The 57,671-nt window shown below is 39.3% G+C and carries 48 protein-coding genes (2 of these 48 cut by a window edge); 17 read left to right on the forward strand and 31 right to left on the reverse strand.

Going from position 1 to position 57,671, the window contains the following annotated elements; translation table 11 throughout:
- From porW to uvrC, 3 genes are all read left to right on the forward strand, one after another.
- Positions 1–1,651, forward strand: the 3' portion of a protein-coding gene (gene porW / locus QWY93_RS04460) for a type IX secretion system periplasmic lipoprotein PorW/SprE (RefSeq protein ID WP_290246973.1). It extends 995 nt beyond the left edge of the window; only the last 1,651 of its 2,646 coding nucleotides appear in the window; the start codon falls outside the window, past its left edge; its stop codon occupies positions 1,649–1,651.
- Between the two features lies 1 nt (position 1,652).
- Positions 1,653–3,965: a penicillin-binding protein 1A gene (locus tag QWY93_RS04465; protein WP_290246974.1), complete on the forward strand. Its 2,313-nt coding sequence runs from the start codon at positions 1,653–1,655 to the stop codon at positions 3,963–3,965.
- A 65-nt stretch (positions 3,966–4,030) separates the two neighbouring features.
- Complete coding sequence (uvrC, locus tag QWY93_RS04470) at positions 4,031–5,833, forward strand: excinuclease ABC subunit UvrC (RefSeq protein ID WP_290246975.1); 1,803 nt, start codon at positions 4,031–4,033, stop codon at positions 5,831–5,833.
- A gap of 36 nt (positions 5,834–5,869) precedes the next feature.
- Here uvrC and porN read toward each other — a convergent pair whose 3' ends face one another.
- The 9 genes from porN to QWY93_RS04515 form a co-directional block, all read right to left on the reverse strand.
- Positions 5,870–6,655, reverse strand: a complete 786-nt coding sequence (gene porN, locus QWY93_RS04475) for a type IX secretion system ring subunit PorN/GldN (protein ID WP_290248824.1) — start codon at positions 6,653–6,655, stop codon at positions 5,870–5,872.
- A gap of 85 nt (positions 6,656–6,740) precedes the next feature.
- Entirely contained in the window at positions 6,741–8,342 is a 1,602-nt protein-coding gene (gene porM, locus QWY93_RS04480) for a type IX secretion system motor protein PorM/GldM (protein WP_290246976.1), read from the reverse strand.
- A gap of 48 nt (positions 8,343–8,390) precedes the next feature.
- A complete protein-coding gene (gene porL / locus QWY93_RS04485; RefSeq protein WP_290246977.1) occupies positions 8,391–9,194 on the reverse strand; it encodes a type IX secretion system motor protein PorL/GldL in 804 nt (267 codons plus the stop codon).
- Positions 9,195–9,241: 47 nt separating this feature from the next.
- Positions 9,242–10,336, reverse strand: a complete 1,095-nt coding sequence (gene porK / locus QWY93_RS04490) for a T9SS ring complex lipoprotein PorK/GldK (protein ID WP_290246978.1) — start codon at positions 10,334–10,336, stop codon at positions 9,242–9,244.
- A gap of 114 nt (positions 10,337–10,450) precedes the next feature.
- Entirely contained in the window at positions 10,451–11,428 is a 978-nt protein-coding gene (locus tag QWY93_RS04495) for a PorP/SprF family type IX secretion system membrane protein (protein WP_290246979.1), read from the reverse strand.
- A gap of 78 nt (positions 11,429–11,506) precedes the next feature.
- On the reverse strand, positions 11,507–12,280 hold the full coding sequence (locus tag QWY93_RS04500) for a uroporphyrinogen-III synthase (protein ID WP_290246980.1): 774 nt from the start codon (positions 12,278–12,280) through the stop codon (positions 11,507–11,509).
- Between the two features lie 41 nt (positions 12,281–12,321).
- Positions 12,322–13,416 carry a DUF4271 domain-containing protein gene (locus QWY93_RS04505; RefSeq protein ID WP_290246981.1) on the reverse strand — a complete coding sequence of 365 codons (1,095 nt, stop codon included), beginning with the start codon at positions 13,414–13,416 and terminating at the stop codon, positions 12,322–12,324.
- A 25-nt stretch (positions 13,417–13,441) separates the two neighbouring features.
- Positions 13,442–14,845: a BamA/TamA family outer membrane protein gene (locus QWY93_RS04510; protein ID WP_290246982.1), complete on the reverse strand. Its 1,404-nt coding sequence runs from the start codon at positions 14,843–14,845 to the stop codon at positions 13,442–13,444.
- Positions 14,836–15,120, reverse strand: coding sequence for a hypothetical protein (locus QWY93_RS04515; protein WP_290246983.1), 285 nt, complete (start codon positions 15,118–15,120; stop codon positions 14,836–14,838). The genes QWY93_RS04510 and QWY93_RS04515 overlap by 10 nt, the downstream gene beginning before the upstream one ends.
- A gap of 107 nt (positions 15,121–15,227) precedes the next feature.
- Between QWY93_RS04515 and hemW the strand changes: the two genes are divergently transcribed.
- Both hemW and QWY93_RS04525 read left to right on the forward strand, forming a co-directional pair.
- A complete protein-coding gene (hemW, locus tag QWY93_RS04520; protein WP_290246984.1) occupies positions 15,228–16,352 on the forward strand; it encodes a radical SAM family heme chaperone HemW in 1,125 nt (374 codons plus the stop codon).
- A gap of 25 nt (positions 16,353–16,377) precedes the next feature.
- Positions 16,378–16,692, forward strand: coding sequence for a DciA family protein (locus QWY93_RS04525; RefSeq protein ID WP_290246985.1), 315 nt, complete (start codon positions 16,378–16,380; stop codon positions 16,690–16,692).
- Positions 16,693–16,716: 24 nt separating this feature from the next.
- Here the strand turns inward: QWY93_RS04525 and QWY93_RS04530 are convergent, their stop codons facing one another.
- Positions 16,717–17,436, reverse strand: a complete 720-nt coding sequence (locus QWY93_RS04530) for a DUF4197 domain-containing protein (RefSeq protein ID WP_290246986.1) — start codon at positions 17,434–17,436, stop codon at positions 16,717–16,719.
- Between the two features lie 94 nt (positions 17,437–17,530).
- Here QWY93_RS04530 and QWY93_RS04535 point away from each other — a divergent pair, with 94 nt between their 5' ends.
- The 6 genes from QWY93_RS04535 to QWY93_RS04560 all read left to right on the forward strand — a co-directional run bounded on the left by QWY93_RS04535 (position 17,531) and on the right by QWY93_RS04560 (position 24,722).
- Entirely contained in the window at positions 17,531–19,600 is a 2,070-nt protein-coding gene (locus QWY93_RS04535; RefSeq protein ID WP_290246987.1) for a GAF domain-containing SpoIIE family protein phosphatase, read from the forward strand.
- 24 nt (positions 19,601–19,624) lie between these two features.
- Positions 19,625–19,969, forward strand: coding sequence for an STAS domain-containing protein (locus QWY93_RS04540; protein WP_290246988.1), 345 nt, complete (start codon positions 19,625–19,627; stop codon positions 19,967–19,969).
- Positions 19,959–20,375: an ATP-binding protein gene (locus tag QWY93_RS04545; protein WP_290246989.1), complete on the forward strand. Its 417-nt coding sequence runs from the start codon at positions 19,959–19,961 to the stop codon at positions 20,373–20,375. Before QWY93_RS04540 ends, QWY93_RS04545 begins: the two co-directional genes overlap by 11 nt.
- A gap of 91 nt (positions 20,376–20,466) precedes the next feature.
- Positions 20,467–22,479, forward strand: a complete 2,013-nt coding sequence (locus tag QWY93_RS04550; RefSeq protein WP_290246990.1) for a peptidylprolyl isomerase — start codon at positions 20,467–20,469, stop codon at positions 22,477–22,479.
- Positions 22,466–23,344 (forward strand): peptidylprolyl isomerase, encoded by an 879-nt coding sequence (locus QWY93_RS04555; RefSeq protein ID WP_290246991.1) that lies wholly within the window; start codon positions 22,466–22,468, stop codon positions 23,342–23,344. The genes QWY93_RS04550 and QWY93_RS04555 overlap by 14 nt, the downstream gene beginning before the upstream one ends.
- Positions 23,331–24,722 carry a peptidylprolyl isomerase gene (locus QWY93_RS04560; protein ID WP_290246992.1) on the forward strand — a complete coding sequence of 464 codons (1,392 nt, stop codon included), beginning with the start codon at positions 23,331–23,333 and terminating at the stop codon, positions 24,720–24,722. The genes QWY93_RS04555 and QWY93_RS04560 overlap by 14 nt, the downstream gene beginning before the upstream one ends.
- A 36-nt stretch (positions 24,723–24,758) precedes the next feature.
- On the opposite strand, the gene pheS is transcribed toward QWY93_RS04560, so the two are convergent.
- From pheS to QWY93_RS04575, 3 genes are all read right to left on the reverse strand, one after another.
- On the reverse strand, positions 24,759–25,787 hold the full coding sequence (gene pheS, locus QWY93_RS04565) for a phenylalanine--tRNA ligase subunit alpha (RefSeq protein ID WP_290246993.1): 1,029 nt from the start codon (positions 25,785–25,787) through the stop codon (positions 24,759–24,761).
- Positions 25,788–25,886: 99 nt separating this feature from the next.
- Entirely contained in the window at positions 25,887–30,173 is a 4,287-nt protein-coding gene (locus QWY93_RS04570) for a hypothetical protein (protein ID WP_290246994.1), read from the reverse strand.
- Between the two features lie 1,914 nt (positions 30,174–32,087).
- Positions 32,088–33,125 (reverse strand): RluA family pseudouridine synthase, encoded by a 1,038-nt coding sequence (locus QWY93_RS04575; protein ID WP_290246995.1) that lies wholly within the window; start codon positions 33,123–33,125, stop codon positions 32,088–32,090.
- 44 nt (positions 33,126–33,169) lie between these two features.
- Here QWY93_RS04575 and QWY93_RS04580 point away from each other — a divergent pair, with 44 nt between their 5' ends.
- Positions 33,170–34,108 carry a 1-aminocyclopropane-1-carboxylate deaminase/D-cysteine desulfhydrase gene (locus QWY93_RS04580; RefSeq protein WP_290246996.1) on the forward strand — a complete coding sequence of 313 codons (939 nt, stop codon included), beginning with the start codon at positions 33,170–33,172 and terminating at the stop codon, positions 34,106–34,108.
- A 16-nt stretch (positions 34,109–34,124) separates the two neighbouring features.
- On the opposite strand, the gene QWY93_RS04585 is transcribed toward QWY93_RS04580, so the two are convergent.
- From QWY93_RS04585 to QWY93_RS04660, 16 genes are all read right to left on the reverse strand, one after another.
- Complete coding sequence (locus tag QWY93_RS04585) at positions 34,125–35,306, reverse strand: CynX/NimT family MFS transporter (RefSeq protein WP_290246997.1); 1,182 nt, start codon at positions 35,304–35,306, stop codon at positions 34,125–34,127.
- A 76-nt stretch (positions 35,307–35,382) separates the two neighbouring features.
- On the reverse strand, positions 35,383–36,417 hold the full coding sequence (gene hemH / locus QWY93_RS04590) for a ferrochelatase (protein ID WP_290246998.1): 1,035 nt from the start codon (positions 36,415–36,417) through the stop codon (positions 35,383–35,385).
- A gap of 153 nt (positions 36,418–36,570) precedes the next feature.
- A complete protein-coding gene (locus tag QWY93_RS04595) occupies positions 36,571–37,062 on the reverse strand; it encodes a DUF4168 domain-containing protein (RefSeq protein ID WP_290246999.1) in 492 nt (163 codons plus the stop codon).
- 200 nt (positions 37,063–37,262) lie between these two features.
- The gene (locus QWY93_RS04600; RefSeq protein WP_290247000.1) at positions 37,263–38,498 is read right to left on the reverse strand and encodes a cation:proton antiporter; all 1,236 of its coding nucleotides are present in this window, start codon (positions 38,496–38,498) and stop codon (positions 37,263–37,265) included.
- A gap of 10 nt (positions 38,499–38,508) precedes the next feature.
- Positions 38,509–39,339, reverse strand: coding sequence for a universal stress protein (locus QWY93_RS04605; protein WP_290247001.1), 831 nt, complete (start codon positions 39,337–39,339; stop codon positions 38,509–38,511).
- 233 nt (positions 39,340–39,572) lie between these two features.
- On the reverse strand, positions 39,573–39,878 hold the full coding sequence (trxA, locus tag QWY93_RS04610; RefSeq protein WP_290247002.1) for a thioredoxin: 306 nt from the start codon (positions 39,876–39,878) through the stop codon (positions 39,573–39,575).
- A 217-nt stretch (positions 39,879–40,095) separates the two neighbouring features.
- Positions 40,096–40,674, reverse strand: a complete 579-nt coding sequence (locus QWY93_RS04615) for an OmpH/Skp family outer membrane protein (protein WP_290247003.1) — start codon at positions 40,672–40,674, stop codon at positions 40,096–40,098.
- 19 nt (positions 40,675–40,693) lie between these two features.
- Complete coding sequence (locus QWY93_RS04620; protein WP_290247004.1) at positions 40,694–41,215, reverse strand: OmpH/Skp family outer membrane protein; 522 nt, start codon at positions 41,213–41,215, stop codon at positions 40,694–40,696.
- Between the two features lie 2 nt (positions 41,216–41,217).
- Positions 41,218–43,914 (reverse strand): BamA/OMP85 family outer membrane protein, encoded by a 2,697-nt coding sequence (locus QWY93_RS04625; RefSeq protein ID WP_290247005.1) that lies wholly within the window; start codon positions 43,912–43,914, stop codon positions 41,218–41,220.
- A 5-nt stretch (positions 43,915–43,919) separates the two neighbouring features.
- Positions 43,920–44,657 carry an undecaprenyl pyrophosphate synthase gene (gene uppS / locus QWY93_RS04630; protein WP_290247006.1) on the reverse strand — a complete coding sequence of 246 codons (738 nt, stop codon included), beginning with the start codon at positions 44,655–44,657 and terminating at the stop codon, positions 43,920–43,922.
- A gap of 83 nt (positions 44,658–44,740) precedes the next feature.
- The gene (porG, locus tag QWY93_RS04635; RefSeq protein WP_290247007.1) at positions 44,741–45,541 is read right to left on the reverse strand and encodes a type IX secretion system protein PorG; all 801 of its coding nucleotides are present in this window, start codon (positions 45,539–45,541) and stop codon (positions 44,741–44,743) included.
- A 74-nt stretch (positions 45,542–45,615) separates the two neighbouring features.
- On the reverse strand, positions 45,616–46,491 hold the full coding sequence (locus tag QWY93_RS04640; protein WP_290247008.1) for an NAD kinase: 876 nt from the start codon (positions 46,489–46,491) through the stop codon (positions 45,616–45,618).
- Positions 46,492–46,505: 14 nt separating this feature from the next.
- Positions 46,506–47,171, reverse strand: coding sequence for a CBS domain-containing protein (locus QWY93_RS04645; RefSeq protein ID WP_290247009.1), 666 nt, complete (start codon positions 47,169–47,171; stop codon positions 46,506–46,508).
- Between the two features lie 312 nt (positions 47,172–47,483).
- Positions 47,484–48,062 (reverse strand): anthranilate synthase component II, encoded by a 579-nt coding sequence (locus QWY93_RS04650; protein ID WP_290247010.1) that lies wholly within the window; start codon positions 48,060–48,062, stop codon positions 47,484–47,486.
- On the reverse strand, positions 48,046–48,597 hold the full coding sequence (locus tag QWY93_RS04655; RefSeq protein WP_290247011.1) for a CvpA family protein: 552 nt from the start codon (positions 48,595–48,597) through the stop codon (positions 48,046–48,048). Before QWY93_RS04655 ends, QWY93_RS04650 begins: the two co-directional genes overlap by 17 nt.
- Before the next feature lie 10 nt (positions 48,598–48,607).
- Positions 48,608–49,054: a GatB/YqeY domain-containing protein gene (locus QWY93_RS04660; RefSeq protein ID WP_290247012.1), complete on the reverse strand. Its 447-nt coding sequence runs from the start codon at positions 49,052–49,054 to the stop codon at positions 48,608–48,610.
- A gap of 61 nt (positions 49,055–49,115) precedes the next feature.
- Between QWY93_RS04660 and QWY93_RS04665 the strand changes: the two genes are divergently transcribed.
- The 4 genes from QWY93_RS04665 to metK all read left to right on the forward strand — a co-directional run bounded on the left by QWY93_RS04665 (position 49,116) and on the right by metK (position 52,816).
- The gene (locus QWY93_RS04665) at positions 49,116–49,835 is read left to right on the forward strand and encodes a pyridoxine 5'-phosphate synthase (RefSeq protein WP_290247013.1); all 720 of its coding nucleotides are present in this window, start codon (positions 49,116–49,118) and stop codon (positions 49,833–49,835) included.
- A gap of 95 nt (positions 49,836–49,930) precedes the next feature.
- On the forward strand, positions 49,931–50,692 hold the full coding sequence (locus QWY93_RS04670; RefSeq protein WP_290247014.1) for an alpha/beta fold hydrolase: 762 nt from the start codon (positions 49,931–49,933) through the stop codon (positions 50,690–50,692).
- Positions 50,693–50,718: 26 nt separating this feature from the next.
- Positions 50,719–51,432 (forward strand): SAM-dependent methyltransferase, encoded by a 714-nt coding sequence (locus QWY93_RS04675; RefSeq protein ID WP_290247015.1) that lies wholly within the window; start codon positions 50,719–50,721, stop codon positions 51,430–51,432.
- 130 nt (positions 51,433–51,562) lie between these two features.
- Entirely contained in the window at positions 51,563–52,816 is a 1,254-nt protein-coding gene (gene metK / locus QWY93_RS04680) for a methionine adenosyltransferase (RefSeq protein ID WP_290247016.1), read from the forward strand.
- Between the two features lie 475 nt (positions 52,817–53,291).
- Here the strand turns inward: metK and QWY93_RS04685 are convergent, their stop codons facing one another.
- Positions 53,292–54,644 (reverse strand): transposase, encoded by a 1,353-nt coding sequence (locus tag QWY93_RS04685; protein ID WP_290246189.1) that lies wholly within the window; start codon positions 54,642–54,644, stop codon positions 53,292–53,294.
- A gap of 144 nt (positions 54,645–54,788) precedes the next feature.
- Entirely contained in the window at positions 54,789–55,775 is a 987-nt protein-coding gene (locus QWY93_RS04690) for a D-alanine--D-alanine ligase (protein ID WP_290247017.1), read from the reverse strand.
- A 245-nt stretch (positions 55,776–56,020) separates the two neighbouring features.
- Here QWY93_RS04690 and QWY93_RS04695 point away from each other — a divergent pair, with 245 nt between their 5' ends.
- Positions 56,021–57,671: the 5' portion of a S9 family peptidase gene (locus tag QWY93_RS04695; RefSeq protein ID WP_290247018.1), read on the forward strand. 527 nt of this gene lie beyond the right edge of the window; 1,651 of the gene's 2,178 nt are visible here — the first part of the coding sequence; the start codon lies at positions 56,021–56,023; its stop codon lies off the right edge, out of view.

Genomic DNA, 57,671 nt, shown 5'->3' on the forward strand with positions numbered 1-57,671 from the left:
AGGGTATATATACAAAAAACTGGCAGATATATATTTTGACCAGGAAAATGATTACAGGGCTTCTAAATATTATTTGGACAGTGCCATCCAATATTTCAAACCAACAGATAAAAACTATAATATTTTATCAGAAAAAAAGGAGACCCTTGATCAATATGTGGAACATTATGAAACTATTCAAAATAATGATTCTCTGTTAAATTTAAGTCAATTAAGCCCGGAAGAGCAGGAAAAGATAGCAGAAGATTACCTATCCAGGGAGGAAGCCCGATTGTTAGAAGAAAAAGAAAAGAAATCAAGAACCAAGTCAGGTAATATTTTTGACAATCTGTTAGCCTTTGGAGACAAGGGAGGCGGCGATTCTTTTTATTTTAATAACCCAACGGCCATTCAACAAGGTGCTGTAGAGTTTACCCAAAATTGGGGAAACAGACGGCTAGAAGATAATTGGAGAAGGGAAGCAAGTAATTTTCCAGGGAGAGGAAGATCCAGTGAAATCAACGATTCATCACCCAGCCCTGGGGAAGAGAGTGAATCTGAACTCACAGCCCCCAGTTTACCTTCCAAAGAGGATTTAATGGCCAACATCCCAAATAGCCCTGAGGCTATCAAAAAATTGAACCAGGAATTGGAAATAGCCTATTTTGAATTGGGGAAATTGTTGTTTTTTGAGCTTAAGAAACCACTCTTGGCCAGGGAGAACCTTCAGCAACTGATCCACCTATATCCAAACACCGAAAGGAAACCTGAAGCCTATTATACTTTGTTTCTAATTAACCAGGAAGTAAATGAAAACCCAAAGAAGTATGTTCGCTTGTTAAACCAGGAATTTCCTGACTCACCCTATACAAATTCAGTCAATAACCCCGAAAAAGAAAGCACAAGTAATGAGGCCAACCTTTTAGCGGCAGGTTTTTACAAAAAAGCCTATCAGAATTACAAGGAAAAGAACTTTGAAAAAGCCAGGGAAATCATACAAAGTACCTTAAAAAAATATCCACTTACTTCTGTTACTGACAAATTATTGCTCCTGGAAGTGATGATTATTGGGAAATTGGACAGTAAAGAAAGGTATCAAAAAAAATTGGAACAATATATTCAGGCCGACCATGCCCCTGAACTCACAAAAATGGCAAGAAATATGCTAGTAGCAATTTCAGGTGAACGGCTACCTAAAGAAAATATTAAGGCGGACAGTTTATTGGTAAAGGATACTGTCCAGTTGGCCCAAAAAAATGAAGAAAATCCAGAGTTGCAAAAGTCGGAAGCGGAAACAGCTCCTTATGAACTAAAAAAAGGTCAAACGCATTTATTTGTATTAGCACTGGAATCTAGGGGGCCTGATATGAAAAAAAACCTAACCGGAGATTTGGAAAGCTTTCATTCTGCCCATTTCTCCAAATCAAGACTTAGAACGGGGAACTTATCCTTTAGCAGGGATTATTCCATTATTATCATAAGCCCATTTCCCAATGCCAATAAAGCCATGGAATACAGGGAAACCTTTATTGAGAAGTTTAAAACCGATGCTTTATCGGAGGAAATAAAAAAGAGTAGTTTTGTGATTTCAATTGAAAATTTCCAACAATTAAATAAAAGAAAAGACATACCTGAATACGATGCTTTCTTCAAAGCATCATATCTAAAATAATATGAGTAATAAAAAAAGTAAGGCAAAAAGCAGTGTACCAGGCAAAATTATTAAATACTTATGGTTTGTATTCTTTGCCGGGCTGATCGGTTTTATCGTCTTTGTTTGGTCGGTAAATGCCAATTTCCTTGGGCTATATGGAGACCTTCCGGATTTCAAAACCCTGGAAAATCCTGAAAGCGAGCTCGCATCGGAATTATATTCCTCTGATGAGGTGTTATTGGGAAAATACTACCGGGAAAACAGGACCCCTGTAAAATACAGTGAACTTTCCCCAAACTTGATCAATGCGCTTATAGCAACGGAGGATATCAGATTTGAGGAACATTCCGGGATTGACCCCAAGGGACTGGCCAGGGTCTTTTTTAAGACCATTTTATTGGGACAAAGTAGTTCGGGAGGAGGAAGTACCTTAAGCCAGCAAACTGCAAAAAACCTCTTTAAAACCAGAGGTCAAGAATCCCAGGGGCCTCTTAGTAGAATCCCTGGTCTTAGGATGCTGATCATTAAAACCAAAGAATGGATCGTAGCTACACAGCTGGAAAAAGCTTATACCAAAAATGAAATTCTCACCATGTATCTGAACACCTCAGAGTTTGGGAGCAATGCTTTTGGGATAAAAACAGCAGCCAAAACATTTTTCAATAAGGATCCTATGGACCTGAACGTCCAGGAATCTGCTACTTTAGTGGGATTATTTAAGGCCCCCACTTATTATAGTCCTGTTTATAACCCGGAAAATTCGCTAGGAAGAAGGAACACAGTGCTTGGCCAGATGAGGAAATATGAATTCATTTCCCCTTCCCAATATGATTCTATTTCGAAATTACCCATTGATTTGGATTATAATGTGGAAAGTCATAACAGAGGCTTGGCCACCTATTTCCGGGAAATTGTTAAAGCAGACTTGCAAAAATGGACAAGGGAAAATATAAAGCCTAATGGGCAACCTTATGACTTATATGGTGATGGCCTAAGGATTTACACCACCATTGACAGCCGTCTACAGAAATATGCTGAAGAAGCTGTAGATGAACATATGCAGGAACTTCAGAAAAAGTTCATGCAAGAACTCGGGGAAAGAGATCCTTGGATTGATAGTGAGGGTAGAGTCATTCCCAATTTTCTGGACAATGCCGTTAAAAGAACCAGGGCCTACCGCATCTATGTAGATAAATATGGAGCTGATTCCGATTCCCTTGAGATCAAGCTCAATGAAAAAAAGAAAATGACGGTTTTCTCCTGGGAAAAGGGAGAAATTGACACCCTGATGAGTACAATGGATTCCCTGGCTTATTATAAAAAATTCCTTCAAACAGGATTTGTCTCCATGGACCCAAAGACTGGACATATAAAAGCCTGGGTGGGCGGATTTAATCATAAGTACTTTAAGTTTGACCACGTAAAAGATGGAAAACGCCAACCTGGATCTACCTTTAAACCATTTGTTTATGCAGCAGCCATAGAAAATGGTTATGGTCCCTGCTACACGGTTGTCGATCAACCTGTGGAAGTAAACATCCCAGGGCAACCTACTTGGAGTCCAAGTAATGCTGATGGGGAATTTACCTATGAAAAAATGACCATAAGACAGGCCATGTCCCAGTCCGTCAATTCCATCACGGCCTATATGATGAAAAAGCTTAGCCCGGAGGTGGTAGTAGAAACTGCCCATAGGCTAGGAGTAAATAGTAAATTGGATCCAGTGCCTGCCTTGGCTTTAGGGACCAGCGATGTATCCATATTGGAAATGGTGGGAGCATTTAGCACATTTGTCAACGAAGGGGAGCATATTACACCATTCTATATTGACAGGATAGAAGATAAAAATGGAAATATTCTTCACCAGTTCCCAACCAGAAAAAAACCTGCAATGACAGAAGAACATGCATACCTTATGTTACATATGTTAATGGGAGGTTTTGAAGAAAGAGGAGGAACTAGTCAAGGCGTGCCCATGCACCTCAGAAATGAGGGGAATGAGCTGGGAGGTAAAACAGGAACCACCCAAAATGCTTCCGATGGTTGGTACATTGGAGTTAGTAAAGACCTGGTAAGTGGCGCTTGGGTTGGTGGAGATGACAGGGCAATTCACTTCAGAAGTTGGATAAATGGCCAAGGAGCAAGAACCGCAAGACCAATTTGGGTAAAATATATGACCAAGGTTTATAATGACCCCAGCTTAGGTATAGAAAAAGGCCCATTCCCCAAACCTGAAAAACCCCTAAGTGTGGAACTCGACTGTAGTGAATATGAGTTAAATACGGATGAGTATTCAGACTTTGATTATGACAGAAGGACAAATGACTTCTAAATAATAAATCCCATTAGAATAAAAACAGCTCTGGAAAAGAGCTGTTTTTTTATCTTTGTTTTATCATGCTAAGTCCATCCTATAGCCCAAAAGAATATAGTTTACTCCCAGAATACCCAGGGGTTTATAAGTATTACGATAAAGAAGGAACCCTCATTTATGTTGGGAAAGCAAAAAACCTTAAAAAAAGGGTGTCCAGTTATTTTATTAAAAGTGCTGGGCTTAACCTGAAAACCAGAAGGATGGTCAGGGAAATCAAAAAAATTGAGATCGCTATTGTCAATTCAGAATTTGATGCCCTCTTGCTGGAAAACAACCTGATCAAAAAATCCCAACCCAAATACAACATTCTTCTGAAAGATGATAAAACCTACCCGTATTTACTTCTAACCAAAGAACACTTCCCAAGGATTTATCCTACAAGGAAAGTGATACCTTCAAAGGGAACTTATTTTGGGCCTTTTGCTAGTGTAAAAGCAATGAACAATATCCTAGAACTGATCAGGAGTTTGTTTACAATTAGGACCTGTAAATTGGATTTACATCCCTATAAAATAGCCAGCCAAAAATATAAGGTATGTCTGGAATATCATTTGGGCAATTGCTTAGGGCCTTGTGAGGGTCTGCAAGGAGAGGAAAGCTACCTAAAAGACATTGACCAAGCTAACAACATCTTAAAAGGTAACCTGGGAATAGCCAAGGGATATTTCAAAACAATGATGCAGGAAGCTGCAGAAAATTTAAAATTTGAACTTGCCCAACGTTACAAAGAAAAGTTAGAACTTCTGGAAAAATATCAGGCAAAATCCCTGGTCACTAGCCCCAATATTTCAAGCCTGGATGTTTTCACTGTAGTGACAGATGAAAAATTTGCCTTTGTAAATTATCTACGAATCAAAAACGGGGCAATCATCCTGACCAAAACCGTGGAACTTCGGAAGAAATTGGATGAACCTGAAATTGAATTATTGCTTACAGCCATTGTCCGGCTAAGGGATCAATTTCAAAGTGATGCTGAAGAAATCTTAACCAATATTTCACCAGAAGACCCCATTGAGGGGTTTCAACTTACTGTTCCTAAAATTGGGGATAAAAGAAAACTAGTGGAGCTTTCCCTAAAGAATGCACTGTATTACAAAAAGGAAAAAGCACTGGCAAGTGGAAGGGTGCAAGACAAGAAAAACCGTATTTTACTCCAACTCCAAAAAGACCTCTCCTTAAAGGAAATTCCAGACCATATTGAATGTTTTGACAATTCAAATATTCAGGGAAATTATCCAGTGGCAAGTATGGTTTGTTTTCATCAGGGGAAACCCGCTAAAAAGGAATATCGGCATTTTCATATCAAAACTGTCGAAGGGCCCAATGATTTTGCAAGTATGACCGAGGTAGTAGGAAGAAGGTATAAAAGGTTATTGAGTGAGAATAAACCCTTACCTAAATTAATTGTAATTGATGGTGGAAAAGGCCAATTATCAGCAGCCATGGATGCCTTAAAAGGGCTTGGGATATATGGGCAAGTACCTGTGATTGGAATTGCCAAAAAACTGGAAGAGATATACTTTCCTGAGGATTCCCTACCCCTCCATATTGATAAAAAATCAGAATCATTACGCCTGCTCCAAAGGGTCAGGGATGAGGCCCATCGTTTTGCCATTACTTTTCATAGAGATGTAAGAAGTAAAAATTTCATTCAATCCTCCTTAGAGCAAATTGAAGGCATTGGAGCCTCTACCTCTGAAAAAGTATTAAAACATTTCAAATCATTCAAAAAGCTGAATGAAGCAAAAGAAGAAGAGTTAATTCAACTGATAGGAAAAGATAAAGCTCAAAAGATCCAAAGGTATTTAAATGAAAAAAGCAGGTAAATTTCCCTTACCTGCTTAAGTATTTTTTAAATAAGATTACCACTCCCAGAGACCATTTTCCCATTCCAATAATTCATATTCAAACTCCAAGCCATCCAAAAAGGCTTGCAATTCCGGATTGGGATGATCCAGGTCCACCATATCAGCTATTAAAGCATCATTAGCATTGGAATATTTCCGAACCACTGATTTAAACAGCCTAAGGTCAAATGCTTGGCTATAAGTAAGGTGTTTGGAAGTATTTTTATAATTTAACCATTTTGCCTCAGGGTGATCTTTAAAATACTCATAGAAATCTTTGTATCGGATAAATGCAATGGATTTTTGCCCGGCATTGGAGTTAGTTTCGGAAGGCATTACAAGTTCCAAATACTTAATATCAAACTTCACTTGAGAATGGTGTTTATCAAAGATAAAATCTTCCCTAAAATCAATGTAGTATAAATTCTTTTTAAAGATGCTGTCCCCATTGGCAGCTATCCAAAAATTATTTTGGAAATCAGCAATGGACAAAGGTTCGGTAAACTCCTCATCTGCAAAAACCTCAATGGCATTTTCCTCTACTACTGCTTTATAAATATGATTAACAATGCCGTCTTCTTTTACATCTCCAGATCCGTAAAGGGGATGGTTATATTTTTCCCTAAGGTCAATTCTTCTCCAAACCCCTATTTGATACATCTTATCATCTTCCCGGATAGGGTGGGCAGAAAAAACAGTATCTACTTCAAATTGGCTATCCCCATTACCAGATGGGTTTACACTGGTTGCTCCCCCTTGTGCCAGAACATTTAAGCTTGCCGCCATAATGATGAGCAACATACCTGTTTTTATCAAATTATTATAAAGTCTCATATCCCAATAATTTTAAATCACCCCATTCCAAGAAAGTAATTTCAAAGTCCTATTACTTAATAGGAATCCTTATAATTTCGTTTTGATTACTTCTGATTTTGTTTCCTCTAAAATTAGTCCTGGTTACTTCCGTAACCCTAATTACCAAATCATCTCCACTTCTTGCAGCGGCCAACAGGCTTCTGATAGGTACATTTTCGCCTGTTATATTGACCTTATCCCTGGGAACTTCATTTCTCAGAAGGATCACTTCCCCACCTGTCACCTCAAACCTGGCATCCCTTGGCATTATCCTTCCAAATGTTGGCTCTGGAATTGCCCTTACATACAATTGGGACGGTCCTGGGGAGGGATATGGATTGCTCAAATCAATTTCCCCTCTTCCATCATATGGTCTAATGGTTGGGGCAGGAACAGGTCTGATATCATAAGTTACGGTTCCTATTTTTGCTCCGCCACTGCTTACTCCAATATTAACTTTTCCTGAGCTGTTTGGAATAATCGTAACCTGTCCGGGCTGATTTCCCTTAATAGCCTGACCGTTGGATACGGTAAACTCAGGCGCATAGTTGGTTCCTAATGCAGGAACTTTAATATTTAGTTCGTTGGCACATTCCGCATATAGTTGCTGAACAGCCTCTGCAGTAACTTCAATAGTGGGTTTGGCTACAAAGTAATCATAATCTACGGTCAACAAACTATCCTCTCCTGCTACATTAATCAGGATTTCACCTGTCAAAGTTCTTTTGGCCAAACCTCTGTCATCATAATTAGAAGCAGGTGGAACAGTAAAATTAATTTGTCCAAAACCATCCTCTACAGGAATTTCTTCTCCATTTATACTCATTTTAGGTTTTACCGAAGAAGAGGAAGAAGCAATGAACAGATTTCCTTCAAACTTGGTACCCGCAGCAACTACATTGGAGTTTGCGGAGACACTGGCTTTAAACACATCCGACTTAAAGTAAAACGTACCAATGGAGCTGGTTATTGCCGAAAGTGCCTCACTCTCAATATTCAAAACTTCATTTTCAAATTGACTGATCAAGGCCAATACAGCTCCAACAGGGGATTTCACAAAGTTCAGATTGACAAAATCTTTATAATTAACGTCAGGGTCATCCTTGAACATATCAATATCCTCCGCATCTTTGGCAATCCGCTCAAATTCTCGCTCAACCCCAATAGAAGCTAAAATGCTAGTTATTTCCTGAGGATAAGCATTTAGCTTATCCTGCATTTCATACCCAACCTGGTTATTGTTAAATATATTCCCTGGAATATCTGTATTCTTCAGGGCACTGTTTTTAAACTGGCCTTCCTGATTTATTGCATTGGACTCATTGATGAGCTTTTGCTTTTGATCTTCCAGGTATTCAAAAATTTCAGAGGTTTTTTCCCTGATTTGCCTTGCGGCTTCCACTTTGGGAACATCCCTTTCATTATTTCCCTGTTGTTCAACGGTACTTGCAATGGAACTTACCGTAAATTCATTCTTTTCTATGTAATTTTTCGAAGTCCTTTCCAGCCCATTATTCAGCAAAATAAATTTCTGCAATATCTGGTTACTGACTTGCAACGCCAAAAGTGCGGTAAGAACGAGATACATCATCCCGATCATCCGCTGTCTTGGAGTCTCTTTAACACTGGCCATATTTAATTATTAAAGTATCCAACAAAAATTTTTATTCTGGAATGTCAATTAGCCCTTCATAGCTGTAAGCATTCCCCCATAGACATTGTTAAGGGAACTCACATTCTTATTCAATTTGGCAAGTTCAGTTTTAAATGCCTCGGTTTCCTTGCCTGCCTCATTCAATCCCTCCATCGCAGCGGAAACATTAGAATAGAATTTGTTTAATACCTTAACATGACTATTGGCGTCCTGCAGTTCCATTTCATAAACTGCATTCAATGCGGATAAATTTTTTGTAACAGATACAATTTGATCCCGGTACTCCTTGGCATCCTGAGACGCTGATGACATTTCGGATAAAGCTACAGCTGTTTTGCTGTAAGATTGATTGATGTCTACCAAGGTCTTAGAAGCACTCTTCACATTTTCAGCATATTCATTGGTAGCAATGGCAGCATCAGCCAGGCTCCCCATCTTTTCTGTTGAATTGGCCAGGTTTTGTAAGCCTTTTCCTAAGCTATCAATCAATTCTGGCCCCACTTTTGCACTGCTCAACATATTATCCAGTTTTTGGGATACTTGATCCCCATTGGAAGAAACAGCAGCCTTTCTTTTAGGAGCAGATTCATCTACCAATTCTGGGTAAACCTTACTCCAATCCAATTCTTTGGGTTTGGGTTCAAAAGCAGATAAGAAAAATATTATGGCCTCAGTGGAAAGTCCAACACCAATCATTAAAGATGCACCTGTCCAGTCCAATATTTTAAACATGGCTCCTAAAATTACAACTGAGGCACCGATACCATAAATTTTAGGCATCACATTGCCATAAAATTTATTTTTAAATGAATTACTTTTTTTCGTTGACATAGGTGGTAAAAGTGTTAATTTAAGTTAATATCTTCTTGTTTTTTGTTTTATCTCCTGTTTCTTCGGGAAGCACGCACATCCATAGATCCAGATCGACCAATAAATGTCATTACCGTCCTAAATCCAATATGTGCTGTCTTCACATCTTGATATTCATAAGTCCTGGTACTGGTTTCAAGATAATGGGATATATCTTTCCAGGAACCTCCTCTTACTACTTTTCTGGACTCATTTTCATCCTTATAAACTGGGTCAAGATCCCAGCTCAATGCACTTCCAGCGGGATTATATGCATCCTCTACCCATTCGGAAACATTTCCGGCCATATTGTAGATTCCAAATCCATTAGGGGCATAAACATCCACAGGGGCGGTATAGGCAAATCCATCATCGATATAATTTCCCCTACCTGGTTTGAAGTTAGCCATTAGACATCCTCTTCTATTTTTCAAGTATGGGCCTCCCCAAGGGTATTTGGCAATTTCTTTCCCCCCTTTGGCTGCATATTCCCACTCTGCCTCAGAAGGCAATCTAAACCTAGGCATATCAAATTCCGAATCATCATTGGCATTCAAATGATAGGTTTTCCATTCACAGAACTTCTTAGCTTGCTCCCAGCTAATCCCTACAACAGGGTAATCATCGAAGGCAGGATGGTCAAAATAATACTCCATTAATGGATCCCCATAGTGGTGGGTAAAACTTTGGGACCATACCGTTGTGTCAGGCAAAAGTTCTTCAATATTAAACTCCGGTGGATCTTCCAAGGTGGTAGGAGTGGACAGTGCTAACTCTCCCATCTTAACCGCTTCCAAAAATTGGCGGTACTTATTATTGGACACTTCGTACTTGTCCATATAAAACTCAGAAATGGTTACCTGCTTGTTCATAGAAGACTTACTGATGGCAATGTCCTCATCAGATTGCCCCATCCAAAAAGTCCCGGCCTTTACCGCAACCATTTCATGAGGGAGTACCTGTTGCCATCCTGATCGATTTGGCACACCAGTAACCTCTCCTCTCCTGTTAGCCTTTTCACTAGCAGAACCTTGACTACCGAATAGACCACAGCCTTGAAGTAGTGTCCCTGCAAGAACCATCACGATCCCTGCCAAAAATCGTGAATTCATTTTTTTGTACATATATGACACTTTAATTAACAATTATCAATCCCTCTTTTTATAATCTATTACCAAATCGAAATTTAACAGAAATTCTCAAAAGATTGCAAGCTAATACCCAAATTTAATCCAATTTCAAAACCGAAATCTTGGCGTTCTTTGGATGACTCTTTGGATTTTCCTTGAAATGGTTGGAAGATTATAAGTTAACATAAATTCATGCGAGCTTGGGGCTTTTGCCTCATTGCCACCTATTACCAAGTCAAATGCGTAACCTAACCTGAGTGAGTTGTCCCTTAGGAGGTGATACCCTAACAAAAGGGATACAGACTCTTCTCCACGATAGGCTAGCCCTCCACTTATCTTATTATTGTGTGTCGCTATAACGCTAAAATCATAAGAAAAATTATTTAAAGAAACACTTTTCACCAACAAACTTGGATTAAAAACCAACTGGGCAAAAGTTTTTATCTTATAACCTGCAATTAAATAACTATGATTGTTTAATTGATTATCCACAGAACCATCTCCAAAATCAAAAACAGGTTCATTGAGATGTTTGCTGCTTAGCCCCACATAATATTTTGTATTTTCATACATAATCCCCGCACCAAAATTAATATTCATCCTGCTTTCATTCCCTGTAGTTGGAATTATGGGGTCTGGGTTGACAACATCAATCTCATCAAACTTTATGGTACTGCTAAAAAAACCACCCGAAACCCCAATACTTAAGGTCCCTCTTCCGACCAATCGGTGATAAGCAAAAGAAAGATTGGCTTCTTGATTGGAGCTTGGGCCTATATCATCATTGGCAAAGGTAAGCCCTAAGCCAAAATCCGTCCCAGGAATTCTGCCTGAGGTCGTCAAAACCTGGGTGGTCGGGGCTCCACCTTGGCCAGTGGAGGTGCTATATCCCTGCCACTGACTTCGGTGCAATGCCGTAAATCTATAACCTGACTCTTTCCCTGAAAAAGATGGATTAAAAAACAGACCATTATACATATACTGGGTCAACTGGGCATCCTGCTGAGCAGCTACCTGTTGTTTTCCTGAATAACCAATAATGGTGAAAAAAAGGAAATAAAAATAAAGGTGAACTTTGTTTCTCATGTGTCCTAAAAGTAACTTTACTTTTCTAATCTATTCTACACATTTTTATTGGAATTCACCCTATTTTTAGTCGTTTTTTTAAACGTTATTTACTTTTTTTATGTAAAGTTCTAACGCTCCTGTCATACTGGGAGCATTCGGCATAGGTGCTTCGATATCCAAAATCAAGCCCTCATCCCGGACACTTTTGGAGGTAGTAGGCCCAAATGCCGCTATCCTGGTTTTATTTTGTTTAAAATCAGGAAAATTGTGCTTCAATGATTTGATACCGGATGGGCTATAAAAAGCCAAAATATCATAAGTAATGTCCTTCAAATCCGAAAGGTCAGCAGCCACCGTATGATAAATAACAGCCTCGGTAAAGTCTATATTATTTTCCGCCAAGAAATTAGGAATATCATCCTTCCTAATATCTGAGCATGGGAAAAGATATTTCTCACCCTTATGCTTTTTAAAATAATCAAACATATCCGCTGCGGTCCTCTCCCCAACAAAGAGTTTTCTTTTTCGGATAACAATGTACTTTTGAAGGTAATGTGCCGCTTGTTCTGAAATACAGAAATATTTCATATCAGCCGGCATCTCAATTTTTAGCTCCTGGCAAATTTTAAAAAAGTGGTCAATAGCATTTCTACTGGTAAAAATAACAGCTGTATGCTTTAAAATATCAATTTTTTGCTTTCTAAACTCTTTTATTGAAACAGGCTCCACCTTAATAAATGGCCTAAAATCAATTTTTAAATTGTACTTTTCAGCCAATTGAAAATAGGGAGATTTGTCACTTGATGGTTTAGGTTGAGAAACCAAAATACTCTTTACCGGCCGAAATCTGTCTTTTGTAGATTTAGTCATTTTCTTATTTTCTCCTTTCGTTCTCCACTGAATAAAATGAATCAGCCCATGATCAATTTCACTATCACTAAAAACGGTACCAATTCTGAGCTGCAAATGTAAGAAAATAAATGGTAATTTTTAAAAGACACTTTTCGCTTCATTAGGTTAAAAAGCCTAAAAATCCCCAATAAATATATCACCAAAAATGAAGTAACCATATACTCCACCACTTTCTTCATGTCCAAATAACCCTGCGAGTAGCATACAATCACCAAGAAAAATATCACTAACAACACCAACAGCAATACCCTAAGAAGGAACATAAACTGATGAAAGTCATATTTTTCAAATTGATAAATCCGGGTAAATGCTTTGATCCAAAAAAATTTAAGAAAAGAAAGCACCATAAAAACAGCTGTGCCAGACAACCAAACCAATAGTAGAAAATTCAAATCATCTGCATCTACCATTTCCCAAGCTGGTAATTCCATAAATGAAAAACCTGCCATTAAAAACAACATGACAACCATGCTGAATATTAAAAGGTAAAAGATCACATCTGAAGAAAAAACTTTGCTCACAACCGAGTGATCCGAAAATTCATCTGCTGAAAACACCGCTCCTGGTTTTAAGGAATTTAAAAAAACCAATGGATAAGTTACCCTAAAAAGAGCCATTAAACCCAAAATGATAATAAAGGCAAGATAAATAAAATCCTCCATCGATGATTTTTCCCTTAACTCCCGGAAAGATGGATCTGTACTTACTTCTTCTTCAGCAATTTCTACAAATAGTCCCTTTTTAATGGATATTTCCTCTTTTAATATCCCCTGTTTATGAATTACAATTGGGGTACTAGTTGCATTTTTGGGGACAAATTCTTTTCTCAATTGTGATATGGATATTAAAAAACTGGTATCAGATTGAGCATAAAACCACATTTTCCCATCCAAAAACACTGCCGATGTAGCAGGGAGCTTTATAGCCAGAGAACTTGAAGGAAAGTCAACAAGGTTCACTTCCACCTCAGCTTGAATAGGGGACCTTACAAAGTCATATTTATTTTCAATCCTGATCCCGGGGTTGTAATTTTCAAGGACCTGCCCCAAAGCCTGGGATCCCAAAAAGAATCCCATAATTATAAGGAGCCCCAAAATTTTTCCCTTTAATGACATAAAATTAAAATCTTGCAGTGTACCCAAAATGGACCTTTGAGAAATTTACTCCTAGCTCCTGTTCATTGGATTTTCCTAATGCATAAATAAAATTAAAAACCCCTCCAGAAGCCTCTAGACTAAGCCCTGCACCAAAGGAAAAAACGAAATCTGTTTGTTGGTCTTTTATCATCAATGAATTCTCCAATCTCCCAGCGTCGGCAAATACCAGCCAATAGGACCTTTCTCCAAAATAAAACCTGGGCTCAAAATTAGCATAAAGAAATCTATTTGCGAAAAAGAAATTTTCATTAAAACCTCGAATAGACCGTAGTCCTCCTAATCGGTACAGGTCATTTATCAAAAGGGTTTCATTGTGAATTTCTCCTCCCAGCAATGCCAATTTTGTTCCAAACCTGGAATTGAAATCAAAATATTTTGTCACTCCATAATTAAAATAAAATTGTAGTGTTTTTTTATCCAGAGAGTGATACAAAGAATCCGGTATGGAAGTATTTTGAATAATATTTTTGTTTCCCAGACCTATTTCCACATTCCAACTCCAACCTCTTTTTGGAAAAAATGCATCATCCCAATCCTTAAAATCAAATTTCAGACCATAATTATGGAAACTAAAATCCAAAATATCGGGAAGACCCTCTCCCAAGTTCTCCTGATTTGTGGCCAACCGGTTTCCTGATTGCCATCGGGTAAAAGCCTGAAAATAAGATCTTGGGCTGATTTGATAACCTAAATCTAACCTCAAATCACGGTTAATAAATGTCGTATCCTCCTTCAAAAGGGAAAACCCAGCTTTTAGGTCAATGGTTGAACCCAAAACCATAGGTTCAACCGCCCCAAGACTTAGATTTTGGGTATATTGGCTTAGGCGCTGCCAAGCAAGGCTATAGTTCCTTCCTTTTCCCCCAACATTATATAAGGCCAAATTAAATTGTCCCGTCACCAAAAGCTTATTGCGTTCCACTTCATTGGGCAATATTCCTATAATCCCGTCTAAGGAATTGATTTTTCTGTCCCCTATAGGAAGGTAAAGGGTAGCCTCCTGATTCTGAAAACTCATTTCCAAAGGCCCAGTCATTTTTAAGTAAGGTATATTTTCAATTCTCTGATTGGCCTGGTCGATTTTCTCTTGGGAAAAGGTTTCTCCTGGAAAAATTTTTAATTGCCGTGCCAGAAACAAGGGGTCTGCCTTACTACTGCCAGTTATTTTCAAGGTATCAAAATGAATCAATGGCCCTGCTTGATAATCCAATATTCCTTTGAAAGATTGCCCCACCAAAATAGCACTGTCCAAACGAATGGAGGCAAATGGGTATCCTTGATTTTCCGCATTCTCCAATATTTTGTTGATTTCTTTTTGATATTGGAGATAATCAAAAGGCTTTCCTTCAAATCTCTTTAAATCCACTCCACTCCCAAGCAAAATATCCCCGGGGACATTTCCCTCCTCCAATCCCCCCCAAAAAAAGGCTTTCCAGTTTCCAGAACTACTGTTTTTAGGCTATCCCCTGAGGCATTTTCCCGGGAAATTTGAGCCATTAAAAACCCCTCCTGATTTAATTGGTTTATTAATTCACCTAAAAATTCAGCACCACCAAGAGAATCAGAAAAATGCTCCACCCCAGATCGCTGCACTTCCCCCTGAATCTTATAATTCAGGGTATAAGCATCCTCCTGAGCCATCGAGCCCTTAGCCAGAAGTGAAAATAAAATAAGTAGGGTAAAATGGATCCTTTTCAAGCAGTTGTAATGTTGTTTCTTTACCTTTGTAAAAGTTAAAAGTAATCAATTTGGCAGGAATATACATCCATATCCCATTCTGCAAAAAAGCATGTCACTATTGTGATTTCCATTTCAGCACCAACACCCAATTAAAGGGCAAGATGGTAGATATGATATGCAGGGAACTGGAACTGCAGAAAAATTACCTGGGGAATCAACATTTCATTGACACAGTCTATTTTGGAGGAGGGACTCCATCCCTGTTGAGCCAGGAAGAAATCGGGAAGATTTTAAATACAATCAGCAGGCATTATTCACTTAGCCTAAAGGAGCTTACCATGGAAGCCAACCCCGATGACCTAAGCCCTGCCAAACTCCAAACCCTCAAATGCCTTGGAGTGGACCGCTTGAGCATCGGAATCCAAAGCTTCAATGACCAAGTACTTAAGTTTTATAACCGGTCGCACAATGCTGGCGAGGCTTTCCAGTGTATAGAAAATGCCAGAAAAACAGGATTTGAAAAATTATCAATTGACTTGATGTATGGTTTCCCACAAGCTGACCATCAATTATGGAAAAAAGACCTGGAAGAAGCCCTGAATATTAACCCAGGCCATATAAGTAGTTATTGTCTGACTATAGAACCGAAAACCGTGCTGGGTAGGTGGACGGAAAAAGAAAGGTTCTTGCCTTCTTCGGAAGATTTTAATGCTGAACAATTTGAGATATTGCAGGCAGAAATGGGAAAAGCCGGCTACATCCAGTATGAAATTTCCAACTTTAGCTTACCTGGTGCATTTGCCCTCCACAACAGCAATTATTGGAAAGGGGTCCCCTATTTGGGAGTGGGCCCAAGTGCACATTCTTATAACGGCATCGACCGGCAACATAACCTGGCCAATAATGCCAAGTACCTTCAAAGTCTTGAAAAGGGTATTATACCTTTCGAAAGGGATGAACTCAGTTGGCAAGACAGGTTAAATGAATATTTACTTACTTCTTTGCGAACAATTTGGGGTGCCAGTCTTTATAAAATTTTAAAAGAATTCAGAGTGGATTTGTTGGAGCAAAAACAGGCTCAGTTAGAAAGTTTCCAAAAGGAAAAACTATTGGAAATCCAGGCCAATCAACTAATTCTCACTTCAAAAGGCCGTTTACTAGCAGATCATATTGCGGCCCAGTTATTTGTTTGAACGCAAAATCCCTACCTTTAAAACCATGAGCAGATATAAAGATAAATTTTCAAGAAAAAAGGACATCACCCCTTTAAAAGAAGCTTTTGAGGATTTGCTTCAGGCTTATAAACTCAAAGACCGTTTTAATGAAAGAAAGGTGGTCAGTGCCTGGGGAGAATTGATGGGGAGGTCCATTGCTAACCGAACTTCTCAGTTATTTGTCAGAGAGAAAAAACTCTATGTCAAACTTACATCAGGTCCCATAAAAAAAGAGCTCATGATGAACAAATCAAAAGTCCTCCAAATCATAGAGGACAAATTTGGTAAGGAAACCATCGAGGATATTATTTTCCTGTAAATCCCTTATTGAATGGTTATCAGCCTATTGATCCTGGGCTGCAAAAACTCTCTTCAAAATGGCAGAGGTCCTTTCTGCAGGATTTTCCCGGATAGCTTTTTCTTCCTGAGCAATCAACTTAAAAAGCCCATCAATGGCCCTTTCTGTTACGTATCCCTTTAAATCAGGATTGAGCTTATTGGTAGTAGTAGGAAAAGCATTGTAAGTATTTACTATTTCGCCATAATATCGGGTTGCCCCTACCTTATTTAAAGATTCCTGAATATGGGGTTCAAAAAGTTGCGCCAATTGGCCTGAAGTGGTTTTTCGAAGGTATTGGGTAGCCGCATCATCCTCCCCCCTGAGAATATCCCAGGCATCTTTTAAGGTAAGTTGCTTGATCGCATTAATAAATATAGGCTTGGCTTCCAAAGCGGCATTTTCCGCTCCTCTGTTAATGGTCAAATGGACCTTGTCCAATTCACTTCCAAAGCCAATCCTTCGGATGGTATTTTCCACTTTTTGCACTTCTTCTGGAAGCCCAATTCTGATTAAATCATTTCCATAAAAGCCATTTTCTTTGGAAGCACTTTCAGCACCTTCTGAAATCCCCTTAATCAAAGCTGCTTTCAATCCCTCACTCACATCCTCATCAGTCAAAGTAGCTTCACTAACTCCTTTCATAAACTTGCTGACTTCGGAAGAAGTACAACCAAAAACGCCAAGGATAGTGGCAGACAACAATAAAAAGCAAAGATTTTTCATAGAATTAATATTTAGGTTTTTCACCGATTAAAATGCCCCAATCTTACCAATGGATAATTGGGGGACATTATGTATTATTGTATTGATTTTGTAAATGATTAGATTTCCCAACATAAATATCGGAAAAATTGTCCTTTTAGTGGCCGTTCTAACATGGCTGGCCATGCTTTTTGTGGACTTGCTCCGGCTTTTTGGTTCCATCAATCAGATGAACCAGGGCATTGCCCCGGAAGTTACCTGGACCCTGGAAATCATCTTTTTCTTTTTGGTCTATATCTTTTACAATAACATTATCAACAAAAGCGAAAACAACAATTTTGTTCAATTAATTTGGCGTGCAGCCTCCATTGGTTTGATGGCCACGGGAATTTCTTTGTTGATTCATTTCTTTTATTATCTCTTAGGCAGCAGCAGGCTGTCCACTGACCCCCTGTTGAGAAATTTCTTTTACCATATCAATTTTGGTACCACAAGTATATTTTTGATTTGCGCCACCCTGCTTTGGAAGCATTTGATCCTGTACCAAAAGAACAAAAATGTTGTTCAGCAATGGCAAATATATGAGGTCATGCTATTGGTCAGCATGTTTTTCATCTATTTTAATAAAAACACTTTTGACTTTACCTTTTTATTTGGCCTTTTGTTCCTTTTGATATTCGGCATTATCATTTCCGCCAATCTCAAATGGATTCCCTACCTGACCTTTAAGGACAAATGGAAATCCATTTTATTCCTGGCCATCATATTGATATGTACTTTTTTTCTTTTTATCCAATTACTTTCTTATAGTGAAAGCGGGTTTATTCTGGTCAATTTGATGGACAACCTCTTCCTTTTGGGTTTATTTGGATTTGTATTTATTTATTCTCTATTCAGTTTTTTGGTCACTTTATTTAACCTGCCAACCTCCTCCGTTTTTGAGCAAAAACTTACAGAAGCAATCAATTTCCAGAAACTGAGCCAATCCATACAACCGGGACAAAATGAAAGCCAGGTGCTTGACATCCTTATGGACAGTTGTATGAGTGCTGCTTATGTGGATGCAGCTTGGTTGGAGATTATGGGAGAAGATGGAAATATTGAAATCCAGCACCAAAGATTTATCAGTAACAAGGACAGAAAAGAAACCAAAAAAATTATCCAAAAAACGAAGCTCTTTTCGGAATACCTGAATAATACGGCCCAAAACACCCCTGAATACCTTAGCGGAACCATCTCTCACGATACTTTCAAATCAGCATTGGTTGTACCCATTAGGGTAAATAAAAACCTTTTGGGCAATATTTATTTATTGAAAGAGATTAAAAATGGCTTCAACAAAGAAATGCTGAATATCATCCTGACTTTTGTCGGGCAAGCCAGTATTTCGGTGGAAAATTACCGTTTATTGAATGAGGCTATTCGGAACGAAAGGTACAAAGAAGAGTTGAAAATCGCTCAGAGGGTACAAAGAAGCCTGCTGCCCTCTACCTTGCACCATGACGATAGTTTTGAAATAGTTGGCTTTTCAGAGGCTGCAGATGAAGTAGGCGGGGATTATTATGAAACCTTTCAGTTTAGCGACCACCAGTTTGCCCTGATCATTGGGGATGTTTCCGGGAAGGGCACCTCGGCCGCTTTTAATATGTCCCAAATGAAGGGCATCTTCCATAGCCTCGTGCAAATGGAGTTGAGTCCTGTGGACTTCCTGGACAAGGCCAACTATGCCTTGAGCAGTTGCCTGGCCAAAAACCATTTCATTACCACAACCTATTACATTCTGGATACAAGGAATAAAAAACTAACCTTTAGCCGGGCGGGCCATTGTCCCACGCTTTATTTCAATATCAAAACTCAAGAAGCCAGTTTTCTAAGTGTTGGGGGGCTTGGGCTTGGAATTTTGAGGAATGAAAAATACAGGAATTATTTAGAGGAAAAAACGCTTCCCTATCAGGAAGGAGATATCCTGGTAATGTACACCGATGGAATCATAGAATCAAAAAATGAAAATAAGGAAGAGTTTGGGTATGACAGGTTGAAGGAGATAATAAATCAAAATCATAATTTAAGTGCCCAATTGATCAAGGAAAAAATAATTCAGTCGGTATACGATTTTGTCGGCAAATCTGCCTTGCCCGACGATGATTACTCTCTTCTGGTCCTAAAATTTCAAAATAAACATTAGCTTTTACTAAGCGTATAATTATTTATGTTACAAATCAGTAAGCAAAAACATCCGGACCATGTCACCTTGCTGCTCAAAGGTCAGGTCGATGCCAGCAACTCGATAAAGTTGGATGAAGCCATCCAGGAGGTCATAAATGAAAACAACCAAAACATCCTTATTGATGGGAGTGAGCTGGAATATATTTCATCTGCTGGTTTAGGTGTTTTCATGTCTTACCTGGAAGATTTCCAAGAGCAGAAAATTCAATTTGTCATATTTGGGCTGTCCGAAAAAGTCAATAATGTTTTTCATATCCTCGGCCTCGACCAACTCATTTCGCTAAAAGCAAACAAAGAAGAAGCGCTCCAGATGATATATGAAGCATGAGCTAACATTATATTGTGAAAAGAATAAACTTTCCGAGTTGAGGACCTTCCTTGATCGGGTATTAAATGCCTCCCAACTATCGGATATCAATAAAAACCAATTGATACTGGCAGTGGAGGAGGTATGCGCTAATTTGATCATTCATAGCCATGACTGCAACCCCAGGGATTTTATCAAATTGAAGGTCAATCAATTGGACCAAAGCATCATTTTTGAGATCATGGATTCCGGGGAAGCTTTTAACATGACCGAATATAACGAACCGGACCTCAAAGAAGTCATAAAAAAAAGAAGGAAGGGTGGGCTTGGCATCAAATTGGTCCGAAAAATCATGGACACCATTGAGTTTGAATCCTCAGAAAACCAAAATATTTGCCGGTTGATTAAACAATTGAAATCCAAATAATTGTTAATTAACGGTACATATCCCCTTTGTATTCACCATTTCTACGCTAAAATTTGTAACATTGCACTATTGTTTTGGCATGTTAAAAGTTATGAAAATAAAATATCTGTGTCTTTTGACATTGGGCATCGCTACAGCTTGCTCCCCTGCCTCAAAGGTAATACCAGCGGACTCAGGGCAGGAATATCAGTACCTGATGACCATTGGTAATGAGGATATCCCTGCTGAGGAATTTTTACATGTATTGTCCAAATCCCGTGATTTTGATGATGAATCGCAGAAACTTTCCAATGAAGAATTTGAGGAGAACCTTTCCCTTTTTATCAATTATAAACTAAAGGTAAAAGAAGCTGAAGCATTGGGAATGCATAAAAGTGAAGAGTTCCGCAGGGAGTTCGAAACTTTCAAAGAGGATCTAAAAAAGCCTTATCTACTGGAAAGTTCTTTACGGGAAGGAGAGGTCAGAAAAGCGTACAACCGCTTACAAGAGGTTGTAAATGCCAGTCATATTTTGCTCCGTTTTCCTTCCAATGCAAGCAAGGAAGATTCGATCGCCGTATATAATATGGCCAAAAAACTTCAGAAAAAAATTCAGGATGGAGAAGACATCAACCAACTTGCACTGGAATACTCCCAGGATCCATCTGCCGTAAAGAACAAAGGGGACTTGGGTTATTTCACAGCACTTCAAATGGTTTACCCCTTTGAGGATGCAGTCTATGAGTTGAAACCAGGGGAAGTTTCTAATCCCGTTTTGACCCAATTTGGTTATCATATCATAAAACTTAAGGACCGCAAACCCAATCCTGGCCAGGTCAAAGTTTCCCATATTCTTGTTCGCACCGATCCGGCTGACCCCATTTCAGAAGATCATGCCAAAAGAAAAATAACCGATATTTATACCGAGCTCCAAAAAGAGGAAAGTTCCTGGAAGGAAGTTTGTCAAAACTTCTCTGAAGACCAGGGCACCAAGCAATCCGGTGGAGAATTACCTTGGTTTGGGGTGGGATCTTTTATTCCCGAATTTGAAAATATGGCATTTTCCCTGGAGGAACCTGGGGAAATTTCCGCCCCTATTAAGACCCCATATGGCTATCACATCATCCGTTTGGAAGCTTCCAAACCATTGGGCTCTTTTGATGAGCTGGAAGAAAGCCTCAAGGCCAAAATACTAAGAGACAGCAGGTCTGATCTGATCAAGGAACAGGTCATGGCCATGCAAAAATCAAAATATGATTTCAGGGAAAACTTATCCGTCTCCAATAAGGTAAAAGATATTTTTGACAATTATCTTCCTGGAGACCTAGAAGCTATAAAGAATGAAATCTCCCATCAACAATTATTGGACAGCACCCTGTTCAGCACCCAAAATGGCAAAAAATCCGTAGCTGATTTTATCCAATTTATCAAAGCGGACGAAGTAGTGGTAAAACCAAAAGCAAAACAGTTTTTCAAGCCATGGTATCATAAGTTTGAGGAGGTTTCCCTCAACGAAGCCGAAGAAGCCGACTTGATGAAAAACAATGAATCCTTTCAATTATTGGTCAAGGAGTATAGGGATGGCATTTTGCTATTTAATCTAATGAATGAAAAGGTATGGCAAAAAGCCCTAAATGATACCTCCGGGCAGAAAACTTATTTTCAAGACCATCAAGAGCAATATCAATGGGAAAAAAGAGTAGGAGCTTTAGTTATCAAGGTAAATCAAAAAAATTATAAAGACAGCCTTTATGCTTTTTTAAAAGAAAAGCCTTATTCGGGAGACCTGAAAAAGAAATTGGAGGAAAGATTCCTTAAACAAGAACCTTTGGCTTTTACGATGGAACAAGGCACCTTTGAACTTGAAAATCACCCGGTATTGTCCAAAGTGGATTTGGGCAAAGAACTTCAGGATCTGGATGTGAACAAAAGTCTTTACTTTGTTGCCTTAGGAAACACAATTCCTTCAGGCCCCAAAAAATTTTCTGAAACCCGGGGAAAAGTCATTCAGGATTATCAGGAAAGCCTTGAGGATGATCTGATTAAAACATTAAAAGAACATTATATCATCCAAATCAATCAGGATGAAAAAAACAGGATAGCCAATATTGTTGTCAAAAATTAATTCCATACTGCTCAGCTTTGTATTCCTGCCCATGGTAGGTTGTGACTTCTTTAAGTTTAAAACTGCTGAAGAGGAAAAAAACAACCCCGTGGTGGCTACAGTGGATGGCAATTCTCTGCGGCATGCGGATCTGGATTTTGTCACAAAAGAAACACAAGGGCTGGCTGATAGCACCAATTTGGCCAAAAGGTATGTGCAGTCCTGGATCAAAAAACAATTAATGATCAAAGCGGCAAGCAAAAACATTACTATTAGTCAGGCAGAATTGGACAAAAAGCTGCTTGATTACAAATATGCCCTGATCGTCTATCAATTTGAAAAGGATTATATAGAAGAAAACCTGGACAGGGAAGTCAGCGAGGAAGATATTGCTACCTACTACCAGAAAAATCAGGAAAATTTCACGCTAAAGGAAATTATCGTCAGGTCCAATTTTATCAAAATGGAAAAAACCCTTTCCCAAAACACCCAAGTGGAAAGGATGCTGAAAAGGAACGAAGAAGATGACAGGCATAAATTAAGGGATTTGGCTCTTAAATCAGCCACCAATTATTTTCTGGAAGACTCCACCTGGATAAAATTTGAGGACATCATCATCAATACTCCCCTGACGGAAACCACTAATGTGGTGCAATTATTGCAGCAAAATGATTTTATCAAAGTAGAGGATGACACCTATAATTACTATTTTAAAATTCTTGATTTTAAATTACAGGACCAGGTTCCACCGGTGGAATTTGTAAAAGATGAAATATCGAAAATCATCATCAACAAAAGAAAAGTTAGTTTAGCAGAGGAACTTCAAAATCAAATTTATAATCGCGCACTGGAAAATAATGAGTTTAAAATATATGAACAGCCCTAAGACAGTATTGACCCTATTGAGCTTTTGTCTATTATCCTTTTCCCTATTTGCACAAAGTAAGGAGGATAAGCAAGAAAAACCCGAAGGGCAGGTATTGGACAAGATTATTGCCAAAGTGGATAATTACATTATCCTAGAGTCCGATTTGCAAAAAGCATACGTAGACGCAGTCTCACAATCCCAGGAAGGCTTTGAAGCCCCTAGCCGTTGTGATATTTTTGAATCCCTGTTGATCAATAAACTTTTAGTTGCCAAAGCTGAAATTGATTCGGTCATTGTAACCGATGCAGAGGTAATGCTTGAAGCGGACAGAAGATTTTCCATGATTCTGCAGCAATTTGGGGGAGATGAAGATATGCTGGTTGAAACTTATGGAAAGACAGCAGAACAATTAAAAGCTGAACTTCATGACAAACTCAAAGAACAACAGATCATTTCCAAAATGAGGAAAAACATTACTCAGAATTTGGCGGTATCCCCCGCAGAGGTTCGGGAATTTTACAACCAGATACCTAAGGATTCCCTACCTTTCTTTTCTGCAGAGGTAGCCGTTGGGCAAATTGTAAAAAAACCAGAAGTAAACAGGGAAGAAAAGGACCGAGTGGCGGACAAACTCAGGGAAATCAAACAAAAAATCCTTGACGGTGAAGCTGATTTTGCCAAGATGGCATTGAGGTATTCTGAAGATCCCGGCTCAAAAACCAGAGGAGGGGATCTAGGTTTTTCACAAAAAGGGGCCATGGTGCCTGAATATGAAGCTGCTGCTCTGAAATTAAGGGAAGGAGAAATCAGTGAACCTGTGGAATCTGATTTTGGGTACCACCTAATTCAATTACTGGAAAAAAGATCCGACTCTTACAATTCAAGGCATATTTTGATCAAACCCAAACCCACTAAGGAAGATATTAAAAGAACAGAAAGGGAATTGGACAGTTTAAGGAATTTGATCGCATTGGACAGTATAGAATTTTCCAAGGCCGCCAAAGAGTATTCTGAGGACAGAAACACTTCTGATAACGGCGGTTTCTTTACCGACCCCACAACCGGAGCTAACCGATTAACTTTGAGGACACTGGAAGACCCTATTCTTTATTTCACCTTGGATACCATGAAAGTGGGAACCCTAAGTCATGCCATCAGTTATGAGGAACAAAACCAAAGGACAGGGGAATCAGAACCTGCAGTTCGCCTATTGTATTACAAAAACCGTTTTCCCGCCCACAGAGCCAATTTGAAAGACGATTATGAGAAGTTAAAAGCTGCAGCCAAAAAGAAAAAAGAAAGTGAAATTCTGGATGAATGGTTTAAGCTGGCAAAAGAAGAAGTCTATATAGATATTGATCCTGCTTACGATCGTTGTAATGCATTAGAGGACTAAAAAAAGAGCGAAGTAAAAATTTACTTCGCTCTTTTTTTATAACAATGGTTTAAACTGTTTGAGGAAACGGATATCATTTTCAGTAAACAGTCTTAAATCTTTTATTTGATATTTAAGCATGGCAATTCTTTCAATTCCCATCCCAAAGGCAAAGCCTGTATATTTTTGATTGTCGATACCACAATTTTCCAGGACATTGGGATCCACCATTCCGGCACCGCCAATTTCTACCCAGCCAGTTCCTTTACAAATATTACAGCCTTTTCCCTTACACAGAAGACAGGAAATATCGATTTCCGCACTTGGTTCTGTAAAAGGGAAGTAAGAAGGCCTAAAACGAACTTTGGTTTCTTTTCCAAACATTTCCTTGGCGAAATGATAAAGGGTCTGTTTCAGGTCAGCAAAACCAACATTTTCATCCACATACAGCCCTTCTACCTGATGGAATATACAGTGTGCCCTGGCAGATATGGCTTCATTTCTAAAAACCCGACCTGGGGACAATGTACGGATCGGTGGTTTCTGATTTTCCATCACCCTGACCTGAACTGAAGAGGTATGAGTTCTAAGGGCAATATCCGGATTTTTTTCAATAAAAAAGGTATCCTGCATTTCCCTGGCAGGGTGGTTTTCAGGGAAATTCAGGGCGGTAAAATTATGCCAATCGTCCTCAATTTCCGGTCCCTCAGAAAGGTTGAAGCCAATACGCTCAAAAATCTCAATAATCCGTTGTTTGGTAGCGGTAAGGGGATGAATGCCGCCTACTTCCACATTGGTTGGGGGCAGGGTCAAGTCGATATCTGAAGATTTTGCTTTTTGTGTTTTGGCATTTACCGTCTCAATCAACTCCTTGAATTTTTCCTCGGCCAGTTGTTTGACGCTATTAACCAATTGGCCAAATTCCCTTTTTTGATCATTGGGAATTTCCTTCATGGCAGAGAAAAGATCACCAATTACACTTTTTTTGCTGATAAACCGCATGCGGTAAGCTTCCAGTTCTTCTTTGGTGTTGGCTTCAGCCTTAGAAATCTCAGATTTTAGGGCTTCTACTTTATCTTGATACATACATTCAATTCGGTTTTCGAAATGCAAATCTAAAATATTATCCCTTAAAGGCCACAATTTAGCCCAATTGCTTTTGAGCCTAAATGCAAATCGTCTTGATTATTCCTCTTCTTTTCTTGCGGGACCTGGTTCTCCCAAGCCAAGACTTCCTTTAATACCAGAGAAAGTTGATTTCCACCAGAAGTTAAAAATGAACTTTCTTTTATCCCTTTCGAAATAAATTGGGGAACTTTGGAGCCGATTGAAAAATTGACGGGGATTATTACCACGAACGGCAAAAACATTCATTACAAAATTCAAAATTCCCTTTCTTCCACCTGCTTTTTTCAAAGTCCTCTCATCAAGCAAACTAAGGGCCAACCGGTTATATCTTAAAGTCATATGTCCCTCAGAAAAATCATCATTGGCCCTAAAAGACCAAAAAGAAGGTTTTATGGTTCCCCTTTTCAACCTGGCAAAAGCATTTGTAGCCAATATGGTATTAATTATACTAGCATCAAATTCCCCAATTTCAACATCAACATCCATTGGATAAGGCGCCTCAAATTCCATGTCCACCGATACACCAATCTTCCCTGCCCCATTGATTAAAGCTCCTGCTTCCAAAACACTGGAATCTGGTTGATAATCATTGGCCAAGCTTTTACCTAAATGGAATGGACTGACTCTTGCATTTAGGGAATCAAAAGTAATATGCCCTGGAACCATTCCTTTTTCCGGAAATTCCTCATAAATTACCTGAGCATCATTTAAAAAAAGTGAATCCACTTCCATTTTAATGCCGGACTCCCTCATCAATTGCTGAGGCATGGGTCGGAACAAGTCTTTTTCCAAGGGATACCTTTTGTCCCTAAAAACTTGAACTCTGGGTTTCTGAATATCCATCTTATGGGCCAGAATGTCTTCATTTTGCAGTAATTGAGGGACATCCAAACCTTCAAATTTGACCAATGGTATATGAGCTTGGATAGCATCTGCTTGATGGCCTAACCTTTTCATATATTCATACCTCCCATAGCGGGGTTCAAAGAAAACATCTTTCAGCACCATTTGTCCCTTCGTTAGAACAACCAATCCAACTTTTAAGATGTTAAGGCTATCTGGTAGTTTTAATTCATAATCGGGAAGCTCAAACTGATAGCCCTCATTGAGGAAGATTTTTTCATCAAATGTTGAAGGTTTGGTGAAATCAAACTCTAAATCACTGAGTTCAACATTCAGGTCTTCAAAAGCCTGAACCGCAATTCCGTCACCTTTTTTCCTCAACCTGATTGTCCCACTGTCCAAATGGAATTTATCCACCCTAAGGTTTTGTATAACATTTTGAATTGCTTCCTGTTGATTTTCGTTATTTTGGACTTTGGCTAGCTTTTCCTGATCAAGATAAAGGGTTATTTCAGGATTTTTTAGTTTAAGATCTTGGATGTTAAAATCTTTCGTCTCTTGAAAAGTTGTCAGGGATTGGGTTTTAAGGGTCACGAGCGGAATTCTTGCTTCTATCACCGGGACACCTTTTTTCCCATAATAGTTAACCGGTTGCACATTGAAATTTTCTAGAATAATCTCATCACTTTGAGTATTTAACTCCACTTTGCTAAAATTGATGGTATGAATGCTGTCCTGCAGGGAAAGGGAAAAATCATCAATATCAAGGGCCATGTTTGTAAAGAAACCGACAATATCTCCTTCCTGAAGTTTGGCAGAATCCAAAAACAATCCATAAAAGGATAGGTTTACCCCTGTATTGATCAGTTTCCGCTCTTCGTTATTTTTACTGAACAAAAGATCAAACCGGGCATTGTCAGCTTGAACTGTATCAATCTGGATAACATCAATGGTTTTAGGCAAATTACGGTCCTTTTTCTTTTCATTTTCGGAATCTTCTTCTGCCAATTCCTGATCCCTATTTACATATAAATATACACCAGCATCGGAAAGCCTTACTTTGGAAAGGGAAAGGGTATTATCAAACAAAAAGGCCTCTAAATCCACTCCTTTAAAACTCAACTTTGGAATATCCGCACCAAGGGCCACCTTCATACCAAGGTCCCTCCTTGGTCTAAGCCTAACATTGGAAGTTACCAATTCATCCTGAGAGGAATTGAAACGAACCCTGTCTGCCTGAATTGTATACTTTCCTTCGGCAATGTTAAACACATAATTATTTAAACTGATATCCAGTTCTTCTGCAAACAACAAACCGTTTTCTTCCTGATCAATGCCACCTTCCCCTAAGGCAAAATTTCTTAGGTGGATGGAAACTTCATTCTCAGAAAAAGTTCTTATCCGGTCTCCCACAAAATTGTCATATTCAATGGAACCATCCATCACACTCACCGAATCCACCTGTATCAAAGAAAAATAATTATTTAACAATCGGTAAATATCACTTCTTTCCACTTTTTCCTTTTCCCCTGTTTTTTCTATGTAGCGGCTGATCTTTATTTCTGGGGAGGGGATTTCAATCTGCTTAATCCTTAATTTATTTTTGAAATAGGCAGTTGGAATATCTATACCATGGACATAAAAAGCGGGAATGTGAATATCCAAGGCAGTGGTTTTCTCCAAACGATGTAAATTTTGCTGAAGATTATCAGGCTCCAATGGAACAAAGCGAAAACCATCAATCTGAAGAAAATCAGATTTGGTATCCACAAATATGCGGTCAGCACTAAAAAGGTGTAGGTTGTCGGCCAGTTTTAAAGCATAATCCTCAATTTCCAACTGTAAATCTTCCGCTAAAAATATCCTGTTTGTGGAATCAGGTTCCAACTCCTCATCAAGTGAAAAATTCTCCAAAACAAAACTCACCTTACCAAAAGAAAGGCTATCCTCGCTCATCTGGATCTTGTTACTTAACACCATATCTCCGTTGTTCAGTTCTAAACGATCGATATAAATTGCTCTTAAATAATCCTGGGTAAGTTTCTTGAGGGTACTGTTTACCTTTTGTTCATTGCCTTTTCCGATATTTACCAAAAATACAGATGGGGATGATATCTCCATCTCACTGATGTCCAATACGCTTTCATTATATATTCTTTTCAGATTGGCCTTTTCGAGACTTAAGGAAGGAATCTCCACCTCAAATTGATTGACATCTTCTTCAACCTCTTCATGAGGTGCAAGCCGGATTCCATCAATTTTCACCCTATCCTCTGCAGAAGACAAATAAACCTTTTCACCTGTAACCCAATGAACCCCATCTGCAAGCGCCACTTTTACCTCAGAAAGGTCCAAAACAGCATCCTGAGCATAGAAAAACTGGTTATTTTTCTTTTCTTCATCAGGGCCTAAATAAACCTGATTCATTTCAAATTGAATTCTTGCGGCCTCAATCCTATTCTTATTTGGGTCAGAAAGACTTCTTTGGAGGTACTCTCCATCTTTTATTTCAAGATCTTCAATGCTTATGGAGGCCAGAATATCCTTAATCAAAGGATACAGGTTATAGTTTTCTATTTCCCTATCCATTTGACCTCCCTCAGAATAAAGGGAAAACCTTGGCTTGTTAATTTTTAAACTCCCAATATCAACCTCGGTGGTATAAAAAACTTTGTTTATATCGGCATCTTCCAATTCCAGGTTATCCAAAAGGATTTCATAATAAACCTCAGCAGATTGAGAAAGATCTGGCACCAAATTTATGGAATTTGCCCTGATAAAGTTTTCCAATGAAGAAACCTTGACCTTTGCCGCTTTGATGGTATGGACACTATCGGCCAACAACATTTCAAAATTTTCAATCCCCATTTCGAAACCTTGGGCATTAAAAGGAGCCGGAACCTCTCTGGGCTGGAGGAGCCGCAAATTTTGAATGTGTAAATTCGCATTTTCCGCCTGAATAGACCTCTCGCTCACAAAATTCTCCATTAAAAAATCGGCTTGGTCCACAAACAAATCTTTCAAAAGAATTTCATTGATTTCCAATGCCTGTATTGATTTGCGAACTTCTTCTTCAAACAATTGCAAACTGGTTCGGCCACTGGATTTCAAAATATCCTCTTCATGGCGGGACTGAATCATGGGATTCTGAAACCGCAAAGTCCCAATTTCAATTACTTTGTCCGAAAAATCGTAACGGAGACCTTTTAGGGAAACCTCAGGTACGTTGATTATATAATAAGGCTTTTCCTCTCTTTCAAAAACTGATTCATCATTGGGAGTAAGTGTAAAGGAATCAAAATAGAACCCCAACTCCAAAAGTGAAATATTGAACCGTTCGAAATCTATGGCATATTTACCTCCGGATTTTTCCTCCACTTTTTTTTGCAGATAACTTCTTAACAGCCAGTCAGAACCAAAATAAAGGCTCACCTGTAAAAAAAGTAAAGAAAAAATGGATATGACAAAGACACGGATCAACCTCCGATGGGATTTTTTCACCCCCCTTTTATTTATTTTTCTTTCAGCCATAAATTACCTTAATAAAGCAATTTAAATGCTGAAATTGAATTTTAAAAAGAAAAAATTAGGGGTAACCCCTATCACAAAAAAAAACTTCTATAAAACAGCGACCTAAGTCATTTGAATTATAGAAGTTTTTATCATTTTATTATTTGCTGTAGGAGAAGGATTCGAACCTCCACGGAGAAGTTAGGCGACACAAGAGCTCTATGTGCGCTTTATCCCAGAATCTCCACCCCCGAGACAGGAGGGCTTGTCTGCCAATTTCAACATCCTACAGTATTTCAACCCTTTCGGCCGATTTGATGTTTCAAAGGTAACAAAGGCATTTAAATATTAAAATTAAACTAACAACTCTCTTTAATTTTTTCATATTTTTTAATAATTCCATGTTTATAAAATCATTTCATCAACTGATAGCTTGATTTCACCTAAAAAATTAGCAAATATTCAACGATTAACTACAATTATATTGACCACTCCCACTCAGACAACATTACCCAAAAGATCAAATTAAAAATTCAAAATATTATTTTGAATTCGCTTTAAATCAAGCCTGGAATTAAAACAAAAAAAGCTATGAAAATTTTTCATAGCTTTTAGTCAATTAACAATAAACCCAAAATAACCTGCTGTAGGAGAAGGAATCGAACCTTCAAAAGAAATTTATTTTCCTTTTCCAATTTTGGACTTCCTCCTTATCTGAAACATCCAATTAATAACCCTACAGTTAAAGACCGTTAACCTTTATTTGATATTACAAACATAATACATTGACATTAATTTTCAAATTATTTCAAAATATAAATTGATTATTTGCCGATTATTAATAAATAAACCATTTTTATTAAAAATTAAATAATTTCAAACTTTAATACCTTTAAAGAATTTTATTCTGCATGTTATATTTTTATATTTACTTTATTTTTTATTTGAATAAACTAAAGTAGTAATATAAAATATAATAAAACACCCTTGATTTTAAGGCTCTCAGAAATCTACCATGGAACAATTAATAGCTGAAATAATTTCATGATGGTTTTGCTCTTTCCACCCGAACCTGCAATAAGGGCTGTTATTAAAAAAAATACTCATGAGGAATATTTTAATCTCTTTTTTCATAACAGGATTATTTACAACCTCATTGGAGCTTTGAGTTAATATTAAATATTTAATTTCTGCCTATTTTTTACTTTTGTGGGTCAAGTTTGAATGCTGTGGATTAATTTCCTTTGGTGGTCAAAAAAACATGGAAAGTAAAACTTATACCATCAACTGAAGCAACAATTTATTTTGCTCCGTTTAAAAGAAAACACAAGGAGTTTGTGGTATCCATAATTATTCCACCAAATATCCCGGGCCCCTGAATAAGGATTACTTTTAATAAAAATGCCTTACCCGAACTGGTTTTCTGATTGATTCTTTTTGTTTTCTTTGCCGGCCTTTTTTTATTACTGGAAGATTAAAGTAAAAAATTCTTCAAAAAAAAAGCTATGAAACAGAATCTCATAGCTTTTAGTCAATTAACAATAAACCCAAAATAACCTGCTGTAAGAAAAGGAATCGAACCTTTCTGCTTTACCTGAAAGCTCCATGCCTAAAAAGACACCTTACAGTTTTCAATTTCCGGGATGCTTTCTTTCCCGATCACATTGCAAATATACACCAGGAACGTTAACCCTAAAAATTTTACAAAAAATTTAACATTATTTTACATTTACACCACATAATTCACCCATCTGTTAACATTTATTAAATCAATTAAATATCAATCCTTTTTTCGGAAAGCAAAAATAAATGACTGTTGGTTCAATTTTAACAGAATAAAACTAAATCAATTAATTAATTCTCAATTTTACTAAACGGATACAGCACAGGTAATACCTACATTTATTAACCATCCAAATTCACATAATCCTCCCATTTCTTAAGCACTTCTGCCATATCCTCCGGCAATTTAGCCTCAAAGAAGAGTTTTTCTTTGCTAACGGGATGGACAAAACCAATAGATTTTGCATGCAAGGCCTGCCTGGGCAAAACTTTAAAGCAATTTTGAACGAAAGCTTTATATTTTGAAAATTGGGTACCTTTTCTGATTTTATCTCCACCATACATATGATCATTAAAAAGGGGATGGCCCAAATGTTTCATATGGGAACGGATTTGATGAGTTCGGCCAGTTTCCAATTTACATTGAATCAAAGAAACGTAACGGAGTCTTTTGATGACTTCCCAATGGGTAATAGCATGTTTGCCTTGGTCACCTTCGGGATAGGTATTCATTACTTTTCTGTCCTTTGCACTTCTTCCCACATGGGCATCGATGGTACCTTCATCATCTTTGGGCTCACCCCAGACCAATGCCTCATAGGTCCGTTCGATGGTATGGTCAAAAAATTGTTTGGCCAAACCGTTCATAGCAATTTCTGATTTTGCTATTACCAGCAAACCACTTGTATCTTTATCAATCCTGTGCACCAGTCCTGGTCGCCCGGTATTACCTGGCATTTCAGGTAATTGATTAAAATGATAAACCAAACCATTGACCAGCGTCCCCGTCCAGTTTCCATAGGCAGGGTGAACCACCATTCCTGCCGGCTTATTCACCACCAACAAATGATCATCCTCAAATAAAATATCCAAGGGGATATTTTCGGGGATCACTTCTGTCTCCCTTGGGGGATTCAACAGCATAACGGTAATCACATCCCCCGGCTTGACCTTATAGTTGGACTTACAGGAGGCATTATTTACTTGGACATATCCATTATCTATGGCCTGCTGGACTTTATTACGGGTAGCATTGGCTACTTTTTCTGTTAAAAACTTATCAATCCGCATAGCAGCTTGTCCCGGATCTACTTCCAGTTTGAAATGCTCAAACAAATCTTGACCATTCTCGTTTTCCAATTCTTCCATTTCTTCTGACATATTGCAAAAATACGGGTATGTTCAAAAGAAATTAATAATTTTGGATGAAATCAATTATTTTCTCCTTGATTAAAGCCAATAAGATCCCCATAAGCAAAATCATACTGGATGAGCTGGAACCATTCCAGGTGCAGTTGTTTCTAAAAAGATTGGATCACATTCACCCTGCAGTTAGTGGCAATAAATATTATAAACTGATCTATAACTTAAGAGAGGCCAAAAAATTGGGGTATAAAAAGGTACTTACTTTTGGAGGAGCCTTTTCGAATCATATTTTTGCCACAGCAGCAGCAGCAAAGGATTTTGGACTCCAAAGCATTGGAGTTATCAGGGGGGAGCCCACTTTACCTCTAAACCCCACCTTAACTTTTGCCAGGGAAAAAGGTATGGAGTTAACCTATTTGAATAGAAAACAATATCGCATTAAAGATTCTCCTGAAATACTTAAAAAATTAGAAGACCAGTTCCCCTCCTTTTACCTCATCCCGGAAGGCGGAACAAATGCCCTTGCCATTCAGGGAGCAGGAGAAATTTTATCCCCGAGTGATTTTGAAATGGATGTCATTGCCTTAAGTGTTGGCACTGGAGGAACCATTGCTGGTATTCTTTCCAAAGCAGAGCAAAACCAAAAGGTCCTGGGCTTTCCTGCCTTAAAAGGAAATTTTGTACAAGATGAAGTCAAACACCTATTAACGCAAAACAGTATCCATCCTACATGTGAATGGGAAATCATCGGAGATCATCATTTTGGAGGCTACGGAAAATTCCAGCCAGAATTGATAGATTTTATTAAATATTTCAAAAATAAAACCGGGATTCCCCTGGATCCCATTTATACCGGGAAATTAATGTTTGGAATCCTAGAAGAAATCAAAAAAGGTAGATTCCAAAAAGGCAATAAAATAATGGCCATTCACACAGGCGGATTACAGGGAATAGCAGGTTTTAACCAACGTTTTGGGGAAAATCTTGAATCTCAATAAAGTTTTTTCAAAGCACTCAAACTTTTACATCTCTCCCCACTTTAGTACCCAAATAAATAATCCCAATGGCACAAACTATCAATATAACCACCAAAAGGTTCCATTCTCCAAACAAATCAAAAAGGCCTCCCATCAAAACAGGTCCCAAGGCCGCCAAATAATAACCAGTAGATTGGGCCATCCCTGAAAGGCCTGCGGTATTCTCCCCTTCAGAACGAAGGCTAATCAAGGTATAAACCAAACTAATACTTGCTCCTAAGCAAATCCCCACCAAAACCAACCCAGCATATATCCATTCAGATTGATGAGTAAACAGGGTTGCAAACCCCAATATATACCCAACTCCTAACCCTACTGCGGTTTTAACCTGTTCTTTATACCGGACTGCGATCAAGGGAGATAAAAAAGCCCCCAACAAGCCAATTATTTGCATTAAACTTAAAATCAAGCCTGCTTGAGAAACCGTAAAACCTTTCGAAATTAACAAATCGGGCAACCAAGCTATCAAGGTAAAATAAATCATAGACTGGATCCCCATATATAAACTCACCTGCCAGGCCAATCTTGATTTCCAAACTTTCGATTTCCCTTTTTGGCCCCCTTCTTTGCTTTTAGTCTTTTGTTTTCGCAATTGGGGAATCCAGAATAATATGGTCACTAAGATCAATATTATCCAGCTCAAAAGTGAACCTCTCCATCCCAAACCCAGATCAAGAGCTAAAGGTACACTGACCCCAGAACCAATGGCTGCAAACAGTGACATGCCTGTGGTAAAAAGACTGGTCATCAACCCCAACCTGTTTGGCATCCTTATCTTGATTAAAGGGATCAAAAGCACATTGCAAATAACTATCCCAATCCCCGTAAGGCCAGTCCCAAAATACAATAAAAACACGCCCCCTTGCACCCTAATAAATAGCCCCAGTCCCGTTAATATCAAGCCCCAAAGGACTGCCCGGCTAATGCCTAACCAATCACCAATCGTGGAAGCAAAAAGGGAAAAGGTTGCAAAGGTCAACAAAGGTAAGGTGGTCAAAAATCCAGACCAGGCATTGGACAAATTTAAGTCCTCCCTGATCAATGGAATCAAAGGGCCTACAGAGGTAATGGAAGGCCTTAGGCTAAATGACACAAGCAAAACACCTATTATCAGCAATATGCTGGATTCAGATTTACTTGAACCTTGGGCATCTTCCATAAATTATTACCAGGGATTTGGAAAGGGATTAATCTATCCTCTATATTTATATTGATAAATTATTGAACTGGCTTATTTAGGAGTTTTTTATTACCAGGTCTTTGACACAATCCACCCAAGTGGGATGGGAATTTAAACTTGGCACAAGGTCCCATTGCTTGCCTCCTAACGCTTCAAAATTCTCTTTGTACTCTTCCCCTACCTCAATGGTTGTTTCCAAACAATCCGCAACAAAGGCAGGGGAAAATGCTAATACTTTATTATGCCCTTTTTGTGCCAATTCCTTTACCAAATCTTCGGTATAAGGCTGTACCCATGGGTCTTTACCCAAACGGCTTTGAAATGAAGTATATACTTTGGATGGATCCAGGTCAAGATTTTTGGCTATCAGCCGGGTGGTATGATAACATTGGGCCCGATAGCAAAAACGGTTTTCCTCAGTCAATTTGCCGCAACAAAATTCATTTAGCTTACAAAAACCATCACAAGAGGCTTTGTAAATTTGCCTTTCAGGAAGCCCATGGTAGGAAAACAAATAAGCATCATACCTTTCTTTTTCTAATTTTTCACGCGCGATATTGGACCAAGCTTCAATAAACAGACGATTGTCCATAAATTGAGACACAAAATTCAGGGAAGGCAGGACTTGCCAATCTTTGGCTACCTCGATTACTTTTTGAATTACAGATCCGTTGGTGGCAGAAGCATATTGAGGAAATAAGGGCAGAACAATAATTTTTTCAACCTTGGCAACTTGAAGCTTTTTCAATCCATTTTCAATACTTGGGGATTGATACCGCATGGCAATTTCCACCTGATACCTATTTTGATCAAGCTCTTCTTCCAATTTTTCTTTTAAATCTTTGGTATGAAACAGCAAAGGGGAGCCACGATCCGTCCATAATTTTTCATATTCCTTGGCAGATTTTGGAGCCCGAAAAGGCGCGATGATACAATTCACCAAGAACCAACGGGAAAGAAAAGGGATGTCAATCACCCGGCCATCCATCAAAAATTCTCTAAGATATTTCCTCACATCAGAAACAGAGGTACTGTCCGGGGTTCCTAAGTTGACCAATAAAATTCCAATCCTGGCTGAATTATTTTCCATGGGCATATGGGGCTTTTTTAGAGAAGAACCAAAAATACTATGTAATGTTTCAAAAAACCAATTTATTCCCAGAACTGCTTTTAAGGGGATTTGATGCCAATAAAAAAAGCGGATCTAAGATCCGCTTTCCTTACTTGACATGGAGAAATGTTTTTATTCCTTTTCCATTTCTTTCTTAATTAAATCATCTATTTTTTTTCTTACTTTATCACTTTGATTGTAGGCCAGGGAAATTTCCTGAAATTTCTGTAAAGAAAGCTCATTATTTGTAATTACTTCCTGCACTAGAGTTTGCACTTCTTTTTGCATCTTCATTACACGCTGTCCTGCTTTGTTAAATTTGGCAAGCTCCTCGGCATTGGATGAAGCATCTTTAAGGCCTCCAGTCTGCTGAGCCTGTGCAAGCTCCTGAAAGCGCTTAATATCTAATCCTTCCTCCTGAATTACTTTCATCATCTTTCCTTGAACTTCCTGCTGTACAGGGATGATCTCCGTATTAATCTTAACAAATTTTTGATACTCTTCATCGGTAAAATCCTCATTCACCTCTAGGGATGCTTGCTGGGCCATAACTGGTAATCCAACCATGCAAATCATCAAAACGGAAAATAAACTAATAACTTTCAGTTCTTTCAAATAAGTCATAAACGGTTAATTTTTCATTTAAGTTAACCCTCAAGGTACAAAACATAGCAACCAATGCAATATTTAGAGGTTTTAACCGGAGAATTTAACTCTTTTTAACTTCCCGGGGAATCACACCTAAATTATAATACTTGATTATTTGCTTTACAGAAATTTAGGGCACATCTCCCAAACAAAATAATTCCAAGTATTTTTTTGAGTCATTTAAGTTTATATTTCAAACTCCATTTCATCAAAGGGCCACTACTCATACTGGTCACAATGGCCATAATCACGAGCGCAACAAAAAGCTTTTCGTTAATCAATCCGTTTTCCAAGGCAATCAACCCCAAAATAATCTCCATGGCACCTCTGGCGTTCATACCAAAACCCACCGCCAAGGATTCCCTAAGGTTAAAACCACCTCTTATAGCTCCCACCCCACTTCCAAAAATTTTTCCTGCAAAAGAAATGGCAAGAACAGCAAGGGTTAACCATATTTCAAAATTGGTGAAAAAGTTAATTTTTAAGCCTATTGATACAAAAAACAAGGGAGCAAAGATGTTATTAATAAACTGATGAACTATTTCTTTGGCCCGTTCAGACATATGCTCTGAATCCCCCAAAGCCACCCCCATCAAAAAAGCTCCAAAAATCGCATGGATGCCCAGCCATTCGGTAAATGCCCCCGCCAAAAAACAGGCCACTATAGAAATAGAAAGCACCCCCCCCGGCCAGGCCAATTTTTTATTAATCCAAGGAAGGGCCCTGTTGATAAAAAATTTAACTACAGTAACCATCAACAAGGTAAAAACCAGCGTCACCCCAATAGTTTGGAAAAGAGATAGGTTACTGCCCTTTCCCATAAAAGATAATATCACTGAAAATATTATCCATCCTATAATATCATTGACCATGGAGGCCGCCACGATCAACATTCCCATTTTGGACTTAAAAAGGTCCAGGTCCATTAGAATCCTAACCACTACAGGAAGAGCTGTTATGGACATTGCAGTACCCATAAAAAGGGAAAAAAGGAGTTTATCCCCTTCTGCCAGGCCAAAAAAACCAGAAAAATAATAGGGAAAGACAAATCCCAAACCAAAAGGTATGATCAGGCCCAAAATGCTAATGTTCAAAGCTGACTTTCCCTGGGACCAAACCAAATGGAGCTCTACTTCTAAGCCCGCAATAAAAAGCAATAAAATCACGGCTATGTGAATGATCCCGTCCAATGCTACATTGGCTCCTTGATGCATGACAAACAATTGACCAAAAAGGTCGGGAAAAACCATTCCCAAGACAGTAGGTCCTAAAACTATCCCTGCCAAAAGCTCTCCAACTACCCCGGGCTGGTTGACCTTTCTGGCTCCCTCAGCAAATGCACGGGCAAAAACCAACATCACAGCAAGCTGCAGCAGCAAGTTGATAACTTCACTGTGGGTCAATTTGTCCATAAAAAATAATTTACTTTTTAATGATCAATAGGTTACAGGGCAAATTGCTAAGTATATCTTCAAGGTCATGGGGGAATAACCGGTCAAAAAAGGTTAAGTTTTTCTCTCCCCCAACAATCAATAAATCTGCATGAATTTTTTCTGAAAATTTGGCCAATTCCACAGCCCACCTGCCACCAGTCACTTTAATATGTACCTTCAAATTCCCCTTATCAATATTAGCCAAAATATTTTCAACATAGTCCACCTCATTTTGGATCAAATGTTTTCTCAACCTAGAAACATCCTCTTCACAGTCTTCCCCCGCAGTAGCCATTTGCATCCCGTACATTTTGATCTCATTCAAAATAAAAACCTGGTCAGCCTTTTCTATTTTGCACCATTCCAGGCCCTGTCGAATCACAAATGGGGTTTGCTTTTGCTCGGTACCATTGATGACTACTTTTTCAAAATGCCCCGTCTGAATGCTGGGTTCAATCAACATCAATACAGAACATTTGGCTTTACGGATTATTTTTCTGGCAACCGATCCAATATAATAGGTCAATAAATTCTCCTTCTTCAATGCCCCGGCAATCAAAAGGTCCACCTCCTCCCGATTACATACCTGGATGATGGTTTTAGCTGGCTTTCCTTCTTCCCAAAAAACCTCCGTTTTAGCTGGATTTATTTGATACTTATCCAAGAGGCTCAGTAGCCTTCCTTTTTTCTCAGGGGTTTCCTTTCCCACATGAATGAGGATCAAAGTGGAATCTAAAAGGTCCCGGCACCTTTTGGCTTCACAAATCATGGCATCAATCCGAGGGGAGAAGGCTACCGCTAGGGCTACTTTTGAATACATATGTGAATGGAACTAAGGTCTTTTGTACTTAAATTATAAAAAAATCTCATATCATTTATAAAAATCTGAAAAGTATTATTAATCCTGCCTATTCCCTCCTGATTTTAGATGTCACTGTTCATGGGGGCCAATCAATGATGTCAATAAGGTCAAAAAAACGGGGAAATTAGATAGAAGCAGGTTCTAAAAATTAATTTGGAACCCAAAAGCAAAAAATATTAAAAAATCTTTTTCTAAACACAACCTTTTAGTTTCTGAAGCAAATCCCTTTTTGTCATCACCCCACCCTTTCTCCAAAGGATTTTTCCTTTTTTAAAAAGGATAAAATGAGGCACCGACCGGACAGCAAAACTTAATGCAGCTTGCTGGTTTTTGTCAATATTTACCTTTAGGATTTTTACCTTTCCGGAGAACTCTTCGGCCACTTCTTCTAAAACAGGATTCATAGTTTGGCATGGCCCACACCAATCCGCATAAAAATCAACTAAAATGGCTTCTTCTGAGTGCCTGATGATATCTTTAAATTTCTTCTTGGCCATATTTTCTAAAGGGTTAAAGTTGAAAATAAAATAAATATTAAGCCCTTATTTAAGTTGGAAATGGGAATTTCTAAATCCTGATTGATAGTGTCAGTGAACTTTTTGACCTTTACTTAGGGATCTACCGCTTTTAAATAATGGTTTACAATGTGATTTAAGATAAGGGCACAAAAAAACCCGGACAAGGCCCGGGTTTTACTAAAGATTTCTTTGTTTTTTAGTTATTTCCTGGAGCTCTTGTTGGCAATTCAGGATTTTCAGGCATAGATTCTGGAAGATCAATTCCCAATTCTTCAGCTACCAATTCAGTAAATTTATCTGCTTCCTTGGTATATAGGAGCACTGGAGCTTGTCCAGCAGTTTCAGAGAAGATATGGGAATAATTGTGTTCAGCAGCTACAGAATTGATTGCATTGAACACTTTGTTTTGTACAGGTTCCAGCAATTCACTCAATTTTCTTTGGTAAGAAGTCTGGGCATCTTGCTCATATTTCTGAACTTCCTGTTGCAATTGTTGGAGTTCTTTTTCCTTGGCTGCTCTAGCATCTTCTGTCATGGTTTGGGCAGCTTGTTGGTAAGATTGCACCTCTCTTTGGAAGTTCTGAGTCTTGGTTTGGATATTGGTTTGCAACTGCATACCATAATCTTTGATATCAGCATCAATTTGCTCCATTTCTGGCATCAGGCTCATCAAAGCTTCAACATTGGTATATCCAATTTTAATATTATCCTGGGCTTGGGCTACAAGACCGAAGCCAAACAAAGCAATCGCTGAAAGGATGATTCTTAATTTCATAATTTTTGTTTAATTAAATTTATTTATTTTCTTCTAATCCTAATTCTTCCAAGACAAAGTCTGAGTAATCATGGACCGGGTCGGTATAAATCATAGATAAATCTGCCGCCTTGTCAAACATAATTGCTATTCCCTGTCTTTTTGCCACCTTGTCGATAGCATCAAATATTTCAGATTGAAGGGGCTGCAACAATTCGGCCTGTTTTTGATAATATTGGCCTTTTATGCCAAAAACCCGGGTGTTAAAGGCCGTTGCTTCCTTTTCCTTTTCTTTAATGGCCTCCAATCTTTCATTGTACATTTCCTCTGTCAACAAAACTTCTTCTGCTTTTAGGGAATTGTACATTTCTTTTATCTCCTGCTCCAAATTCTGTGCCTCTTTTTTCCAGGCATTACCCAATGCCTTTAAATCCTCCTGAATTTTTTTATACTCAGGATGTTTATTTAGCACATATTCCGAGTCTACAAACCCTATCTTCTGGGCCATAACACCAGAAGATAGCAACAGCAGCAAAAGTAATAATTTTAAACACTTTTCCATGTTTATCTAAACTGTTGTCCGATGGTAAAGTGGAACATTCCTCCACTTGGCTGGTCACTACCTGGTGCTGGATCAAACCCATATCCCCAATCGATACCCAATAGGCCAAAGGCAGGCATAAAAATCCTTGCCCCAAAACCTGCAGATTTTTTCAAATCATAAGGGTTAAATTCTGCATATTTCCCCCAGTTGTTCCCTGCTTCAGCAAAGCCAAGTAAAAAGATGGTTGCCGATGGGTTGGGAGAAACCAGGAACCTCATTTCCATTACATGTTTGTTGTAAACAATCCCTCCAAAAGGATCTGCACCTGCCTGTCCTCTTGTTTCTCTTCCGGGAGTCAAGACCTGGTTTTCATAACCCCTCAAGCCTACAATTTCCTGGCCAAGGGAGAAGTTATTGAAGGTCATACCATCACCCCCCATTACAAATCGTTCAAGTGGGATAATTCCTATTTTGTTGCCATAAGACCCCAGGAATCCCATATGGGTCCGGGCACTGACTACAAATTTGCTTGAACCAAACATAGGAGAGTAGAACTTGGCATCAAACATCCATTTATGGTATTCAAGCCATTTGTATTTCTCCTCATCCGGGGATTCCCTGCTTATATTATTATTAAATGCTGAATATGGCGGTGTGAAGCTAGCACTAAGGGAAATATTGGATCCCCGTCTTGGATAAATGGGGCTATCCACATTACTTCTGGAGACAGTAGTATTCAGGGTCAAACTGTTGGATTTCCCGGTAGCATAGCTCAACCCAAAGCTTCTTCCAAACTCATCAAACTCATATATCTGGAATTGGATGGAATTACTGATATTAAAGTAATCATCAGGCCAGGTCACCCGCTTGGCCAAACCAAGGGTCAGCCCGGTAATTTTGAAGAAACCAAGTTCATTTCCAAAGTTGGAGCGGTCGTATAGATCCAATTGCCTTTGCACGGAATGGTTAAAGCTAAAGGAAAGTGCATTGGGTTTCCTTCCTCCAAACCAAGGTTCGGTGAAGGAGAAGCTGTAATTCTGGAAGCTTTTTCCATTGGCCTGTACCCTAAGGGAAAGCTTTTGGCCATCTCCGACGGGCAGAGGTCTCCATTTGGAGAAATCACTGATATTTTTTATGGAAAAGTTATTAAATACCAATCCAACAGTTCCCACAAATCCATAGAAACCTCCCCAACCACCTGATAACTCGATTTGGTCATTGGGTCTTTCTTCCAGTTGGAATGTGATGTCCACAGTGGCATCCTCAAAATTGGGCTGCAAATTAGGTTCTATGGTTTCAGGGTTAAAATAGCCCACCTGCGACAATTCCCGTATGGTTCTAACCAGTAAAGACCTGTCAAATTTCTGCCCAGGCAAAATCCTGATTTCCCTCATGACCACATGGTCGGATGTCCTCTCATTACCCTCAATAGAAACACTATTTACAGTAACCTGAGGACCTTCAAAAATCCTCATTTCAATATCAATGGAATCTTTTTCCACATTGACCTCTACAGGTTCAATGGTAAAAAAGAGGTAACCATCATCTTGGTAAAGGGAGCTGATATCATCCCCTCTGGTGGGATCATAATTGATCCGTTTATCCAACAGTTCCTTATTATAAATATCCCCTTTATCAATCCCCAGCCTATTATGGAGTTCCTCATTAGAATGGATGTAATTACCGGTAAAGGTAATATCGCGGTAATAATACTGTTTCCCCTCCTCTAGCTCTATATCAATATTTACCCTTTGGGGATCAAAGGTGTACACAGAGTCCCGGAGGATTTCTGCATCCCGGTAACCTTTGTTTTGGTAAAAGTTGATTACTTTTTCCTTATCCTTTCTGAATTCTTTTTTATTGAATTTGGAAGAATTGAAGAAATTGAGTTTAAAGTTTTTATGGATATAGGTTTTTACCTCCTGATCAGTAACTGGATTTGTTTGAGAAATGGCTTTGGAAACATCTTCAGCATCTGCCTCAAACAAGCGGGTAAATAAATCCCTGAAAATATGAACACGGGCATGTTCATTGGTCTTTTTCATTTTTTTCTTGACCTTGGCATCAGCAAAATTTTCATTTCCAGCTATCTTGATTTCATTAATTTTGATCTTGGACTTTTTGTCCACATCAAACCTTAGCTTAACACTGTTTGGAAAAGTGGTATCCCTTTCTTGCAATACTCTTACATCTGCATTTAGAAACCCTTTGTCTACAAAAAACTCCCTGATATTTCTTTTGGCAGTATTAAGCAGGTCATCACGAACCACCCTACCCCGAATATTGACCTTATCTCTAAGCTCACTTTCCTGGGTTTGGGTTACCCCACTGTATTCCACTCGGCTAAACCTGGGCCTTTCAGTCAAGTCTAAAAGCAAATAAATATCGTCACCTTCGATCTTGGTAACCATCACCTTGACGTCCCCAATAATTCCCTGGGACCAAAGCTTCTTCAATGCATTGGAAATTTCATCGCCGGGAACATTGATTTCATCGCCCACTTTCAGGCCAGAAAGGGAAATGATGGCCGTTTCATCCAAGGTAGAAAGCCCCACAGCCTTAATCTCAGCTATGGTGAACTTTTTTGGATTGGCATAATTTAAATCAACAATATCTACTGGTTTTTGAACGGAATACCTGCTTTGGCCCAATCTGATCTGGGCTTCGGCTATTCCGGCAAAAAGGAGTAAGCAGGCTACAATTAAGCTTCTTCTCATTAATCTTATGATTTTAACTGCGCTCCCGTTTTCCCGAAGCGTCTTTCTCTTTTTTGAAAATCTTTTACCGCTTCCAACAGGTGCTCTTTTCTAAAGTCAGGCCACAACACATCTGTGAAATACAACTCTGTATAGGCCAATTGCCAAAGCAGGAAATTACTGATTCTCAATTCCCCGCTTGTCCTGATCAATAATTCAGGGTCAGGATAATCCTGGGTATGTAAATGGGAAGAAATCAATTCTTCCGTCACTTCTTCCGGGTCAATTTTTTTGTCAGCTACTTTTTGAACAATGCTTTTTACTGCTTCTTTTATTTCCCATCTTCCACTATAGCTTAAGGCTAGGATCAGGGTTAAACCATCATTTGAGGCGGTTTTTTCCATGGCCTCCCTTAATTTGGCTTGCCCTCTTTTGGGCAAACTGGAAAACTCCCCAATAGTTACTAGCTTGATATTGTCCTTAATCATGGCAGGGACTTGGTCGGTAAGGGTCTTTACCAGCAGTTCCATGATAGCATTCACCTCCAACTTAGGACGGGACCAGTTTTCTGTAGAAAAGGTATAAAGGGTAAGGTATTTGACGCCAAGAGTTTTAGCACCTTCTATGGTTTCCCTTACTGCTGTAATAGCATTCCGGTGGCCGAATACCCGTTGAGCACCTTTACTTTGTGCCCATCGGCCATTGCCATCCATAATTACAGCTATGTGGTTGGGGATTCTTTCCTTGTCGATCGCTTCCTTCATTCCTGTTATTGTCCTAACTATATTTTTTTGGCGGTACAAAAATGGTATTTCTTTTTTAATATTCTATCCCAAATGTCATTTAATTAATATTTATAACATTCCACCTGATGGAAGGAATAGCTTAAAGTAACACCTAAAAAATAGTACCAATCTTTGTCTGATTTATTGCCATAGTTAACCCCATACGGAGGTGGAACATCATAGGGGTCATCAGGATCAGGAACGTAATCAGGGTCAGGAAAGCGTGAAATATAATTTTCGTTATATTCTATTTTATCCAGAAAATCTGTCACTGTTGGTCGGAATCCCATTTCCAAGGCCAAAAAGAGCCTTTCCCTCAAATGGTATTTGATCCCTATACCAAAGGGAATAACAGGGGTACCCAGGGAATAACTTTCCTCAACACCTCCTTGTGGATTATCGGGATTTCCCTCAAATGACCTCCCATTACCAAAGAACAGGGCATACCCAAACCCAATAAATCCATAAGGAGTATACCTGAATTTAGAATGTGGGGCTAGATAATCCAGGAAATGGAATTCCATAAGGGCATGACCCTCAATGAGGGTTCCCTTGAAAAAAGCATTTCTTGCCTCAGCCATGGCATCCAGTGGCCGAACACTATCTGCTGCATTCAAACGGGCTACCGAAGTCCCAAAACGGATACTCCAAACATTGTCAAAATTTCGCCTGCCAAAAAACGTGCCTTGAAGACCTATCTGCCCGGGATCTACTCTCCGGATGATATCACCCGAATAAGTGGCAACCCCTAATCCCAGACCATATTCATTTTGTTGGGCTTGTAGGCTGCCGGGCATTATTAGAAATACCAGGCTAACAATACCAACAAATACAATACACAATAGATTTTTGATTTTCCTCAAGACGCTGCAATTTATAAAGTACCCAACGAATAAAAAACCCACTTAAGTATCCTCAGGGTTAATTTATGTTAAAACTAATTCCTCATATCATATCCCCAATTCAGTTTTTTCCTTAGGGTATCAAAAAAACTGTAATCGTGGAATTTTACCAGTTTGGCAGAAAACCTTTCCCGTTTCACTGTCAACAAGGCTGAGGCGTCCACAGCGGTGGACCTTGAGTCCAATGAGATCAGAAACTTTTTGCTCCGTCCCTCTATCGAAAAACTAATTTCACTTTCATCTGAAACAATCATTGGTCTTACATTCAAATTATGTGGACTAACTGGCGTGATAACAAAATTTTTCGCCATAGGGGAGATCAATGGCCCTCCACAACTCAGGGAATAGCCTGTGGATCCTGTAGGAGTAGCCACTATCAGCCCATCAGCCCAATAACTGTTCAAGTATTCCCCATCAATGTATGTGTGAACGGTAATCATGGAGGAGGTATCCCGTTTATGAATGGTGAATTCATTCAACCCATAGGGAACACCACTAAATAATGGCTTATCCGATTCCATCCGGATCAAGGTCCTGTCCTGAATGGTGTACTGCTGATCAAATAAGACTTCTATGGCCTTACCAACATCCTCTTTGGCAATGGTGGCCAAAAAACCCATCCTTCCTGTATTGATGCCCAATATTGGAATTTCATAAGCTCCCACCATGGATACCGTATCCAGGAGTGTACCATCTCCGCCTACAGAGATCACGAACTCCATAGATTCCAACTCTTTCCGGTTACCTAATATGGTAAATCCGGTAGCTTTTGCTCCGGATTTCTTCATGGTTTTATAAAAGGCCTCGGTCAAAAAAACTTCCGCCTGATGATAATGCAATGCAGCGATTAACTGCTCAATATATGGAACAAATTCTTTTTGAAAACCTATTCCATGTATAGTAATCTTCATTGAGAAAATAGCTTTTAAATATCTAAAAAGCGAAGCAGGTTATCCAATCTGTCCTGCTCCCCACTCACTCCCATTTCTTCCTGGTAATGGTCAATAATTTTATACCCAAAACGCTCCAATGTCGCTTTGATATGTTTTAAATCAATTTGGTCAACTTTTAGGGTCAATTTAATTTTATTTTCATCCAAAGGATCATTGGTTATAAAACTGCTAAGGATTTTGGTATTTTCAGACTCTATCACCCTTGCTATTTCATAAAGGCTGTATTCAGTCATCAACATGGACAAAACCAATACCCCTCCTTGGGTCTGAATAGCCATGGAGTCAGCAAAGGCAGCAATGGCATCCTCCAGGGTTACCACTCCATGGTAAGTATTTTCCCGGTCCACCACAGCAACCATATTAGTCTGAAATTCGGATGCCACTCTCAAAACATCATAAATATGTTTATCCTTAAAAACAAAGCAGTTGTCAGCCTCCAACTCCACCTCACCAATGGTCAACTCAGGGTTGTTGATATGGTAGATCATTTCATCGGTAATCAAGCCTTTAAATTTCCCTTCCTCGACCACCGGTAATACATTGGTACGAATTTCCTCCATCCAGGACAAGGCCATCTTCACCTTATCCGAATACTTCAATGGGGGGATTAAATTATTAATAAATTCGTACGCCTGCATGTTTAAAGATATTAAATTGAACTCATTTAATAAAACGTTAATCTTCAGTCCCTAGTTTTCAAGTATTAAGCTCTAATTGTCCGACACTAGCCATTACCTCTCTTGACCCAACACTTAATCCATAGTTTAAGTAGCTAATAATCAACGATCCTTGCATTTAATATACATTAAATCGCTGAATATTTTTCAAATTACCGAAAATTGGACCCCAATCTTTTTGCCAATGGCCTTGTAGGTTTGAGATAATACAAATGGATTTAATCCGGTTACTTTAACAAACCCCATCCAAAACAAGACAAAAATAATAGTTGATCAGGAAAATTCCTGTTGGCAAAACACCCTTGCCCAATTGCAAATGATGTCAATTCCAAACTCTGTCAGGTAAGCTTCAGGGTGAAATTGAATACCTATAATTGGGAGGGATTGGTGCTCCATGGCCATTAAATTCCCTTCACAGGTTTCCAACAAAGGCTTCAAACAATTAGGCAAAGGCCCTAATTCCAGGGAATGGTAACGCGTCACATTAAAAGTATGGGGAATACCTTCAAAAACCGGATGGGGTCTTAGCTGCCTTACAGGAAAAACTTTCCCATGTACAGGCATAGCGCATTTAATGACCTTTGCTCCAAAATATTCTCCAATTGCCTGATGGCCAAGGCAAACTCCAAGCACTGGAATTTTATCATGATAATAATCCAGGATTTCCAAAAGATTTCCCGCCTTTGAGGGGGTTTCAGGTCCAGGCGACAGCACTAATCCCGCATAATTTTCCTTTTTCAAAGCGGAAAGGGGTAGATCATTTCGGACAACCTTAAGTTTCAAGCCACATTGCTTGAAATAATCCGCAAGGATATGGGAAAAAGAATCAAAATTATCAATCAGCAGTAGCATTTCCCCCTTCACTTATATCAATTAAATCCTGAATTCCCTCCATCGCATCACGAATGGCCGGGGTAAAAGTATCCAAAAGGTCAATCACTACCGGTGCTATAGGCTGAACAATAGGATATAGGGAAGATTCCTCCATTTTTTCCTCGGGAAGAACCACCTCAAAAGAGTGGCCCACCCAGAATAACAAACTCACCATAAATGCCCATTTCAACATACCCAAAACGGCCCCGGCAAAATTATCAAAGGCTCCAAGAATGGTCAAATCCATGGTTTTCTTGACCAGGTAGGCCAAAAGCCTGATGACTAAAACCACAAAAATAAAAATGATCAAAAAGGAGACAAATGGTAACATAAACGTAAGGCTTTCCACCCTTTCAGCCAAAATAGCTGCCCCCCAGTGCATAAATTTAAAAGCCAATACTAACCCCACAATAAAAGCCACCACAGAAAGCACTCCAATAAAAAGCCCCTGCTTGTAACCACTGTAAGCCCCAATGGCCAATAATATCAATATGACCCAATCTATGGTACCCAATGAATTTGACCTATGCCAATAATCCTTTTACCTTTTGGGAAATCAATTTTCCATCCGCTTTTCCTGCCAGTTTCTTGGTAGCTACACCCATCACTTTCCCCATGTCTTTGGGCCCTTCTGCTCCCACCTCGGCAATAATTTCCTTTAATGCTGCCTCCAGCTCCTCCTCAGAAAGTTGTTTTGGAAGGAATTCATTGATAATGTCAAGTTCATCCTGCTCCACCTCTGCCAGGTCCTGTCTGTTCTGCTGAAGGTAAACTTCTAAAGAATCCTTTCTCTGTTTGGCAGCTTTAGAAAGTAATTTGATTTCTTCTTCCTCAGTCATGCCTTTTTCTGAACCCTTTGATTCCTCCAAAAGTATCAGGGACTTAATTGACCGTAAAGCCCGCAGCCTATCCTTATTTTTAGCCAACATGGCCTTTTTAATTTCTCCTTCTACACTTTGCTTTAAACTCATTATTTTACGTTTATGTTTTTAGGTGTATTTTTGTAACAAAATTAGAGCATATTTTAATAAAATGACCAAATTAAGCGTAAATATTAACAAAGTTGCAACCCTTCGCAATGCAAGGGGAGGAAACAATCCTGATGTCATTCAAGTTGCTTTGGATGCAGAAAAATTTGGGGCTGAAGGAATCACCGTCCACCCCAGGCCAGATGAAAGACACATCCGCTATGATGATGTCATGCAACTTAAAGATGCGGTCACCACAGAATTTAACATAGAAGGGTATCCGGATAAAAGATATATGGAAATCATCCGCCTGGTTAAACCTGCCCAGGCAACATTGGTACCTGACCCTCCTGAAGTTTTGACCTCCAATACAGGCTGGGATACCATTTCACATCAGGAAATGCTCAAAGATATTATTGCAGAACTCCATGAATATGACACCCGGACTTCCATATTTATCAACCCAGTAGCCAAATACTTTGAACCAGCCAAGCTTACAGGTACGGACAGGGTGGAGCTATATACAGAACCTTATGCTTCCAATTATCGAACCAACAAGCAAACTGCTGTGAAACCCTATGTGGAAGTGGCAGAAATTGCACGGGAATTGGGTTTAGGTCTCAATGCCGGACATGATTTGGACCTCAACAACCTCAGGTTTCTAAAAGAACATATCCCTTATTTGGATGAAGTTTCCATTGGCCATGCCCTGATCTGTGATGCATTATATTTTGGTCTGGAAAACACCATCCAAATGTACCTAAGACAGTTGGAGGATATTTAACCTTTTCTTTTGGGACTCATTTTATTTTATTCCCAATTTTCTAAGGGCAAAACCTATCAGATCAATACCTTTGAATCCACAATGAATTAACCAGTATGACATTAAATTATAAGAAAATAGGGCAGGGAGAACCATTGATCATTCTTCACGGACTTTTTGGTTCAGCAGACAATTGGATGAGTATAGCCAAGGAGTTAGAAAATGATTTCACCATATATTTGGTAGACCAAAGGAACCATGGGGAAAGCCCAAAAAGTGACGAATGGACCTATAAAGCCATGGCGGAAGACTTAGCAGGTTTTTTGACCTCCCAAGGCCTGGAAGCGGTAAATCTTATGGGACATTCCATGGGCGGAAAAACTGCTATGAACTTTGCCCTGAAATACCCGGGGAAAGTCAAAAAACTCATTATTGCAGACATTGCCCCCCGCTATTATGATCCTCATCACCAATCTATCCTGGAAGGGCTAAATGCTATCGACTTGGAAAACCTTTCTTCCCGGAAAGAAGCAGAAGATACCCTATCCAAATATATATCCGAAAAGGGTATCCGCCAGTTTTTGCTAAAAAACCTGGGAAGAAATGAAGAAAGTAAATTTACCTGGAAGGTAAACCTCCCTGTTATTACAGAAAAAATAGAAAATGTTGGCGAGGCCTTACAGGGAAATCAGACTTTTGAAAACCCAACCCTGTTTATGCGTGGTGCCAATTCGGATTATATACAAGATCAAGACAAGGCCGATCTGGAGAAATTTTTCCCTGATTATAAACTAATATCCATTAAAAATGCCGGCCATTGGCTTCATGCTGAACAACCTGCCGCTGTGGTAGCCACCATAAAGGCTTTTTTGAAGTAAAATGAACCATTCAGCCTTACCTTGATATGAAAAAAGGAAAGCTTTACCTGATCCCCAATATCCTTGCCCCTAATACCGAAAATGAGGTAATAAGCCCACAGGTCAAATCGGTAATTTCAAACACCCGTTTTTTTCTGGCAGAAAATCTTAGGACAGCAAGAAGATATATTTCCAGTTTGAAACTGGGATTAACCATTGAGGATCTTCATTTGGAGATTTTGGACAAAAAAACAAAACCAACCCAAATTCCTACTTTGATGCAACCGGCGCTGGAGGGACAGGATATTGGAATCATTTCAGAAGCAGGTTGTCCGGGAATAGCCGACCCCGGCTCATTGGCAGTGGCATTTGCCCATCAAAAAGGAATCCAGGTGGTCCCCCTCTCAGGACCATCCTCCATGTTTTTGGCCCTGATGGGTTCAGGCTTCAATGGGCAATCTTTTGCTTTTCACGGCTATTTGCCCATTGACAAAAAGGCCAGAGCTGAAGCTATCCGCCAATTAGAAAGTGAATCTGCCCGATTTCAGAAAACTCAGATTTTCATGGAAACCCCATTTAGGAACGACCAACTATTGGATGACCTGAAAAAGACCCTCCATCCCAACACCAAATTATGCATAGCCAAAAACATTACCGGTCCGGATGAACTCATCCAAACCAAAACGATGGCTCAATGGAAAAAAGCCAAAATCGACTTGCACAAAATCCCTACTGTATTTGTGCTTTACGCCAGTGCCTGAAATGGGTAACCAATCCCGTAAATTATCCAATGCCATTACCCTAAAATTTTAATCTGAACCCAAAATTTTTTATTTCCTCCTTAAACTGTAATTTTACACGCCATTAAAAAAAAGGAAAACACTACCATATATGTCATATTTGTTCACCTCAGAGTCTGTTTCTGAAGGACACCCGGATAAAATATCCGATCAGATATCAGATGCATTAATAGATAATTTTCTGGCTTTTGATCCCAAATCCAAAGTAGCCTGTGAAACCCTTGTAACTACAGGGCAGGTTGTATTGGCAGGGGAAGTAAAGTCTGACACTTATTTAGATGTTCAAAAAATCGCCCGGGATGTCATCAACAGAATCGGATACACCAAAGGTGACTACATGTTTGACGGTAAATCCTGCGGAGTTTTGTCGGCCATACATGAGCAATCTCCAGACATCAATCAAGGGGTGGACAGGACCAGCCCTGAGGAGCAGGGTGCCGGCGACCAAGGCATGATGTTTGGGTATGCCACCAGAGAATCCGCCAACTTTATGCCTTTGGCTTTGGACCTTTCTCACAGGCTTTTGAAAGAATTGGCCTCATTGAGAAGGGAAAATAAGGACATCACCTATCTGCGGCCGGATGCCAAAGCCCAGGTTACCATCGAATACAGTGATGATAATGTTCCTCAAAGGATCGATGCCATCGTCATTTCCACCCAACATGATGATTTTGGGGAAGAAGAAGTCATGTTGAAAAAGATCAAACAGGATATTCTTGACATTCTGATTCCAAGGGTAAAAGCCCAGTTACTTCCAGAGATTCAGGCTTTGTTTACCGATGAAATCAAATATCATATTAACCCTACCGGAAAATTTGTAATTGGAGGGCCTCATGGGGACACTGGACTTACAGGAAGGAAGATCATCGTAGACACTTATGGAGGTAAAGGTGCCCACGGCGGGGGAGCATTTTCCGGAAAGGATCCATCAAAAGTGGACCGATCTGCCGCTTACGCCACCAGACATATTGCCAAAAACATGGTTGCTGCAGGGATTGCCGATGAAGTATTGGTGCAAGTATCCTATGCCATCGGGGTGGCTGAGCCCATGGGATTGTACGTCAATACCCACGGAACGGCCAAAGTTGCACTTTCAGATGGTGAAATTGCCAGAAAAATTTCCAAGATATTTGACATGCGGCCCTATGCCATTGAGCAAAGGCTTAAATTGAGAAACCCCATATATGAAGAAACCGCTGCCTATGGGCATATGGGAAGAAAAAATGAAGTGGTTACCAAATCCTTCGTTTCACAGGATGGCACATCCGTTACTTTGGATGTGGAATTGTTCACCTGGGAAAAGCTGGATTATGTAGATCAAATCAAAAAAGCATTTAACCTATAATAAAAGCGGCCCTTGAGCCGCTTTTTTCATTATATTTTTTTAATTGCTATAGAAGTTATTGGGTTAATGGGAATCCTACTGCTTTTAACTGGATAACCATTTCCTAAAACCCATCGGTAAAAGAGTAATATTCCCTTTTTCTGTTAACTTAAAATTGGAAGACGTATCTTTCAATATATCGTGTCCTCGTACATCGTACCCTGTACTTTGTACAATCAACTTGTTTTGAGAGGCTTCAGATTGTTCTTATTCACTGCCCCCGCTTTTTTAGGCCTCTTTGGGAAATAGACATAATTAACCTTTTAGTGACTTAACTAAAAGGTTAATTTGTTTTTAGGGTACTTTGAAGTAAAATTCAGAGTACAATTTGTGTAAGGAAAAGTACAATTACTGAATTGAAGGGGTTGATTTTTGGGGTGGTTTTGACAATTGGACACACCTGTCCTGTAATCCTTCTTTCCGGCGGTAGTTTTTGTCAAGCAGCTTTGTTGATGGGCGGGGATTCCTGTTGGTTTCTTCGTTTGGCAACTGCTACGGCGTTGGCTGCCATAATGCCGAACAGCACGGCCAGCTTTTCCCTTTTATCTCCCTTTACTCGTATTTTAACCAGTCCATAGTGGTTTTTATGGTTGCCGAAAGCCCCTTCCATTGCCGTTGCCCTTTGTTTGGAGACTTCAGCACTCAGAATCTTTTCGGCTTTGTTGTGCGGTTTGGGGCCTTTTTTGGGGAAGCCGGTGAATATGTCTTTGGAGGTACAATACTTTCTGTTGGCATTGGTGGCATAAATCCGGTCGGCACCCAGCTGGGAAGTCTGTCCGAAAATCCGGGTATGTTTTACCGTGGATATTTTCAACCGGGTACATTCATTGAAGTTGTTGAAGTCCAGTTTATCGATAAATGATAGCCCGCCTGTCTGAAGGATATGGGCTTTCATACCGAACTCCACAGGTTTGTTTTCCTTTCCCCGGACGATCGGCCGGAGATAAGGTTTATGGAGGGAAACGATGCGGTCCTTAAGTTCGGAGGGAGGATTTTCCAACAAAAACTGCTGCTGGACCAAGACTTTTTTGATGGTCTTCAGACAGGCAAAGTCATTTGGTTTAAGCCCCGCCCCTTGATAAAAGTCTAGGATCTCTTGTAACTGGCCAAGTCCTTTTTCCAACAGGAAGACCAGGGATTTTTTCCTTTTGAGGGTTTCCTTAAAGGATTTGCGTCTTTTACGGAAGTAGCCAAGCTGTTTGGCCTTCTGCTCCCTGTATTTTGACCGGGGCCTTTTTATGCCCAATTGTTTACATTTTTTGAACAGTTGCTTTTCAAACACCCACTGGCAGCATTCCCAGAGTAGTTTGGGGTCGGTGGGGAAACGGACATAACTTTCATAACAGGTGGCATCCATTAATAAGACGTGGCTGTTGTCCACATCCTGTTTCCAGTGATCCATTAGTACCTCTTGGATCTGTTCCCAGTGGCAATGTTCCTCGATGTAGGCCCTGATCCGTGTCATAATGGTAAGGTCCCGGATCTGTTGGTCTGCTGCCAATACTTTCCCGCAGAAATACTGAAGGCTCCAGTCGGTATTGAAACGCTCTATCAATTGGCGGTCTGAGGTATTCAGGTAGGCTTTCAAAAACATCAGGGCAAACATGCCCTTGGCACCGAACCACCTTGGGGCACCAGGCCCCTGCAGCTTTTCAGGAACAAGGCTCGAAAGCTTTTCCCATGGCAGGCTGTCATGGATCTGGCCAAGCAAGGAATTCTTGAAAAAGTGATACTTTGGAGAGTATCCGTCAAAGTCTTTGAAAATAGGGAGCTGTATGGTATCTTTCATAGTATTTTTGTCTGCAAACAAAAAATACGAAAAAGAAAACCCCGGAAAAAGCCCTTTTGGACGATTTTCGGGGTTTTTGAGTTATTTTTTCGCAACCCTGTTTATTAAGAGTCAGTGATTTAGCTAATTAACAAGAAGCCCTTTTTACACCCACATTTCTTCAATCAATTCTGTATAAAATTCCTTCACCGTCTTTCCCACTGCCCTTACCTGTTGGGATATCAAACTGGTTTCGGTTTGACCAGGTACCGTATTCACTTCTATAAAATAAAATTTACCTGTGTCTTTTTCCAGAAAATAGTCCATCCGCACTGCCCCTTTGCAATTTAACTTTTGATAAACTGCCTCAGCAATTTTACTTACCCTTATCACCTCTTCCGGTGTCATCCGTCCAGGAGTAATTTCCTCCGAGACTCCTGCAGTATACTTGGCTTCAAAATCAAAATATTCCTTTGAACTCACAATCTCCGTAGAAGGTAAAACAATAATTTCCCCAGCAATCTTGTAAATACCAATGGAAAATTCCCTTCCCGAAACAAACTCTTCCACCAATACCTGGTCATCCTCTCCAAAGGCCAAATCCAGGGCATCCTGTAATTCTTCCACCTTTTTCACCTTGCTCATGCCAATGCTACTTCCTCCATTGTTAGGCTTTACAAAACAAGGCATAGATAGTTCCTGGGCCACTTTGCAAGTATTTTCGGGGGAGTTTTCGAATAATTGAAAAGATTTGGCCATAAATAGGTCATCAATTCCTTCCACAATGGCCTTCGTGTATCCTTTGTTCATGGTAATGGCAGAAGTTAGGGTACTACTGGTGGTATAAGGTATCCCCAACATATCAAAGTAACCGGATAACTTCCCATCCTCACCAGGTGACCCATGAAGAATATTAAAAACTCCATCAAACTGGATTTTCTCCCCATTCAATGAAATGCTAAAATCATTGAGGTCGACTTTATATTCCTTTCCGGAGGCATCCTGATAACACCATTTTTCCCGGTTGATGATAATTTTATAAACATCATACCGTTCCAAATCAATATTTTTTTCCACAACAGCGGCACTTTTTAGGGAAACTTTTGCCTCTCCGGTAAATCCGCCCGTTACCAATGCAATTTTTTTCTTCATATTGGGGGTAAAGGTAAAATTTAGAAATGAAAAAATGCAATACAGAATTCAGGAACTGATTAATTTTCCTCTTTTGGGAAATGGGTTATTTGTTATTGTATTATTAAAAAATTGAACGCGAGGATCAATAAAATTCATTCTTGCTAAACTCCAGGTAAGTTTTCATTAGAAAATCTAAAGCTTGATTAGCCTTTCCCTCAATTTCCTTATATTTAGAGACAGGTAAATCCAAAAAAAAATTCTTTATGCGTATAATTCGTTTTTTCAATTTAGCAATATTTACCCTCCTACTCATTCATCCTCTTCTGGGTCAAGAAAAAAAAGTCAGCCTGGAATCTGTTTTTAAGCAGGGAATTTTCTTTCAGGAAAATATTCAGGGTATCAATTGGATGAATGATGGCCAATATTACAGCAGCTTGGATCAAAGCCAAGGATACCCGAGGGTAATAAAAATCAATATTTCTACCGGCAAGGAGGAGGAAGTTTTGATTGACGGGAAAAAATTGGGACTGGAATTTTCTGAATATGAATTGAACAAGGAAGAAACCAAGGCCCTGGTGGCCTCAGAGGTGGAACCTATATACAGAAGATCTACCCAAGCTAATTACCATTTGATAGATCTGGAAAGCGGGGATTGCCAAAAATTGATGGATGGGGAAAAAATCTCCTATGCGACACTTTCACCCGATAATGACAAAGTCGCCTTTGTAAAGGATAATGACCTTTATTACATCAGCCTTAAAGATCAGCAGCTTCATCGGGTCACCCATGACGGCCAAAGGAATCAAATCATCAATGGTGCTGCGGATTGGGTTTATGAGGAGGAGTTTTCCATGGCCAAAGCATTCGAATGGTCCCCTGATGGTGAACAAATTGCCTTTCTACGCTTTGATGAAACCAAGGTACCAGAATACCATATGCAAATCTGGGGAAATCTATATCCCTATGATTATTCCTTCAAATACCCCAAAGCAGGAGAAAATAATGCCCTGGTTTCCATCCATGTGCGTCACCTGGAAGATAATAAAACTGTTACACTTGATTCCGGTAATGAAAATGACATTTACCTCCCCCGGATTTATTGGACCGGCACACCAAATCACCTTGCCTTTATCCGCCTGAACCGCCTTCAAAACCAGTTGGATATTTTCCAGGCCCAAACAACCACTGGGGAAAGCAGTATTCTCCTTACTGAAACATCAGATACCTATGTGGACCTGGACTACAATGACAATTTACTGTTTTTGGAAAACAATAAAGGATTTATTCGGACTTCTGAAAAGGACGGCTATAAGCACATTTATCACCACAATAAAAACGGAAAATTGATTTCACAAGTCACATCCGGTAATTGGGAGGTTTCGGAATTGGTAGGCGTCGATGAAAAGGATGAAAATGTTTATTATATCAGCACAGAAAAATCCCCTTTGGAAAGGAAACTATTTGTCATCAAAATGAACGGCAAATCCAAAAGACTCTTAACCGAAGCCAAAGGCACCCATCATATCAATATGAGCCCTGACTTCAAATATTTTATTGACAAACACACCACAACGGATCAGCCTTTAAGGATATCCCTCCACAATCAGAAAGGGAAGGAAATCAAACTTCTTAAAAGCAATACTGCTCTAAAAGAAAGGATTTCACAATATGCTTTTGCTTCCAAAACTTTTTTTGAGTTTGAGACTGTAGACGGTACTATGCTAAATGGTTATATGATGAGGCCTGCGGACTTTGACCCCTATCATGAATACCCTGTTTTGATGTATGTGTATGGAGGCCCCGGCTCCCAGGATGTTACAAATGAATGGGGTGGAACAAGGGATTTTTGGCACCAACACCTGGTTTCTGAGGGGTACATTGTGGCCTGCATTGACAACCGAGGCACCGGAGGAA

This window comes from Echinicola jeungdonensis (assembly GCF_030409905.1).
In the GTDB taxonomy this organism is placed as follows: domain Bacteria; phylum Bacteroidota; class Bacteroidia; order Cytophagales; family Cyclobacteriaceae; genus Echinicola; species Echinicola jeungdonensis.

Excerpts from the sequence above, each read along its gene's own strand:
- QWY93_RS04465 (WP_290246974.1), top strand. The coding sequence starts at position 1,653 with ATGAGTAATAAAAAAAGTAAGGCAAAAAGCAGTGTACCAGGCAAAATT.
- uvrC (WP_290246975.1), top strand. The coding sequence starts at position 4,031 with ATGCTAAGTCCATCCTATAGCCCAAAAGAATATAGTTTACTCCCAGAA.
- porN (WP_290248824.1), bottom strand. The coding sequence starts at position 6,655 with ATGTTGCTCATCATTATGGCGGCAAGCTTAAATGTTCTGGCACAAGGG.
- porM (WP_290246976.1), bottom strand. The coding sequence starts at position 8,342 with ATGGCCAGTGTTAAAGAGACTCCAAGACAGCGGATGATCGGGATGATG.
- porL (WP_290246977.1), bottom strand. The coding sequence starts at position 9,194 with ATGTCAACGAAAAAAAGTAATTCATTTAAAAATAAATTTTATGGCAAT.
- porK (WP_290246978.1), bottom strand. The coding sequence starts at position 10,336 with ATGTACAAAAAAATGAATTCACGATTTTTGGCAGGGATCGTGATGGTT.
- QWY93_RS04495 (WP_290246979.1), bottom strand. The coding sequence starts at position 11,428 with ATGAGAAACAAAGTTCACCTTTATTTTTATTTCCTTTTTTTCACCATT.
- QWY93_RS04500 (WP_290246980.1), bottom strand. The coding sequence starts at position 12,280 with ATGACTAAATCTACAAAAGACAGATTTCGGCCGGTAAAGAGTATTTTG.
- QWY93_RS04515 (WP_290246983.1), bottom strand. The coding sequence starts at position 15,120 with ATGGCTCAGGAGGATGCTTATACCCTGAATTATAAGATTCAGGGGGAA.
- QWY93_RS04525 (WP_290246985.1), top strand. The coding sequence starts at position 16,378 with ATGAGCAGATATAAAGATAAATTTTCAAGAAAAAAGGACATCACCCCT.
- QWY93_RS04530 (WP_290246986.1), bottom strand. The coding sequence starts at position 17,436 with ATGAAAAATCTTTGCTTTTTATTGTTGTCTGCCACTATCCTTGGCGTT.
- QWY93_RS04535 (WP_290246987.1), top strand. The coding sequence starts at position 17,531 with ATGATTAGATTTCCCAACATAAATATCGGAAAAATTGTCCTTTTAGTG.
- QWY93_RS04540 (WP_290246988.1), top strand. The coding sequence starts at position 19,625 with ATGTTACAAATCAGTAAGCAAAAACATCCGGACCATGTCACCTTGCTG.
- QWY93_RS04545 (WP_290246989.1), top strand. The coding sequence starts at position 19,959 with ATGAAGCATGAGCTAACATTATATTGTGAAAAGAATAAACTTTCCGAG.
- QWY93_RS04550 (WP_290246990.1), top strand. The coding sequence starts at position 20,467 with ATGAAAATAAAATATCTGTGTCTTTTGACATTGGGCATCGCTACAGCT.
- QWY93_RS04560 (WP_290246992.1), top strand. The coding sequence starts at position 23,331 with ATGAACAGCCCTAAGACAGTATTGACCCTATTGAGCTTTTGTCTATTA.
- pheS (WP_290246993.1), bottom strand. The coding sequence starts at position 25,787 with ATGTATCAAGATAAAGTAGAAGCCCTAAAATCTGAGATTTCTAAGGCT.
- QWY93_RS04575 (WP_290246995.1), bottom strand. The coding sequence starts at position 33,125 with ATGTCAGAAGAAATGGAAGAATTGGAAAACGAGAATGGTCAAGATTTG.
- QWY93_RS04580 (WP_290246996.1), top strand. The coding sequence starts at position 33,170 with ATGAAATCAATTATTTTCTCCTTGATTAAAGCCAATAAGATCCCCATA.
- QWY93_RS04585 (WP_290246997.1), bottom strand. The coding sequence starts at position 35,306 with ATGGAAGATGCCCAAGGTTCAAGTAAATCTGAATCCAGCATATTGCTG.
- hemH (WP_290246998.1), bottom strand. The coding sequence starts at position 36,417 with ATGGAAAATAATTCAGCCAGGATTGGAATTTTATTGGTCAACTTAGGA.
- QWY93_RS04595 (WP_290246999.1), bottom strand. The coding sequence starts at position 37,062 with ATGACTTATTTGAAAGAACTGAAAGTTATTAGTTTATTTTCCGTTTTG.
- QWY93_RS04600 (WP_290247000.1), bottom strand. The coding sequence starts at position 38,498 with ATGGACAAATTGACCCACAGTGAAGTTATCAACTTGCTGCTGCAGCTT.
- QWY93_RS04605 (WP_290247001.1), bottom strand. The coding sequence starts at position 39,339 with ATGTATTCAAAAGTAGCCCTAGCGGTAGCCTTCTCCCCTCGGATTGAT.
- trxA (WP_290247002.1), bottom strand. The coding sequence starts at position 39,878 with ATGGCCAAGAAGAAATTTAAAGATATCATCAGGCACTCAGAAGAAGCC.
- QWY93_RS04615 (WP_290247003.1), bottom strand. The coding sequence starts at position 40,674 with ATGAAATTAAGAATCATCCTTTCAGCGATTGCTTTGTTTGGCTTCGGT.
- QWY93_RS04620 (WP_290247004.1), bottom strand. The coding sequence starts at position 41,215 with ATGGAAAAGTGTTTAAAATTATTACTTTTGCTGCTGTTGCTATCTTCT.
- QWY93_RS04625 (WP_290247005.1), bottom strand. The coding sequence starts at position 43,914 with ATGAGAAGAAGCTTAATTGTAGCCTGCTTACTCCTTTTTGCCGGAATA.
- uppS (WP_290247006.1), bottom strand. The coding sequence starts at position 44,657 with ATGAAGGAAGCGATCGACAAGGAAAGAATCCCCAACCACATAGCTGTA.
- QWY93_RS04640 (WP_290247008.1), bottom strand. The coding sequence starts at position 46,491 with ATGAAGATTACTATACATGGAATAGGTTTTCAAAAAGAATTTGTTCCA.
- QWY93_RS04645 (WP_290247009.1), bottom strand. The coding sequence starts at position 47,171 with ATGCAGGCGTACGAATTTATTAATAATTTAATCCCCCCATTGAAGTAT.
- QWY93_RS04650 (WP_290247010.1), bottom strand. The coding sequence starts at position 48,062 with ATGCTACTGCTGATTGATAATTTTGATTCTTTTTCCCATATCCTTGCG.
- QWY93_RS04660 (WP_290247012.1), bottom strand. The coding sequence starts at position 49,054 with ATGAGTTTAAAGCAAAGTGTAGAAGGAGAAATTAAAAAGGCCATGTTG.
- QWY93_RS04665 (WP_290247013.1), top strand. The coding sequence starts at position 49,116 with ATGACCAAATTAAGCGTAAATATTAACAAAGTTGCAACCCTTCGCAAT.
- QWY93_RS04670 (WP_290247014.1), top strand. The coding sequence starts at position 49,931 with ATGACATTAAATTATAAGAAAATAGGGCAGGGAGAACCATTGATCATT.
- QWY93_RS04675 (WP_290247015.1), top strand. The coding sequence starts at position 50,719 with ATGAAAAAAGGAAAGCTTTACCTGATCCCCAATATCCTTGCCCCTAAT.
- metK (WP_290247016.1), top strand. The coding sequence starts at position 51,563 with ATGTCATATTTGTTCACCTCAGAGTCTGTTTCTGAAGGACACCCGGAT.
- QWY93_RS04685 (WP_290246189.1), bottom strand. The coding sequence starts at position 54,644 with ATGAAAGATACCATACAGCTCCCTATTTTCAAAGACTTTGACGGATAC.
- QWY93_RS04690 (WP_290247017.1), bottom strand. The coding sequence starts at position 55,775 with ATGAAGAAAAAAATTGCATTGGTAACGGGCGGATTTACCGGAGAGGCA.